The organism is Marinobacter sp. (assembly GCF_034669625.1).
Lineage (GTDB): Bacteria > Pseudomonadota > Gammaproteobacteria > Pseudomonadales > Oleiphilaceae > Marinobacter.
This window is the reverse complement of record NZ_JAXMOY010000003.1, coordinates 57672-115342: the sequence shown is the minus strand read 5'-3', so window position 1 is coordinate 115342 and position 57671 is coordinate 57672. Positions and strand designations below refer to the sequence as shown.

General features: G+C 53.5%; 57 protein-coding genes (2 of these 57 cut by a window edge). 31 read left to right on the top strand and 26 right to left on the bottom strand.

Annotated features, from left to right (window positions below):
* From VOI14_RS03870 to guaB, 3 genes are all read right to left on the bottom strand, one after another.
* On the bottom strand, nucleotides 1–1735 hold the 5' portion of the coding sequence (locus VOI14_RS03870; RefSeq protein ID WP_323750714.1) for an EAL domain-containing protein. The gene continues 323 nt to the left of window position 1, outside the view; 1735 of the gene's 2058 nt are visible here — the first part of the coding sequence; the start codon lies at nucleotides 1733–1735; its stop codon lies off the left edge, out of view.
* A gap of 266 nt (nucleotides 1736–2001) precedes the next feature.
* The gene (gene guaA, locus VOI14_RS03865; protein ID WP_323750713.1) at nucleotides 2002–3579 is read right to left on the bottom strand and encodes a glutamine-hydrolyzing GMP synthase; all 1578 of its coding nucleotides are present in this window, start codon (nucleotides 3577–3579) and stop codon (nucleotides 2002–2004) included.
* A gap of 65 nt (nucleotides 3580–3644) precedes the next feature.
* The gene (gene guaB, locus VOI14_RS03860; RefSeq protein ID WP_323750853.1) at nucleotides 3645–5108 is read right to left on the bottom strand and encodes an IMP dehydrogenase; all 1464 of its coding nucleotides are present in this window, start codon (nucleotides 5106–5108) and stop codon (nucleotides 3645–3647) included.
* A gap of 214 nt (nucleotides 5109–5322) precedes the next feature.
* Here guaB and xseA point away from each other — a divergent pair, with 214 nt between their 5' ends.
* From xseA to VOI14_RS03845, 3 genes are all read left to right on the top strand, one after another.
* Nucleotides 5323–6684: an exodeoxyribonuclease VII large subunit gene (gene xseA / locus VOI14_RS03855; RefSeq protein ID WP_323750712.1), complete on the top strand. Its 1362-nt coding sequence runs from the start codon at nucleotides 5323–5325 to the stop codon at nucleotides 6682–6684.
* Between the two features lie 96 nt (nucleotides 6685–6780).
* Nucleotides 6781–8664 carry a propionyl-CoA synthetase gene (locus VOI14_RS03850; protein ID WP_323750711.1) on the top strand — a complete coding sequence of 628 codons (1884 nt, stop codon included), beginning with the start codon at nucleotides 6781–6783 and terminating at the stop codon, nucleotides 8662–8664.
* 308 nt (nucleotides 8665–8972) lie between these two features.
* Complete coding sequence (locus VOI14_RS03845; RefSeq protein ID WP_114333539.1) at nucleotides 8973–9182, top strand: cold-shock protein; 210 nt, start codon at nucleotides 8973–8975, stop codon at nucleotides 9180–9182.
* A 95-nt stretch (nucleotides 9183–9277) separates the two neighbouring features.
* On the opposite strand, the gene leuA is transcribed toward VOI14_RS03845, so the two are convergent.
* Complete coding sequence (gene leuA / locus VOI14_RS03840; protein WP_323750710.1) at nucleotides 9278–10972, bottom strand: 2-isopropylmalate synthase; 1695 nt, start codon at nucleotides 10970–10972, stop codon at nucleotides 9278–9280.
* 137 nt (nucleotides 10973–11109) lie between these two features.
* On the opposite strand from leuA, the gene VOI14_RS03835 reads away from it, so the two are divergent.
* On the top strand, nucleotides 11110–11607 hold the full coding sequence (locus tag VOI14_RS03835) for an Lrp/AsnC family transcriptional regulator (protein ID WP_323750709.1): 498 nt from the start codon (nucleotides 11110–11112) through the stop codon (nucleotides 11605–11607).
* Here the strand turns inward: VOI14_RS03835 and VOI14_RS03830 are convergent.
* On the bottom strand, nucleotides 11595–12218 hold the full coding sequence (locus tag VOI14_RS03830; protein WP_323750708.1) for a TetR/AcrR family transcriptional regulator: 624 nt from the start codon (nucleotides 12216–12218) through the stop codon (nucleotides 11595–11597). The two genes, VOI14_RS03835 and VOI14_RS03830, sit on opposite strands and share 13 nt — an antisense overlap.
* A 124-nt stretch (nucleotides 12219–12342) precedes the next feature.
* On the opposite strand from VOI14_RS03830, the gene VOI14_RS03825 reads away from it, so the two are divergent.
* Nucleotides 12343–14076: a proline--tRNA ligase gene (locus VOI14_RS03825; RefSeq protein ID WP_323750707.1), complete on the top strand. Its 1734-nt coding sequence runs from the start codon at nucleotides 12343–12345 to the stop codon at nucleotides 14074–14076.
* A gap of 54 nt (nucleotides 14077–14130) precedes the next feature.
* On the opposite strand, the gene murB is transcribed toward VOI14_RS03825, so the two are convergent.
* The 9 genes from murB to VOI14_RS03780 form a co-directional block, all read right to left on the bottom strand.
* On the bottom strand, nucleotides 14131–15162 hold the full coding sequence (gene murB, locus VOI14_RS03820; protein WP_323750706.1) for a UDP-N-acetylmuramate dehydrogenase: 1032 nt from the start codon (nucleotides 15160–15162) through the stop codon (nucleotides 14131–14133).
* Nucleotides 15159–15638, bottom strand: coding sequence for a low molecular weight protein-tyrosine-phosphatase (locus VOI14_RS03815; protein ID WP_323750705.1), 480 nt, complete (start codon nucleotides 15636–15638; stop codon nucleotides 15159–15161). Before VOI14_RS03815 ends, murB begins: the two co-directional genes overlap by 4 nt.
* Nucleotides 15631–16416, bottom strand: a complete 786-nt coding sequence (gene kdsB / locus VOI14_RS03810) for a 3-deoxy-manno-octulosonate cytidylyltransferase (protein ID WP_323750704.1) — start codon at nucleotides 16414–16416, stop codon at nucleotides 15631–15633. The genes VOI14_RS03815 and kdsB overlap by 8 nt, the downstream gene beginning before the upstream one ends.
* Nucleotides 16417–16441: 25 nt before the next feature.
* The gene (locus VOI14_RS03805; RefSeq protein WP_323750703.1) at nucleotides 16442–16630 is read right to left on the bottom strand and encodes a Trm112 family protein; all 189 of its coding nucleotides are present in this window, start codon (nucleotides 16628–16630) and stop codon (nucleotides 16442–16444) included.
* Complete coding sequence (gene lpxK / locus VOI14_RS03800) at nucleotides 16623–17681, bottom strand: tetraacyldisaccharide 4'-kinase (RefSeq protein WP_323750702.1); 1059 nt, start codon at nucleotides 17679–17681, stop codon at nucleotides 16623–16625. Before lpxK ends, VOI14_RS03805 begins: the two co-directional genes overlap by 8 nt.
* Nucleotides 17678–19450: a lipid A export permease/ATP-binding protein MsbA gene (gene msbA, locus VOI14_RS03795; RefSeq protein ID WP_323750701.1), complete on the bottom strand. Its 1773-nt coding sequence runs from the start codon at nucleotides 19448–19450 to the stop codon at nucleotides 17678–17680. The genes lpxK and msbA overlap by 4 nt, the downstream gene beginning before the upstream one ends.
* The gene (locus tag VOI14_RS03790) at nucleotides 19447–19872 is read right to left on the bottom strand and encodes a biopolymer transporter ExbD (RefSeq protein ID WP_323750700.1); all 426 of its coding nucleotides are present in this window, start codon (nucleotides 19870–19872) and stop codon (nucleotides 19447–19449) included. The genes msbA and VOI14_RS03790 overlap by 4 nt, the downstream gene beginning before the upstream one ends.
* A gap of 5 nt (nucleotides 19873–19877) precedes the next feature.
* Nucleotides 19878–20504 (bottom strand): MotA/TolQ/ExbB proton channel family protein, encoded by a 627-nt coding sequence (locus tag VOI14_RS03785; RefSeq protein ID WP_323750699.1) that lies wholly within the window; start codon nucleotides 20502–20504, stop codon nucleotides 19878–19880.
* Between the two features lie 72 nt (nucleotides 20505–20576).
* Complete coding sequence (locus VOI14_RS03780; RefSeq protein WP_416361383.1) at nucleotides 20577–23069, bottom strand: DNA internalization-related competence protein ComEC/Rec2; 2493 nt, start codon at nucleotides 23067–23069, stop codon at nucleotides 20577–20579.
* Nucleotides 23070–23113: 44 nt separating this feature from the next.
* Between VOI14_RS03780 and VOI14_RS03775 the strand changes: the two genes are divergently transcribed.
* The gene (locus tag VOI14_RS03775) at nucleotides 23114–23644 is read left to right on the top strand and encodes a DUF2062 domain-containing protein (protein WP_416361382.1); all 531 of its coding nucleotides are present in this window, start codon (nucleotides 23114–23116) and stop codon (nucleotides 23642–23644) included.
* Here VOI14_RS03775 and lolD read toward each other — a convergent pair.
* Nucleotides 23632–24342 (bottom strand): lipoprotein-releasing ABC transporter ATP-binding protein LolD, encoded by a 711-nt coding sequence (lolD, locus tag VOI14_RS03770; protein WP_323750696.1) that lies wholly within the window; start codon nucleotides 24340–24342, stop codon nucleotides 23632–23634. The genes VOI14_RS03775 and lolD overlap by 13 nt on opposite strands.
* Nucleotides 24335–25579 (bottom strand): lipoprotein-releasing ABC transporter permease subunit, encoded by a 1245-nt coding sequence (locus VOI14_RS03765; RefSeq protein WP_323750695.1) that lies wholly within the window; start codon nucleotides 25577–25579, stop codon nucleotides 24335–24337. The genes lolD and VOI14_RS03765 overlap by 8 nt, the downstream gene beginning before the upstream one ends.
* 96 nt (nucleotides 25580–25675) lie before the next feature.
* Here VOI14_RS03765 and VOI14_RS03760 point away from each other — a divergent pair, with 96 nt between their 5' ends.
* From VOI14_RS03760 to infA, 9 genes are all read left to right on the top strand, one after another.
* On the top strand, nucleotides 25676–26263 hold the full coding sequence (locus VOI14_RS03760; RefSeq protein WP_323750694.1) for a PilZ domain-containing protein: 588 nt from the start codon (nucleotides 25676–25678) through the stop codon (nucleotides 26261–26263).
* A gap of 102 nt (nucleotides 26264–26365) precedes the next feature.
* Nucleotides 26366–26671: a hypothetical protein gene (locus VOI14_RS03755; protein WP_323750693.1), complete on the top strand. Its 306-nt coding sequence runs from the start codon at nucleotides 26366–26368 to the stop codon at nucleotides 26669–26671.
* Nucleotides 26672–26771: 100 nt separating this feature from the next.
* On the top strand, nucleotides 26772–27824 hold the full coding sequence (locus VOI14_RS03750; RefSeq protein WP_323750692.1) for an agmatine deiminase family protein: 1053 nt from the start codon (nucleotides 26772–26774) through the stop codon (nucleotides 27822–27824).
* 5 nt (nucleotides 27825–27829) lie between these two features.
* Entirely contained in the window at nucleotides 27830–28744 is a 915-nt protein-coding gene (locus tag VOI14_RS03745; protein ID WP_416361386.1) for a carbon-nitrogen hydrolase, read from the top strand.
* Nucleotides 28745–28751: 7 nt separating this feature from the next.
* Nucleotides 28752–29660, top strand: a complete 909-nt coding sequence (locus VOI14_RS03740; protein WP_323750690.1) for a MoxR family ATPase — start codon at nucleotides 28752–28754, stop codon at nucleotides 29658–29660.
* Between the two features lie 151 nt (nucleotides 29661–29811).
* Nucleotides 29812–30765, top strand: a complete 954-nt coding sequence (gene trxB, locus VOI14_RS03735) for a thioredoxin-disulfide reductase (protein ID WP_323750689.1) — start codon at nucleotides 29812–29814, stop codon at nucleotides 30763–30765.
* A gap of 15 nt (nucleotides 30766–30780) precedes the next feature.
* Nucleotides 30781–31485 (top strand): leucyl/phenylalanyl-tRNA--protein transferase, encoded by a 705-nt coding sequence (aat, locus tag VOI14_RS03730; RefSeq protein ID WP_323750688.1) that lies wholly within the window; start codon nucleotides 30781–30783, stop codon nucleotides 31483–31485.
* A 9-nt stretch (nucleotides 31486–31494) separates the two neighbouring features.
* On the top strand, nucleotides 31495–32208 hold the full coding sequence (locus VOI14_RS03725; protein WP_323750687.1) for an arginyltransferase: 714 nt from the start codon (nucleotides 31495–31497) through the stop codon (nucleotides 32206–32208).
* 81 nt (nucleotides 32209–32289) lie between these two features.
* Nucleotides 32290–32508 (top strand): translation initiation factor IF-1, encoded by a 219-nt coding sequence (gene infA / locus VOI14_RS03720; RefSeq protein WP_044386042.1) that lies wholly within the window; start codon nucleotides 32290–32292, stop codon nucleotides 32506–32508.
* A 51-nt stretch (nucleotides 32509–32559) separates the two neighbouring features.
* Here the strand turns inward: infA and clpA are convergent, their stop codons facing one another.
* Nucleotides 32560–34830, bottom strand: coding sequence for an ATP-dependent Clp protease ATP-binding subunit ClpA (gene clpA / locus VOI14_RS03715; RefSeq protein ID WP_323750686.1), 2271 nt, complete (start codon nucleotides 34828–34830; stop codon nucleotides 32560–32562).
* 18 nt (nucleotides 34831–34848) lie between these two features.
* Complete coding sequence (gene clpS / locus VOI14_RS03710; RefSeq protein ID WP_114333516.1) at nucleotides 34849–35208, bottom strand: ATP-dependent Clp protease adapter ClpS; 360 nt, start codon at nucleotides 35206–35208, stop codon at nucleotides 34849–34851.
* 338 nt (nucleotides 35209–35546) lie between these two features.
* Here clpS and VOI14_RS03705 point away from each other — a divergent pair, with 338 nt between their 5' ends.
* The 8 genes from VOI14_RS03705 to VOI14_RS03670 all read left to right on the top strand — a co-directional run bounded on the left by VOI14_RS03705 (nucleotide 35547) and on the right by VOI14_RS03670 (nucleotide 42497).
* Nucleotides 35547–35840: a cold shock domain-containing protein gene (locus VOI14_RS03705; protein WP_323750685.1), complete on the top strand. Its 294-nt coding sequence runs from the start codon at nucleotides 35547–35549 to the stop codon at nucleotides 35838–35840.
* A 137-nt stretch (nucleotides 35841–35977) separates the two neighbouring features.
* Nucleotides 35978–36625, top strand: coding sequence for a pseudouridine synthase (locus tag VOI14_RS03700; protein ID WP_323750684.1), 648 nt, complete (start codon nucleotides 35978–35980; stop codon nucleotides 36623–36625).
* Complete coding sequence (locus VOI14_RS03695) at nucleotides 36622–37071, top strand: NUDIX hydrolase (RefSeq protein WP_323750683.1); 450 nt, start codon at nucleotides 36622–36624, stop codon at nucleotides 37069–37071. The genes VOI14_RS03700 and VOI14_RS03695 overlap by 4 nt, the downstream gene beginning before the upstream one ends.
* Before the next feature lie 51 nt (nucleotides 37072–37122).
* Nucleotides 37123–38301 carry a tRNA 2-thiouridine(34) synthase MnmA gene (mnmA, locus tag VOI14_RS03690; protein ID WP_323750682.1) on the top strand — a complete coding sequence of 393 codons (1179 nt, stop codon included), beginning with the start codon at nucleotides 37123–37125 and terminating at the stop codon, nucleotides 38299–38301.
* Entirely contained in the window at nucleotides 38298–38918 is a 621-nt protein-coding gene (gene hflD, locus VOI14_RS03685) for a high frequency lysogenization protein HflD (RefSeq protein ID WP_323750681.1), read from the top strand. The genes mnmA and hflD overlap by 4 nt, the downstream gene beginning before the upstream one ends.
* A 75-nt stretch (nucleotides 38919–38993) precedes the next feature.
* Nucleotides 38994–40361 (top strand): adenylosuccinate lyase, encoded by a 1368-nt coding sequence (gene purB, locus VOI14_RS03680; RefSeq protein WP_323750680.1) that lies wholly within the window; start codon nucleotides 38994–38996, stop codon nucleotides 40359–40361.
* A gap of 15 nt (nucleotides 40362–40376) precedes the next feature.
* The gene (locus tag VOI14_RS03675; protein WP_323750679.1) at nucleotides 40377–41528 is read left to right on the top strand and encodes a cupin domain-containing protein; all 1152 of its coding nucleotides are present in this window, start codon (nucleotides 40377–40379) and stop codon (nucleotides 41526–41528) included.
* A 3-nt stretch (nucleotides 41529–41531) separates the two neighbouring features.
* Nucleotides 41532–42497 carry a GNAT family N-acetyltransferase gene (locus tag VOI14_RS03670; RefSeq protein WP_323750678.1) on the top strand — a complete coding sequence of 322 codons (966 nt, stop codon included), beginning with the start codon at nucleotides 41532–41534 and terminating at the stop codon, nucleotides 42495–42497.
* On the opposite strand, the gene VOI14_RS03665 is transcribed toward VOI14_RS03670, so the two are convergent.
* On the bottom strand, nucleotides 42486–43487 hold the full coding sequence (locus tag VOI14_RS03665; RefSeq protein ID WP_323750677.1) for a LysR family transcriptional regulator: 1002 nt from the start codon (nucleotides 43485–43487) through the stop codon (nucleotides 42486–42488). The two genes, VOI14_RS03670 and VOI14_RS03665, sit on opposite strands and share 12 nt — an antisense overlap.
* A 234-nt stretch (nucleotides 43488–43721) precedes the next feature.
* Between VOI14_RS03665 and VOI14_RS03660 the strand changes: the two genes are divergently transcribed.
* Both VOI14_RS03660 and VOI14_RS03655 read left to right on the top strand, forming a co-directional pair.
* Nucleotides 43722–44492, top strand: coding sequence for a hypothetical protein (locus VOI14_RS03660; protein WP_323750852.1), 771 nt, complete (start codon nucleotides 43722–43724; stop codon nucleotides 44490–44492).
* 39 nt (nucleotides 44493–44531) lie between these two features.
* A complete protein-coding gene (locus VOI14_RS03655) occupies nucleotides 44532–46523 on the top strand; it encodes an ATP-binding protein (protein WP_323750676.1) in 1992 nt (663 codons plus the stop codon).
* Here VOI14_RS03655 and VOI14_RS03650 read toward each other — a convergent pair.
* Both VOI14_RS03650 and VOI14_RS03645 read right to left on the bottom strand, forming a co-directional pair.
* Nucleotides 46474–46965, bottom strand: coding sequence for a MarR family transcriptional regulator (locus VOI14_RS03650; protein ID WP_323750675.1), 492 nt, complete (start codon nucleotides 46963–46965; stop codon nucleotides 46474–46476). The two genes, VOI14_RS03655 and VOI14_RS03650, sit on opposite strands and share 50 nt — an antisense overlap.
* A complete protein-coding gene (locus VOI14_RS03645) occupies nucleotides 46943–47428 on the bottom strand; it encodes a glutathione peroxidase (protein WP_323750674.1) in 486 nt (161 codons plus the stop codon). The genes VOI14_RS03650 and VOI14_RS03645 overlap by 23 nt, the downstream gene beginning before the upstream one ends.
* A 254-nt stretch (nucleotides 47429–47682) precedes the next feature.
* Between VOI14_RS03645 and VOI14_RS03640 the strand changes: the two genes are divergently transcribed.
* From VOI14_RS03640 to htpX, 3 genes are all read left to right on the top strand, one after another.
* Entirely contained in the window at nucleotides 47683–48897 is a 1215-nt protein-coding gene (locus tag VOI14_RS03640) for a pyridoxal phosphate-dependent aminotransferase (RefSeq protein WP_323750673.1), read from the top strand.
* An 11-nt stretch (nucleotides 48898–48908) separates the two neighbouring features.
* Nucleotides 48909–49382: a hypothetical protein gene (locus VOI14_RS03635; protein ID WP_323750672.1), complete on the top strand. Its 474-nt coding sequence runs from the start codon at nucleotides 48909–48911 to the stop codon at nucleotides 49380–49382.
* Nucleotides 49383–49475: 93 nt separating this feature from the next.
* Complete coding sequence (htpX, locus tag VOI14_RS03630) at nucleotides 49476–50357, top strand: protease HtpX (RefSeq protein ID WP_323750671.1); 882 nt, start codon at nucleotides 49476–49478, stop codon at nucleotides 50355–50357.
* A gap of 68 nt (nucleotides 50358–50425) precedes the next feature.
* On the opposite strand, the gene pdxB is transcribed toward htpX, so the two are convergent.
* The 3 genes from pdxB to VOI14_RS03615 are packed head-to-tail and all read right to left on the bottom strand — an operon-like array spanning nucleotide 50426 to nucleotide 53488.
* Nucleotides 50426–51580: a 4-phosphoerythronate dehydrogenase PdxB gene (gene pdxB, locus VOI14_RS03625; protein ID WP_323750670.1), complete on the bottom strand. Its 1155-nt coding sequence runs from the start codon at nucleotides 51578–51580 to the stop codon at nucleotides 50426–50428.
* Nucleotides 51581–51602: 22 nt separating this feature from the next.
* A complete protein-coding gene (locus tag VOI14_RS03620; protein WP_323750669.1) occupies nucleotides 51603–52901 on the bottom strand; it encodes a DEAD/DEAH box helicase in 1299 nt (432 codons plus the stop codon).
* Complete coding sequence (locus VOI14_RS03615; RefSeq protein ID WP_323750851.1) at nucleotides 52898–53488, bottom strand: elongation factor P hydroxylase; 591 nt, start codon at nucleotides 53486–53488, stop codon at nucleotides 52898–52900. Before VOI14_RS03615 ends, VOI14_RS03620 begins: the two co-directional genes overlap by 4 nt.
* Nucleotides 53489–53607: 119 nt before the next feature.
* On the opposite strand from VOI14_RS03615, the gene dsbD reads away from it, so the two are divergent.
* Nucleotides 53608–55491, top strand: a complete 1884-nt coding sequence (dsbD, locus tag VOI14_RS03610; RefSeq protein WP_323750668.1) for a protein-disulfide reductase DsbD — start codon at nucleotides 53608–53610, stop codon at nucleotides 55489–55491.
* A 15-nt stretch (nucleotides 55492–55506) separates the two neighbouring features.
* Here dsbD and tusA read toward each other — a convergent pair whose 3' ends face one another.
* A complete protein-coding gene (gene tusA, locus VOI14_RS03605; protein WP_323750667.1) occupies nucleotides 55507–55749 on the bottom strand; it encodes a sulfurtransferase TusA in 243 nt (80 codons plus the stop codon).
* An 82-nt stretch (nucleotides 55750–55831) separates the two neighbouring features.
* Here tusA and VOI14_RS03600 point away from each other — a divergent pair, with 82 nt between their 5' ends.
* A complete protein-coding gene (locus VOI14_RS03600; RefSeq protein WP_323750666.1) occupies nucleotides 55832–56125 on the top strand; it encodes an antibiotic biosynthesis monooxygenase family protein in 294 nt (97 codons plus the stop codon).
* 5 nt (nucleotides 56126–56130) lie between these two features.
* On the opposite strand, the gene rlmM is transcribed toward VOI14_RS03600, so the two are convergent.
* Nucleotides 56131–57207: a 23S rRNA (cytidine(2498)-2'-O)-methyltransferase RlmM gene (gene rlmM, locus VOI14_RS03595; protein ID WP_323750665.1), complete on the bottom strand. Its 1077-nt coding sequence runs from the start codon at nucleotides 57205–57207 to the stop codon at nucleotides 56131–56133.
* A gap of 187 nt (nucleotides 57208–57394) precedes the next feature.
* On the opposite strand from rlmM, the gene VOI14_RS03590 reads away from it, so the two are divergent.
* Nucleotides 57395–57671, top strand: the 5' portion of a protein-coding gene (locus tag VOI14_RS03590) for a diguanylate cyclase (RefSeq protein WP_323750664.1). 1526 nt of this gene lie beyond the right edge of the window; 277 of the gene's 1803 nt are visible here — the first part of the coding sequence; its start codon is at nucleotides 57395–57397; its stop codon lies beyond the right edge, outside the window.

Genomic DNA, 57671 nt, shown 5'->3' with positions numbered 1-57671 from the left:
GGGCATGCAGATCCGTTAAAACCTCATCGACACTGGATTGCCCTACCATCAACACACCTTCGGTAATTTCAAACTCCAGCCGGTCAGATGTGACATTGGTAGTTCTAAGCGCCGCCTTCACAAAGTCGACCAGGTCTTGGTCCCTGAATTGTCGCGGAGAAAGGTTAACCGCCATCGTATATTCTTGTCGGTGAGCCTGTCCCCACTCCAACAAAAAACCCAGTGCATGAGCAAGCACATATTTTCCAATGGGAACGATCAACCCCGTGTGCTCTGCAATGGGTATAAACTCGTCAGGCGCAATCGGCCCCATCACCGGGCTATGCCACCGTAGCAGAGCCTCTGCGCCAACAATCTTGCCATCTTTCACATTAATTTTCGGCTGATAATAGACCTCAAGCTCGTTACGCTCTAGCGCGCCATATAACTGTTCTTCGATTGCCAAACGACGCAAAATCATTTCGTTCATTTGCTTTGTGAAAAACGAATAGGTGTTTCGGCCCTGCTCTTTTGATTGATACATCGCAGCGTCGGCATTGCGCAACAAATCGGTGGCGTTATCGCCATTGTCAGGAAAAATAGCAACGCCAATGCTGGAGGTTAGTATCAATTCTCTCCCATCGATGCTAAATGGCTCTCTAAAAACTCCAAGCAATTTTTCTACAATCTCGACTGCATCAAAACATTCGGCCAACGATCCCAATAACACGATAAATTCATCGCCACCCAAACGCCCCACCGTGTCTGATTCCCGCACGGCCGAATTCAGCCTATTCGCCGCCTCAACGAGAATCTTGTCCCCTACCTCATGACCTAACGAATCATTCACCTTTTTAAAATCATCAATATCCAAAAATACTACCGCAGCTTTTTCGCCGCTTCGATCCATCTCCTTTATCATTTGCGACAAACGATCAAGGGACAGGAAACGATTTGGTATCGAGGTTAAGGAGTCAAAATAAGCTTGTTTTCGAATCAGTTCGGCGGCTTCATGGGCTTCTGTAATATCCCGAACGATAACCATCAGCTGTTTCTGGACAGGCAAGTGGCTGATCCTTGCCTCAAAATAGGCCTTGCCAATGGGAAGGTCTAAATAATATTCGAAGCTAAGAAATCCGTTATCCACCATCGCTTTTGCAATGAAAAGCTTGAACTTTGCCGACACTTCTTCGGGCAACAAGTCGGCCATATTTTTTCCAACAATATCCTCATACTGAACATAAAGCTTTCGGCTATCACCAGCGTGGTAGTCAATAATACTGCCGTCTTCTGCCAATAAGAAAAATAAATCGGGGATCGATTCAAATACGCTCTGAAGCAATTCTTCTTTTGAAACAGCTCGGTGTTGCGCTTTTTTTACATCACCCAAATCCACGTCAATGCAATACATTTCATGTTCATTGCGTGCATTCCGAAACATTACGTGGCTTGAATAAACACTGACATCCTCGCCGCTTTTGCTGCGTAGAATAAGCTCTGAGGCCGGTATTTCTAAGCCCTTATTCACCCAGCTTTCATGGGCAGACACAACGCCCGATCGCATAGATTCAGGAATTATCAAATCTTCTAATCTTTTACCTAGCGCCTCTTCGGCGGTGTAGCCGTAGATTCTTTCACTGCCTATGTTCCAGTAAACAACTCTGCGCTCTTGGTCATACCCTTGAACGGAAATAGCATCGACGGCATCAAACAGTTGACGTACAGAATCCCTTGCATTCTCTTGACGATCGTCCATTTTTCTACTCTTTCGATCTATTGGCATGACGGAAAATCCGGCCTAACGTCCATTCTGTCCCAGCCATTTTAACAACACCCCGAGGTCCAAAAATAAGCCCTCAGCCCCACATACCATGCATCTAAACCTTGAGCTAAGTTTAGGAAAGACTTAAAAAATCACCAGCCTTTTTGCGCGAATTGGTATCAGAAATAAAAGAGCCCACAACGAGGTGGGCTTCAGTGTGACTTAATGCTATCGATCGAGAGGCATTGCCAGCGACAAGATCATTCCCATTCAATCGTCGCGGGTGGCTTGGACGACACATCGTAGGTCACCCGGGAAATGCCACTGATCTCATTGATAATCCGATTAGAAACCGTTTCCAACAGATCGTATGGGAGGTGTGCCCAGCGAGCAGTCATGAAGTCGATGGTCTCCACCGCGCGCAATGCCACAACCCACTCGTAGCGACGTGCATCACCTACAACACCGACAGACCTCACGGGCAGGAAGACGGCAAAGGCCTGACTGGTTTTATGGTACAAGTCAGCGCGATGAAGCTCTTCGAGGAAGATAGCATCCGCACGGCGCAGAATATCGGCGTATTCCTTTTTCACTTCACCCAGAATACGCACACCCAGACCCGGTCCAGGGAACGGATGACGGTAGACCATGTCGTATGGCAAGCCGAGTTCAAGGCCAATTCGACGAACTTCATCCTTGAACAGCTCACGCAGTGGCTCAACCAGTTTCATTTTCATGGTTTCTGGCAGGCCGCCCACGTTGTGGTGCGACTTGATCACATGCGCTTTACCGGTCTTCGAGGCTGCGGACTCGATGACGTCAGGGTAGATCGTGCCCTGAGCCAGCCAGTTCACATCTTTGATTTTGGCAGCTTCATCATCGAACACGTCAATAAAAGTGTTACCGATCACTTTCCGCTTTTGCTCAGGGTCGCTGACCCCTTTCAGCTTCGACAGGAACAGATCTTCTGCATCAGCACGGATGACCTTTACGCCCATGCTACTACCGAACATATCCATTACCTGATCGCCTTCGTTCAGGCGCAGCAAGCCGTTATCGACAAACACGCAGGTCAGCTGATCACCGATGGCTTTGTGCAACAGGGCTGCTGTGACCGAGGAATCAACACCACCGGATAGACCAAGCAGCACCTTATCGGTACCCACCTGCTCACGAATCTGGCGAACAGCATCGTCTACGATTTTGGCCGGGGTCCATAATGCTTCACAATCACAGATGCTGAGAACAAAGTGCTCCAGAATCCGCTTGCCTTGCAGAGTGTGAGTAACCTCCGGGTGGAACTGAACACCGTACAGATTGCGCGACAAATCCTGCATAGCAGCGATCGGAGCGCTTTCGGTAGAAGCCAGAAGCTCGAAACCTTCAGGCATGGTCACGACCTTATCACCATGGCTCATCCAAACATCCAGCAAGGAATCCCCAGCCGGCGTCAGGTGATCGGTGATATCGTTCAGCAAAGGCCCTTTCGCGCGCACTTTGACCTGGGCATAACCAAACTCGCGCTTCTCCGAGCTGGCGACACGCCCACCCAACTGTTCAGCCATGGTCTGCATGCCATAGCAAATGCCGAGCACCGGAATGCCTCGATCGAACAGGCTCTCTGGCGCTCGCGGCCCACCTAATTCGGTAACCGATTCAGGCCCGCCGGCCAAAACGATGCCTTTTGGATTGAAGTGATTAAGTTCTTCTTCGGTGATATCAAAGGCTTTAACTTCGCAATACACGCCAATTTCCCGCACACGGCGAGCAATCAGTTGGGTGTATTGGGAACCGAAATCGAGAATCAGGATACGGTGGTCGTGAATGTTCTGAGCCATGGAGTCCTCGGGCTGAAGAGAAACAACACAGCCCGGAAACCGGGCTGTGTCAGATCAAGCAATAATTAACCGACGCGGTAGTTTGGTGCTTCTTTGGTGATGGTCACGTCATGAACGTGGCTCTCCCGCATACCCGCATTAGTAATACGAACAAATTCCGGCTTGGTACGCATTTCATCGATGTTCGCGCTGCCGGTATAACCCATAGAGGCACGCAAGCCACCAATCAACTGATGAATAATGTTACGCATCGGGCCCTTGCAGGCAACGCGGCCTTCGATACCTTCTGGTACCAACTTCTCAATGCCTTTACTGGCATCCTGGAAGTAACGATCGCTGGAGCCCTGCCCCATGGCGCCAAGGGAGCCCATGCCACGGTACGCTTTATAGCTTCGACCCTGGAACAGTTCGATCTCACCCGGCGCTTCATCAGTACCGGCCAACAAGCTTCCAATCATGACGCAGTTAGCACCCGCCGCGACCGCTTTGGCAATATCACCAGAGAAACGTATGCCACCATCGGCAATCAGAGGAACGCCGCGATCTTTCAGAGCGGCAGCAACGTTCGATACCGCTGAAATTTGGGGTACACCAATGCCCGCCACAATCCGCGTTGTACAGATTGAACCTGGACCAATACCCACTTTAACAGCATCGGCGCCGGCGTCTGCCAGCGCAATGGCCGCGGCTGAAGTTGCAATATTGCCGCCAATAACCTGAACTTGTGGGTAGCTTTCTTTGACCCAGCGCACGCGCTCAATAACGCCCTTGGAATGGCCGTGCGCGGTATCTACAACAATCACATCAACACCGGCTTCAACCAGCGCCTGAACTCGCGCTTCGGTATCACCACCGGTACCGACGGCTGCACCTACCCGCAAACGGCCTTGATCATCTTTACAGGCCATTGGGTAATCTTTGGCTTTCTGAATATCTTTAACGGTAATCAAGCCGCGCAATTCGTAACTATCGTTAACAACCAGAATTTTCTCGATGCGGTGTTTGTGCAGAAGCTCTTTCACCTCAACGAGGTCAGCGCCTTCTTTCACCGTCACCAGATTTTCTTTTCTGGTCATAATATCTCGAACCGGAGTGTCCATCCGGCTTTCAAAGCGGATATCACGGCCAGTAACAATGCCCACCAGATCATTGCCGTCAACAACCGGCAATCCGGAAATGTTGTTCGCCATGGTGATATCAACCAACTCGCGAACGGTGGTGTCCGGCGAAACAGTAATGGGATCTTTAACCACACCGCTTTCGTGCTTCTTGACCCTGCGCACTTCAGCAGCCTGCTGCTCCACCGTCATGTTCTTGTGCATGATACCGATACCGCCTTCCTGGGCCATCGCGACAGCCAGCTCGGCGTCAGTAACCGTATCCATAGCGGCAGATATCAACGGAATATTCAGGGTAATTCCCTTGGTCAACTGAGTTTTTAACTCAACCTGATGAGGAAGCACTTCGGAAAATCCGGGCACAAGCAGAACGTCGTCAAACGTGAGGGCTTCTTCGGCAATACGCAGCATTTGGGTCCGCCTTTTGATCATGCTAAGTTGGGAGCTCCTAAGCTACACCGTCAGCGGTGTAACAGAGCAAAATCCTTAATCGAACTATTATAAAGTGGTGACAGAACACAGTAAACCACGGGGTTCTTACCATCAGGTTGCATCTTTCTGAATTTCCGTTACTTTTACCCGTCACCTTCTCGGCTATTGCGTATAAAATCCACGGAGCCCGACTTTGATCCCCGCCTACCCGGACACCCGACCACACGCACTGAGCGTCAGCGAACTTAACCGCCAGGCTCGCCGCCTACTGGAAACCAGTTTTATACAGGTATGGGTGGAAGGAGAAATTTCCGGGCTATCCAGACCTTCTTCAGGGCACTGGTACTTTTCACTGAAAGATCAAAAATGCCAGATCCGTTGCGCCATGTTCCGTGGTGCTAACCAACACATTCGCACCCTGCCCCGCGAAGGCGATCAGATACGCATACGTGGCAAAGTCACCCTGTACGAAAATCGAGGCGACTTCCAGATTATTGTTGAGCACCTGGAACCCGCCGGCCTAGGCGCTCTGCAGCAAGCCTTCGAAGCTCTCAAAGCCAAGCTTCAAGCCGAAGGGTTATTCGAGCTAACGCGCAAAAAAACACTTCCAGCCACGCCTAGGCATATTGGCGTAGTAACCTCACCCACCGGCGCTGCGATTCACGACATCTTGACCGTGCTCGCCCGGCGCTGCCCCGCCATTCCCGTCATCCTTTACCCTACCGCTGTTCAGGGCAAGGCAGCCACAGCTGAAATCGTGAACGCCATCGAGCGTGCGCAACGACATAACGTGGCAGACGTTTTGATCATCGGTCGAGGCGGCGGCTCGCTGGAAGACTTGTGGTGTTTCAACGAGGAAGCGGTTGCCAGAGCTATTGCCAACTGCCCCATCCCTACCGTGAGCGCGGTCGGTCACGAAGTTGACGTTACCATCGCAGACTTCGTCGCGGATTTACGCGCACCCACACCGTCAGCGGCCGCGGAGAAGATTTCTCCGGACCAACTAGACTGGCTTCGTCGCTTGAACGACCAGCAGGTGCGCCTCGGGCACTCGGCCCAACGCCTACTGAAACGGCTGGAAAATCAGCTTGGGCATCTTAGCGCCCGGCTGCGAGACCCGCGCCGCCAGTTGCTGGACAAAGCACAACGCATGGACGAACTCGACATGCGCCTGATGAAGGCGATGCAGCAAAAGCTCGAACAACAGACGCAAGCAACTGGCCACCTTGCACTAAGACTGGAAACCCAGTCGCCCCGAAAACTGATCATCAGCACTTTCGAACAAGTGGCGAGGCTGAATGAGCGCATGCAAGCCGCCATGCAACAGGGCCTCAGAAAGCAGCAAGACAAACTTCAATTTCAGGCGCAGACCCTGAACGTTGTAAGCCCCCTCGCCACGCTCGGGCGAGGCTACGCTATCGTTAAAGATGATGCAGGCAGCATAGTGCGAGACGCCAGCCAACTATCAAAAGGGCAAACCGTCCAAGCTCAGCTTGGCCAAGGACGTATCTCCGCAAGCGTCATTGATGTAGAGCCACCGCAAAACAAGGCTTGAACCGCGCTTCACTAAGCCTATTGTCTACTAGCTCAGCTCCCCAAAACTCCTACAGTTGACGGAACCAAATACAAAATAAAAAACCACTCAACTGAGGTGGAGCATATGAGCTATAACTCCGCATTTCGCCGTTCCATTGACCAGCGTGATGACTTCTGGCGTGAACAAGCAAAGAATATTGACTGGAGCTCTGCACCCAATACCATCTGGCAACCACTCGATAACGGTCACGGTGAGTGGTTCCCTGACGGCACCCTGAATACCAGCGACATTGCTCTGGACGCCAACATTCGTGCGGGGCGTGGCGATCAAGCGGCTCTGATTTACGACTCACCGATCACCAATACCCAACAAACGTTTACCTACAGCGAGCTAAGAGACGACGTTGCTCTATTTGCCGGCGCACTGCAGAGCCAAGGCATACAAAAAGGCGATCGGGTCATTATTTATATGCCGATGATCCCCCAAGCCGCCATTGCCATGCTTGCCTGCGCTCGCCTTGGCGCCATCCACTCGGTGGTTTTCGGTGGTTTCGCCGCCCACGAGCTGGCTGTGCGTATCGATGACGCCACACCCAAAGCGCTGATCACCGCCTCCTGCGGCATCGAAATCAACACCGTTATCGAATACAAGCCGCTGGTCGACAAAGCCATCGAGCAATCGAACCACAAACCCGACTGTTGCGTGGTTTACCAACGCCCTCAGGCAAAAGCACCCATGCAGGCCGACCGCGACCGGGACTGGAACGAACTCTGCGCCAACGCCACACCCGCAGAGCCCGTGCCGGTAAAAGCAACCGATCCGCTCTACATCCTTTACACCTCCGGCACCACCGGCAAGCCCAAAGGAGTGGTCAGGGACAATGGCGGCCATGCCGTTGCGCTCACGTACAGCATGGGCTTGGTCTATGACGCCAAACCCGGCGATGTTTACTGGGCAGCCTCTGACGTAGGCTGGGTCGTCGGCCACAGCTACATTGTTTACGGCCCGCTGTTTGCTGGTTGCACCACGGTGCTTTATGAAGGCAAACCCATCAAGACCCCCGATGCCGGCGCCTTCTGGCGCGTGATTGAAGACCACAAAGTCGACATTCTGTTCACCGCCCCCACAGCGTTCCGCGCCGTCCGCAAAGAGGACCCCGAAGCCACACACATCAGCCGTTACGACACCTCTTCGTTGAAGCGGATTTATCTGGCGGGTGAACGCTTGGACCCGCCCACCTATGAATGGCTGAAAGAACACACACGACTCCCGATCCTCGACCACTGGTGGCAAACCGAAACCGGTTGGGCTATTTGCTGCAACCCGGCGGGAATCGAGATGATGGCGACCAAACCCGGCTCTTCCACAGTCCCGTCGCCCGGGTTTGATGTGCAGGTTGTGAACCTGGACGGTTCACCCGCTCCAAATGGCGAGCAAGGCCAGATTGCCGTCAAACTTCCGCTACCTCCCGGCTGCCTGATGACGGTTTGGGGAGACGACGAGCGCTTTCTGAACAGTTACCTTCGCCCGATACCCGGCTTTTACAGTTCAGGCGATGGCGGGTACGTCGATGAAGATGGCTACGTATTCATCATGGGCAGAACCGATGACGTCATTAACGTGGCCGGTCACCGCCTTTCAACCGGCGAAATGGAAGAAGTGGTTGCCTCCCACCCGGCTATCGCGGAATGCTGCGTGGTGGGTGCCCACGACGACCTGAAAGGTCAGCTACCTATTGGACTGGTACTGATCAAGGATGGCGCCACCATCGACCCGGACGAACTTGAAGAAGAGCTGATCGAGATGGTGCGGGAAAAAATCGGCGCAATTGCCTGTTTCCGGCGGGCAATCGTGGTTGAGCGCCTACCTAAAACCCGGTCAGGCAAGATTCTTCGCCGCGTGATTCGCCAAATTGCCGATAAAGAAGAGTACAGCGTACCCAGCACCATCGACGACCCGGCTATTCTGGAGGAAATCAGCGAAGTGTTCGGGCGCTGATCGGCGAACGCGTCTTTTCAGTACTGATGTCGGGCCGCCTCGTTTTGGGGCAGGCCCGCGTTCGCCTTTAAGTTACAAGCAACTGTTTTAACTGTAAAAAAAAACAAAAAAACGGAGACACAAAAAAATTGACGGACCGCGAAGTCGGTCTATACTGAAATTGCTGTGTAATTCTGCAGCGGTATTTGGCGAATGTGCTCCAACGTCCTGCCCCGGCTTTTCGTTGCCTCTTTCATCAGAACGCCCCGAATTATCCAGCAAGCACGGCCCCGTGAGGGCAAACCTTTTAGTAAGTACAGGAAAGATCAATGTCTGATACAAAAACTGGCCAGGTCAAATGGTTCAACGAAGCTAAAGGCTTTGGTTTTATTGAACAAGAAGGCGGCAGTGACGTTTTCGTTCACTACAGCGCAATCAACTCAGGTGGCTTCCGTACTCTGGCTGAAGGCCAGCAGGTGCAGTTCACCGTTACTCAGGGCCCGAAAGGCCCACAGGCAGAGAACGTAACGCCGCTATAATGGGCTTATGTTGATTGCCTGATGCCCCTCACGGGCAGATGGAACAAAACAGCCGGCATCATTGCCGGCTGTTTTGGTTAGGGTTCAGGGCAATGCTAAACCGATACTGGCTGCTCACTTTCAGCCACGTCCGGCATCTGCGCCCCGACCTCTTGTGCAACAGCCGAGAACAAAGCCTGCAAGGTGGCTGACGTTGTATCTTCCGCCAACGCGGCAGCACTACAATGCTTTCCGTTTGCATTCAGACGAATACACGCCAAAGCATTTGCCTTAGTGCCCTCACCCAGAGCGAACTCATCATAGGCTTCCACAGCAATCGATACACCAAAACGGCGGGTAAGCGCATCCGACACGGCTTCAACCGCTCCCAGACCGCGACCTTCCAATGTGATGGGTGAATCGTCAGCCCCCACCACAACCTCGGCTTTCACTCCCTCGTCATCACGATGCAAATTATAAGAGCGCAACTCCCAGTCCCTCGCCACCTGCAGATATCGCTCTTCAAAGAGATTGTGAATGGTGTGTGAATCGATCTCACCACCATTGGTTTCAGCTTCCGACTGAACCACTTTGCTGAACTCAATCTGCAGCCAACGCGGCAAGCTGATGTCGTAATCACGTTCGAGCACGTAAGCTACGCCACCTTTGCCGGACTGACTGTTAATCCGAACCACTTCTTCATAGCGCCGCCCCAGATCCGAGGGATCAATTGGCAAGTAGGCGACATTCCAGACATCACCATCTTTTCGACGTGCCAGACACTTGCGAATGGCGTCCTGATGACTACCGGAAAATGCAGTAAAGACCAATTCTCCAGCATACGGATGCCGAGGGTGAGTCGAGATCTCCGTACAGGCTTCCACCACTTCCGTGATCTCCGCCATTCCAGATAAATCCAGATTTGGATCAATACCTTGCGAATACAAGTTCATAGCCATTGTGACCAAGTCCATATTACCCGTTCGCTCACCGTTCCCCATCAACGTGCCTTCAACGCGATCAGCGCCGGCCATGACAGCCAATTCGGCCGCCGCCACGCCGCACCCGCGGTCGTTGTGGGTGTGAACGCTGATGCTCAAAGAATTCCGGTACTGGATGTGCTCACAAATCCATTCAATCTGATCTGCGAAGACGTTCGGGGTAGACATTTCAACGGTTGCAGGCAAATTGATAATCACAGGTTGCCCCTGATCCGGCCGCCAAACACCCGTCACAGCATCAATAACCTCCGCTGCAAAATCCAATTCCGTACCGGTGAAACTCTCAGGGGAGTACTGGAATGTCCACTCAGTCTCCGGATGACGACTCGCAATCTCTTTAACCAACGTTGCGCCATTCCGAGCAATCTCACAAATACCATCACGATCTAGCCCGAATACCTGCTCGCGCTGCACCGTAGAGGTCGAGTTGTAGACATGCACGATCGCTTTGCTCGCACCGCTAAGCGCCTCATAGGTACGCTCGATCAATTCGGCGCGCGCTTGTGTCAGCACTTGAATGGTCACATCGTCTGGAATCCGATTCTCTTCAATAAGCTTTCGACAAAAATCGAAATCCGGCTGGCTTGCAGCCGGGAAGCCAATTTCAATTTCCTTGAAGCCCAGCTTTACCAGCAAATCAAACAAACGCTGTTTTTGCGCCACCGACATCGGCTTGATCAGGGACTGGTTACCATCCCGGAGATCCACGGCACACCAGGTTGGCGCCTTCTCAATCACCTGGTCCGGCCAACGGCGATTTTTCTTGGCAACGGGCTTAAAGGCTGCGTATTTCCGATGATCAAAAGCCATGTCTGATATTTCCTTTCACTGATCGAAGAGATAACGCCAGTTTAACCGCTTTAACGCGCCATGCGATTGCGAATTTTAGCTTCCACTTCCGTATTTATGGCACAATATTGCCAACTTAAAATTATCGGCGAAATATTATGCTCAACAATGACAAGGCGTTAGTTAAAATAGATAAAACTGACCGAAAAATACTAGAACAATTGCAGAAAGATGGATCGCTAACCAATCAGCAGCTCGCCGAAAAGGTCGGCTTATCGCCCTCTCCCTGCCTGCGCAGGGTCCGGTCTTTGGAAGAGGCGGGAATCATTGTCAGAACCGCCACGATTCTTGACCATAAGAAGCTGGGGCTAGCCCTGACCGCCGTGATACTGATCGGCATGGACCGGCACACTCCGGAGCGATTCGCGGATTTCGAAGAACAGATCGCGAACTACCCCGAAGTTCAGGAGTGTTATCTGATTACCGGCCAAAGTGCGGATTACATGCTAAAGGTTGTGGTACCGGATATGGATCATTACCACCAGTTCTTGCTAAACCGCATCACCCGTATTCCCGGGGTCAGCGGTGTCCACTCAAGCTTCGTGTTACGAAGGGTCATCGACAGCACCGCCCTGCCCTTGGGCTACTTGTCTTGACGAATCAGTTCCATCAGGTACGCCCGCGCCATACATTTAAGCTCGGTGACCAGCAGTGCGCCCTGAGATTCAGACAACGTGGCTGCCAGCCTGAGAATTGAGCCAGCAGAACGTGGCAGCAACAGGCTTGCGGTCCAACGACGCTCTTCAGGTAGCTCCGGGTATTCCTGCTTGAGCCGCGCATCAAAATCTCGGGCGTTGCTGTAGAGTTCCCGCAAGTCCAGATCTCGCAATTCGGGCATGGCCTCGACGCCACTCCAGATCGCTGTATAGGCCGGCTCTGTCCGGTAAAACTCGTAAAACAGGTCGATTAACACTTCGACCACGTCAGACAAACTGACTACCTGCAATCTTTCCCGTAACGCGTTTTCCATTTTCTCGACATGCCCCTCAGCGAGGGCCTGAACAATGGCCGCCTTATTCGGAAAATAACGATAGAGCGATGCCAAAGACATTCCTGACTGTCGAGCAATGGCTGACATACTGGTGCCATCCACGCCATTCTCGTGAAAGATCTCAGCCGCATGCCGAAGAATGCTGTCTACGCGCTCCCGGCTTCGCGCCTGCACCGGCTTCCGGCGCGGTGTTACATTTATAGATTCGTCTGTCATCATCTGTACCTTATGGGGCAGGCTCCGTACAATAACGCTCACTTTAAGACAATGAAAGGCAGTTTCGGGCCAGAGCCACTGCCAATTAGTCCAATCCCCACTTTTCAATAAAGCGGAAGACACGATGCGAGCTAGCCGTTATCTGATTGCCACCCAAAAAGAGACCCCTGCTGACGCGGAAATTATCAGCCATCAGCTGATGTTACGCGCAGGCATGATCCGTAAATTGGCCGCCGGCCTATACTCCTGGCTGCCACTGGGCCTGCGAACCTTGCGCAAAGTAGAGCGGATTGTACGGGAAGAAATGGACAAAAGTGGAGCCCAGGAAGTCCTGATGCCTGCAGTCCAGCCGGCTGAGCTTTGGCAGGAGTCCGGCCGTTGGGAGCAATACGGCGGCGAATTGCTGCGTCTGCACGACCGCCACGGCCGCGATTTCTGTGTGGGCCCCACTCACGAAGAAGTGATCACCGATCTGGTTCGCAGTGAGCTGAAGAGCTACAAAGAGCTGCCTGCGAACTTCTACCAGATCCAAACCAAATTCCGTGACGAGCGCCGCCCACGGTTCGGCGTGATGCGCGCCCGCGAGTTCATCATGAAGGATGCTTACTCCTTCCACATTAACGCGGCGTCTTTGGATGATACTTACCAACTGATGCATCGCACCTACTGCAACATTTTTGATCGTCTGGGACTGGATTACCGCCCGGTGCAGGCGGACTCCGGTTCCATCGGTGGCAGCAGCTCCCACGAATTCCATGTACTGGCGTCCTCCGGTGAAGATGCCATCGTTTTCAGCACTGGCGGTAATTACGCGGCCAACATCGAGAAAGCGGAAGCTGTAGCCCCGGCTGGCGATCGCCCGGCGGCCACGGAAGACATGAAAGAAGTTCACACGCCAGACCAGAAGACCATCGATGCCGTCTCAGAGTTTTTGGGCCTGCCCGCCGAGCGCACGGTTAAAACACTGATCGTGAAGGCTGAAGCTGACGAGAATGGCGAATCCGGCCTGGTTGCTCTTATTTTGCGTGGCGACCACACCCTGAACGACATCAAAGCCGAAAACCTGCAGGGCGTTGCCGAGCCACTCACCATGGCCACCGACGAAGAAATCGAGAAAGCCATTGGCTGCAAGGCCGGCTCAATTGGCCCAGTCAATCTGCCGATTTCGACCATTGTCGATCGCAGCGCCGCCCATCTGGCCGACTTCGTGTGCGGTGCCAACAAAGACGACTATCACCTAACCGGCGTCAACTGGGAGCGCGATGTCGCTGTGGGCCGCGTTGAGGATCTCCGAAACGTGGTTGAAGGCGACGCAAGCCCGGATGGCAATGGCACTCTGGAGATTCGCCGCGGCATCGAAGTCGGCCATATCTTCAAACTTGGCAACAAATACAGTTCGGCCCTGAACGCCACTGTACTGGATGAAAATGGCAAATCGGTGGTTATGGAAATGGGCTGCTACGGCATCGGTGTGTCCCGCATCGTCGCGTCATCCATTGAACAAAACCATGACGACAAGGGCATCATCTGGCCCGACGCGATTGCGCCGTTCCAGGTTGCGATTGTGCTGCTGAATGCTCATAAAGCGCCTACCGTTGCTGAAGCGGGCGAAAAGCTATACAACGAGCTGCGTGAGGCCGGTTACGACGTTCTGCTGGATGACCGTAACGAACGCCCAGGCGTGAAATTTGCGGATATGGAACTGATGGGCATCCCGCATCGGTTCGTTATTTCCGAGCGCGGGCTGAACGCTGGCACTCTGGAATACAAAGGCCGTCGTGATGAAGACAAGCAGGATATTGCAGTTGAAGACGCACTGCCTGTATTGATGAAGGCCTCACCAAAAGCAAACCTGTAAGACATAAAGCATCCGGGCAGCCCTTGATGGCTGTCCGGAACTTGTTACTGACCGTTAGCTGGCTCCGACGATCCCTGGCTCTACTTCCAACTCTACGCCGAACTCTTTTCGTACCGACACTCGTACATCCTCTGCCAGTGCCAACACATCGGCCCCATCCCCCTGTGAATGATTGACCAATACCAAGGCCTGCCGATTGTGAATACCTACGCGGGCGTTGCGAAAACCTTTCCAGCCAGCATGATCAATTAACCAGGCTGCGGCCAGCTTCACACCGTCGGCTATGGGGTAAAACACCAGATCCGGAAACCGTTCCTGCAAGCGTTCAAATTGCGCCTTGTCAATCACCGGATTCTTGAAAAAACTTCCGGTATTAGGCAGCGTCTCGGGGTCTGGCAATTTTCTGCGGCGCACGGCCATGACCGCCTCCGCAACTTCCAGCGGGGTGAGTTTGGCTGCATCGACATCTCCCAGATAGTCCTGAAGATCACGATAATCCAGCTTAAGAGGGGCGGAGCGAGACAAACGCAGGCGTATTTCAAGGATAATATAGCGCCCTGGGTTGCGCTTGAAAAAGCTGTCTCTGTAGGCAAACTGGCACTGTTCAGCGCTCAACGTGACCACCTCACGAGAACCACAATCCAACGCCGTCACGCTTTCCAGAGTATCGCAAAGCTCCACCCCATAAGCCCCAATGTTCTGCACCGGAGCCGCCCCAGCGGTCCCGGGAATCAACGCCAGATTCTCAAGGCCACGGTACCCTGAACGGGCGGCGTAAAGCACCGCATCGTGCCAATTTTCCCCTGCCGCCAACACAAGTACAGCGCTATCACCTTGCACCTGTTCCCAGCATCTTCCACGCAATGCCATGTGCAGAACAAGGCCATCAAAGTCACCGGCAAACACCAGATTGCTGCCACCGCCGAGCAACAAGGTTTTCAATTGCTGCTCTTGCGCGGTGTCCAAAGCCTGAACAAGTTGATCGGTCGTTTCTATGTCCGCAAACTGTCGAGCCTTGGCAGCGATTGCCATAGTGTTCAGGTCGCGCAAATCAACCTGTTCGCGGATGCGTAGCCCGTAGCTCAAGCCAGTCGCCCTCGAATATCTTCAAGCAAACCCTCACTGGCCTCTTGAATCAAATCCAGAACTCGCTCGAAGCCCTGCTCGCCTCCGTAATAGGGGTCCGGCACTTCAACTTCGCTCGAACGGCCAAATTCAAGAAACAATCGCGGTTGCGTACCACCGTTTTGGCGCCATATACCCTGCACGTCCACCAAGTTGGAGCGGTCCATCACCAGCACATAATCAAAGGTATCGAGATCATTCGGTTTGATCTGCCGCGCCTTGAGGTCATAGAGATCAACCCCTCTGCGCGCGGCAACCTCGATGGAGCGGGAGTCCGGAGATTTTCCGGTATGCCAGTCGGCAGTGCCGCAAGAATCAATAAGCACTTTATCAGCCATGCCCTGCTCTTTTACGAGATGACGGAACACGCCTTCCGCACTGGGCGAACGGCAAATATTGCCTAAGCACACAAATAGCACCCGAACGGCTTCAGGCATGGCTTCCTCCAGCTTCCATCAACGCTCTGATTCGCACTAAATCTTCTTCCGTGTCTACGCCAGGCGCAGGCGGCCGTTCAGCAACATCTACATGGATGCTAGCGCCGTTATAAAGCGCCCTTAACTGCTCCAATGCCTCCACCTGCTCGGTTGGCGCTGGTATCCAGCTGACAAAGTCACTCAGTACGCTGGCTCTGTAACCGTAAATCCCGATGTGCCGGAAGTATCCCATACCGTCCGGGAGATCGATCTCTACGGATGCGGCATTCTGGGGCCATGTATCGCGAGCCCAGGGAATCGGCGCCCGGCTAAAGTAATGGGCAATACCGCGAGCATCAAACACCACTTTGACCACATTCGGGTTAAACACCTGATGAGCGTCGTGAATGCGCTCGCACAGGGTCGCTATCGCCACTTCCGGATACCGCTCCAAGTTGTCGGCCACCTGATTAATCAAGTCCGGCGGCAACAACGGCTCATCACCTTGAACGTTAACGACCCGGTGCTCGGGTTCGAGCTCGAGTTTTCGAGCGACCTCTTCGAGCCGGTCGGTACCACTGGCGTGATTCGGTGAGGTCATAACCACCTCAGCCCCAAATGCACGGCAAGCCTCATCAATACGTGCATCGTCAGTCGCAACCACTACGCGATCCGCTCGGCTTTCCTGAGCACGTTCATGTACATGCTGAATCATTGGCTTGCCGGCAATCATAGCCAACGGTTTGCCCGGCAATCGGCTGGACGCATAGCGGGCGGGAATCACGACAGTAAAAGACATACAGACAGTCCTGCTTACGGTTAACTCAGTGCTTGTCCAGACGCTCGTCTGTGCTCAGGGTGCGAGCTTCGACGGCGATCATAACGGGAATGCCTTCTCGAATCGGAAAAGCCATAGCATCCTGATAACAAACGAGTTCAGTGCGAGCGTCGTTCAGTTTCAGCTCGCCCTTGCACACTGGGCAAGCCAGCATCGCCAGAAGTTTCTTATCCATGATTTGATCTCTCGGTCATTTGCGACTGCAACTGCTCATTGCATGCGTTGAGTCGTTCCAGAAAACGTTGTTCAAAAGGTTCAGACAGGCAGGCCTCGACGGTCAACACCCAAGCATTATCCGGTGCGAAGCCACGACATTTCACCGCGTCTTTCGCCGTCATCACCAGACATTCTCCCGCACCTGAGGCCAGATCTTCAGGCCGGAATCGGTGATGGTCCGGAAACGCAGCCTCTTGTACTTGGGCACCTAACTGCCTCAGGGTTTCGAAGAAACGGCCCGGGTTGCCAATACCCGCAACGCCCCGCACCGGCTTGCCATCAAGCGCTTCCGGGGCACGGGTTTCTCCCGAGTTAATGTTCACGAGAGAGGCGGGCCGCAATGCCATGGCATGAATATCCGGGTGTTCAGTGCCCGCAAACTCGCCAATGCTTTCGCCCGCAGGCGGAAATTCATGGCCATTCAATATCACGAAATCAACCGAACTCAGCCGGTCAATGGGCTCTCTTAACGGACCTACAGGAAGAATAGCTCCGTTGCCAATGCCCCTTTGGGCATCGAACACGGCCAATTCGATATCGCGAGGTAAGCGGTAATGCTGAAGGCCGTCATCGCAGATCAGCACATCGCCCAACCTTTGCTCCAGCGCCCAACGAGAACCTCGGAGGCGGTCAGGATCAACCACCACGGGACAACCTGTCGCCAGTGAAAGCATGAGAGGCTCATCCCCGCACACCCCTGCAGGTGTCCCCTCCTTCACGAGTAGCGGATAGCTCTCACTCTTGCCGCCATACCCTCTACTCAGGATCACCGGCCGCCACCCCTGCTGGCGCATGCAATCCACCAACCGAGCCGTTAACGGCGATTTACCGGTGCCACCTACGGTTATGTTCCCCACCACAACCACTGGCACCGGCAAACTTTCAGCGTGTGCCTGCCATGCCTTTCGTCGTTTGGATTCCGATATTGTGCGATAAAGCCACGCTAGTGGCGCCAACACACCCAAGGGGCGGGCCTGGCCATACCATAGGCGGTCGATCACATTGCTCATGAATGCTCACTGAACTGAACCTGATGCAGCTGAGCATAAGCACCGCCCGCTGCCAGCAGTTCGTCATGGGTTCCAGATTCGACGATGCGACCGTTGTCCATCACCAGAATTCGGTCGGCCTTTTCGATCGTCGAAAGCCGGTGCGCAATCACCAAAGTGGTACGGCCCTGCATAACGGTCTCGAGCGCTTGTTGAATATGCCGCTCAGACTCGGTATCCAGAGCCGATGTCGCTTCGTCCAATATCAAAATAGGCGCGTTCTTGAGTAGCGCCCTGGCAATGGCCAAACGCTGCCTCTGGCCACCAGACAACATCACACCGTTGTCACCAATCATGGTATCCAGTCCTTCGGGCATACGGTCAATAAACTCAAGTGCATGCGCTTTTAATGCCGCCTCGCGAATCTCTTCCCGGCTACAATTGCGCAACGCTCCATAAGCGATGTTTGCCGCAATCGTATCGTTGAACAAAACCACGCTCTGAGTAACTAGTGCTATCTGGGCACGGAGCGCTTCCAGAGAGAAGTCCATCAGGGAATGGCCATCAACCCGGATATCACCCTCGGTGAAATCGTAAAAGCGCGGCAACAGGCTTACTAGAGTGGATTTACCGCTACCCGAGCGGCCGACCAGCGCCACGCTTTGGCCAGCCGGCAAATCCAGCGAAATCCCGTCCAGAACGTTATCCAGCTGATCTCGATAGCGAAACGACACCTGATCGAATTCGATACGCCCCTCAACACGCTCAGGCGCATGGGTGCCGTCATCTTTCTCCGGCCGCTCGTCCATGGTTTCGAACACATCGTAGGCCGCAGCAACACCCTTCTGGATTTTGGAATGAACGGAGGTGACCTGACGAATTGGCTTCGCCATGGTGGTAGCCGCAGTAATAAACGCAATCAGCTGCCCGGTGGTCATTTCACCCCGGATTTCTGGGGCCAGCATGGTCCAGACAAGCGCTGCAATGGCAATCGCCACTAATACCTGAATCACAGGAACACTGATGGCCTGTGTCGAAGCCATTTTCAAACTTTGTTGCAGATTGCGTGCACTGACATCACGAAAACGGTCCCGTTCAAAGTCAGCACCACCGAAGGTACGAACAACGCGATAACCGGAAATCGACTCCGTCGCTACATGGGTTATATCCCCCATAGAGCCCTGAATTCGCTTACTGATCTTACGAAACCGCTTACTGGCGTAACTGACAACGAAGCCAATAACAGGTCCAACCGTGAGAAATACCAGTGTGAGTTTCCAGTTGGTATAGATCATGAAGCCAAGCAGCCCGACGATGGTAAGACCTTCACGAAGGGTGATGGTAATCGCGTTGGTGGCGGCTTCTGCCACCTGCTCTACGTTGAAGGTCAGTTTGGACACCAATCTACCGGCGGCATTTTCATCAAAATAACGAGACGGCAGCGTCATCATCCGGTCAAACACATCGTTGCGCAGAGCATTAATCACGTTGCGCCCGACGTAACTGATGAAGTACTGACTGAAAAAAGTACCCAGCCCCCTGAGGGCAAACACACCGACGATCAAAGCGGTCAGCAGCACGCGATTCTGCGCGGTTGGATTTTCAATTGCAGTGATCACGTATTCCATCGCTGCAGCCATACCTGTTGACGCGGCGGCGTAGAGCACATTGCCCAACACAGCTAACGAAAAAGCCAACCAGAAGGGCTTCACGTAGGTCAGTAGGCGTTTGTAGGTTGACCAGCTGCCCGCGGGAAGGTTTTTTAGGGGCTCGGAGGTTGAGCGATTCACTGGGACTCAGCCTCCCGCTCGGTGGTGATGCTTAGCTTGGCAAAGCCCAAACGGCCCGCGACATCCATTGCACGAACCACAAATTCGTGAGGCGTGCGTGCATCTGCTGTAATGATAAACGGCAAACTACTCTCCCCTTCAGCTAACTCGCTGACCGCTCTTTCCAGAGTTTCCCGGCGATTATTGACCAAAGTCCGCTCGTTCAGGATGTACTGGCCTTCAGCATTGATCACGACGTCTATCTGACGAACCTCGGCAGGTTCTGAAGGCTCGCCACTGGCTTCGGGCAGCTCGACCTCAAGATGACTCTCCCGAGTGAACGTAGTGGAGACCATAAAGAAAATCAGCAGCAGGAACACCACGTCGATCAATGGCGTCAGGTCTACCCCGACTTCCTGGCTTCTCTGGCGCTTGAACTTCACGGCGTTCAGGCTCCTTCCACGTCGATTTCGCGATCACCATGAACCACTTCAACCAATTTGATGGCCTCTTGCTCCATATTGACCACCAGTTCATCAACCCGGCGAATAAAATAGCGATGACAAATCAGTGCAGGAATGGCCACACTCAGCCCGGAAGCTGTGGTAATCAGCGCTTCCGAAATACCACCGGCCAGGTTGCCGGCATTTCCAACCCCCGCCAACTGGATTTCAGCAAACACCTTGATCATGCCGATTACGGTACCCAATAGGCCGAGCAAAGGCGTGATCGTTGCAATGGTCCCGAGCGGATTGAGAAAACGTTCAAGTTCGTGGATGACCTGACTGGCCTCATGTTCGATGCTTTCTTTCATGATCTCGCGACCATGTTTTGCATTGATGAGCCCGCTCGCAAGCACACGGCCCATAGGGGATGAGCCCTGCAGTGCTTTAAGCTTTCGACCGTTCAGCTCTTTCTTTTTTATCCAGCGCCAAAGCTCGTTAAGCGATTGTGTCGGCGCCACGCGGGAAGCGCGCAAAGACCAGAAACGCTCCAGAATAATCGCAAGCGCTAAAACGGAACAGGCAACAATGGGCACCATCAGGATGCCACCAGCTTTCAACAGCTCAAACACGCTTGATCTCCCTGATTAATGACAAGCCGCGTTACTTTAGCATAGCTGTCGGTGCAGGCCACACCTGCAATGTCACGGTATTTTACATTGGTCACGGGCAAGACCCGGACCGGCAATCCAGAATGGCCCCTGATGCTTAGTTTCGACGATCCGGGGGCCATCCCGCTCAAAGCTTATCGTCAACTGTCCGGAACACGCCGTATTCAAAGCGACCGCACCAACCTGTCCGTATCGGCGCACGACATCCTGGTGTGGGTGTCGATAACGATGTCGATACCCTGCTGTGAAGATCACCCAATTAGGCTCCGCAGCGGAAACCCACGGCATCGAAGAGGACGTTTTACTGCCATGGTGTGGGGCGACCACCAGCCGGCGGCCCGAAAACGCCGATAGCCAGTCCAATGCAGGATCAGCCAGCATTTCCGATTCCACCTTCCGACTGATGTCGCCGGTGAGGAGCAGGTCCACCCCGGACTTTGGATGAAACACCCTAAGAACACAGGAGGCATCGTTGCCGGAATGCTCCGACCGGCTGCGCCAGAAACTCAATTCAAATTCCCCCAACGTCCGGATCGATCGTGGGCAGTCCTGAATCATTGCACCTGAATGATGCTCCAATTTCGGTCGCACTCCCTTCGGCTCTCCGGTTGAGAACATCCCAATGGACAGCTCTTCCAGCAACACTGATAGCCCTCCCGAGTGATCGCTATCCCCATGGCTCACGACAAGATGGTGGATATGCTTCACGCCAAGCGCCTTCAGATTCGGCAACACAACCGACTCCATCGCAGAATACACACCTTTTACTTCCGGTCCTGTGTCGTACATCAAGACTTGGCTACCGGAGCGCACCAGTGCCGACAGCCCCTGCCCCACATCCCAGATGCGAACCTCCGGCACCGCCACTGATGAATTAATGGGCTCTGCATCAGTCCACAAACTTGAACCGACCCACCCCACGACAACAACTGCACTGAATGCCCGAAACCGCCAGTCCGGAAAGCGCAACGCCAACAAGCTCACCAGGGCAAGAGCCACCAACAGACCTTGCGACGCTGCAGGCATCGAGTAGGCCGGCAGAGCCTCTACCCCTCTTAGTAATTGCCACAACACCCCCAGCACCGCATCAAACCCGTCGACCACATAACCGGCCAGCCGGCCGCCACTGCCGATCATTAGCAATGTCCCGGCAAACAGCGCCGGCATAACCACAAACGACACCCACGGAATCGCGAACAGATTAGCCAACACACCCGCCAAGGGCTGCGCTTGGTCAAAGGCATTGAGAACCGGCCAAAGACCAGCAAACACCACACCCTGAGCCAGTATCAAACCCGCCACCCAACCAAGCCTTCCGACACGGCCTGAGAACACCAAAATCAGCAAAGCAACCGCAAAAAAAGACAGCCAGAAGCCCTGATCAAGCGGCGCGAAAGGATCAAGTAACAGCACTCCCCCCAATGCGACAACAAACGGCCGCCAAGGGCTGACCTCTCGAGCTTTAAGAAGAAACCACCCGCCAACAACGACCATCACCAACGCACGACGTGTAGGCACAGTCATACCCGCCAGCAAGGCATAAAACAGGCAAGCGACCAGCACTACCCCATAAACCGTATTGCGGATGAAGTTTTCTGAGATGCGCCCTACAGGCAATAACAGCAGAAGCCGACGACTGATCAGCCCCACAACCAGCGCCACCAAACCCAGATGCAATCCGGAGATCGCGACCAGATGAATGGTTCCGGTGGCCTTTAGCGTTTGCCACTGCTCCGCAGAAAGATGCCCTCGATTCCCGATCAGCAGGGAGGCAACTAAAGAATAGTGCTTTGCCGTTCCGAAATACTGTTCAACAGCTGAAGCCATTTCTCGATGCCACGTACGATAGAGGCACCCAAACCCGCAGACCGAATCTGGCGTTTCAACCACAGCCCGCACACTCCCGGTGGCGCGCACACCCTGCCGGAACAACCAATCCTCGTAGCGAAAGCCTTCATTGTTAAGGTTTCCATGTGGACGTTTGAGCACCACCTTAAGCGATGTCGTCCGCAAAGGCGGCACTTTGTCGCCGGAACCGTACCAAGCAAGCCGGATCTTATCGGGGAGCGCACCATCGTCCAGAACATCGGTCACACCTGACCAGCTATCCACGCAAAAGTTAAAACGAAGGCTGTTAAAGCTTCCGGGTTGCGGTACATCACATACATAGCCGGATACGATCAACGGAACGCCCTCGTCAACTGACGGGAGTTTTTGTTGTAAACGCGAGTCTGCATGGCCTGCCGCCCACCCTAGCCCGACGGCAGCCCAAATCAACCAAAGAAAAGCAGCAGAAAAGCGGAGGGATTTATGCGTCAAAAGCGGCGGTAGTATAATTAGCGATAAAAACAGCCACGGATAAGGTGGCAAAACCGAGAACCGATACAGTAAGATAACGCCGCAACTGAATGCGAATACGCCCGCGGGGCTAAGTAGAGATCTTTCAGTCTTAGTGCTGAACTGGGTGTTTCTGGACAATCCTTGTCCTCCGTTCAAAATCGACGCTCCCCATGCGCCGGTTACCATCCATACCGAGAGAACAGGCCGAACGTCCAATGCCGAAGCGGTTTATGAAACGGTATTTGCCGACTCCAGAAAAAGTGCAGTCTATAAAGAGCCTGCACTTTCTAGGCGATATCCTTCATGAGCCCAACTTGTGGCACATCAACCGCCACTGTGTGGCACGAGCCTTTCTGATCGGCATCTGGTTTTGTTTCATTCCGATGCCCTTCCAAATGGTAGCCGCTGCCTTTTTTGCCATTTGGTTTAACGCGAACCTGCCGCTATCCGTCGCATTGGTGTGGATTAGCAATCCGCTGACCATGCCACCTATCTTCTACTTCAACTATAAAATAGGCGCCTGGATACTGGATCGACCGGTACTGCCGTTCGAATTTCACGCAAACTGGCATTGGGTCAGCGACCGCCTGTTTGAAATCGGAATTCCGCTATACCTGGGTTCACTGCTGCTCGCCACGATAAGCGGTTGCATTGCCTATTTGGCGATACAGTACCTGTGGCGCAGAAAAGTGCGCGCCGATTGGCAACTGCGCCGCCGCCTGAGAACCATCCGGAAACGCAGCAAATCTCAGGATTCCTGAACCAGCGTTCCCTGCTCCAGCCGCAACACCCGCCCCAAACTTTTGGCCATCCCCATGTCGTGGGTCACCATGATAAACGCCGTACCGGAGTTGTCTCGTAAATCCTGAATCAGAGACCTTATCCCCTCGCCAGTGTGTTGATCCAGATTGCCCGTAGGCTCGTCCATCAACACGCAGTTGGGCTCATTAACCAGAGCTCTGGCGATGGCAACTCGCTGACGCTCACCACCGGACAACTCTCCCGGTTTGTGACGAAGGCGCTGCTCCAACCCCACACGCTCCAATAACGCCTCAGCCTTGGGTTTCGCCTGTCGTGGCGATTGCCCACCTAACGCCAGAGGCATCATGACATTCTCAAGCGCCGTGAATTCAGGCAGAAGATGGTGAAACTGGTACACAAACCCTAAATGCCGGTTACGGAATCGCGCGCGCCCCGCCTCCGACATTTTATGAATATTCTGGCCACAGATCGCTATCTGGCCGGATGAAGGCTTGTCCAAACCACCAAGAAGATTCAGCAGCGTGGTTTTACCCGCACCGCTACTACCGACAATCGCAACTGTTTCACCGGCCGACACTTCCAATGAAATATCGGAAAATATCGTCAGCGTCTCAGGGCCTTCGCTGTAGGTTCGCGTGACTTGTCGGCAATCGATCACCAAAGGCGTGGAGGTGTTTGTCATCGGTACATCACTCATAGCGCAAAGCCTCCGCGGGTTCGACTCGCGACGCCCGCCAAGCCGGGTAAATCGTTGCCAGCAAGCTCATCGCCAAGCCGGCACCACTAATCACCACCACATCCTGCCATTGCAACTGAGAAGGCAGGTAGCTGATAAAGTACACATCTGCACTTAGGAACTGGTGCCCCATGATAGCCTCCAGCCAGGCGATAAAGGCACTGATATTCAACGCCCCCAGCACGCCCAGCGCCGTTCCGATCAACGTACCAAACACACCAATCACAGCACCCTGAATAATAAAGATGCGCATAATCCGGCCGGGGGTAGCCCCCATAGTGCGAAGAATGGCGATATCTGCGGTTTTATCCGTGACCACCATCACTAACGTAGAAACAATATTGAAGGCAGCCACTGCGACGATGAACATCAGCAACAGCCCAATCATGGTTTTTTCCATGCGAATGGCATTGAACAAGTTGCCATGAGTGCGGGTCCAATCAGACACGTAGTAGCGACCACCCAAACTCGAGGCTACGTCGTTAACGACCCGGGGGGCCGAGAACAAGTCATCCATCAACAACCGCAGCCCTTCCGCTTTACCTCCAGTCCGCATCAGGCGAGACGCATCGTCCATGTGGATCAACGCGTAATTACCATCCAATTCAGCACCGACGCTGAAGATGCCTTTTACAGTAAAGCGCTTGAGCCTTGGCAAAACACCCGCCGGAGTCACCGAAGCCTCAGGCAACACCACTGTTAGCTTATCGCCTATGCCCAACCGGAGACTGTTGGCCATCAAGCGGCCGATAATGATACCGAATTCGCCGGATTTGAGATCCCCCAGGCCACCTTCTACAAAGTGGTTTTCAATGATCGAAACGGATGCTTCCTGCGCCGGCAATATGCCGTTCAGCATCACACCGCGAACGTTACCGCCACCGGTGACCATGCCCTGCCCTTGAATAAACGGCGCAGCGGCCAGAACCTGAGGATTTTGTTCCACACGTTGGTCCAGTTCCTCCCAATCATTCAAAGGACCAGATGCGCCCTGAATGGTGGCATGAGGAACCATGCCCAAAATGCGTTGCTTGAGCTCCTGATCAAAACCGTTCATCACAGACAGCACAATGATAAGTACCGCCACCCCCAGCATGAGGCCAATCATGGAGGTAAGAGAAATAAACGAAATAAAGTGATTACGACGCTTGGCTGCGGTGTACCGCAAACCAATGTAAAACGATAAGGGTCTGAACATGGGGAGGTGCCTGTCGCTACCTTCGGGTCTGTCGTGGTTTAAGAAACTGCTAAACTGCTTTGTACTAACAACATTTCTTAGCTATCCGGAGAAAGGATGCCAAGCAAAGATACTACGGGCTCAACGAACCGGTCGCCACAAGATCGTCGAGAGTTTTTCCGAATCCAGGACCGTATTGGCTTGGAAATCCGGCGACTCGAGGAGAATGATCCGGAGGATCCCAATCTCTTCAACGACACACCTCTGGACTCACTGAAAGCCGAATATCGCCGGCTCGACCAGGATATAAAAACTCATCTGGTCAACCTTGCCGAACGCGACCGCTTACTAACAGGCCTGATAACGACCCTAAGCAGCAAGATGGACACGTTGGCGCGCATTATCGCCTTTGAGCAAAATCCGTTGCAACCTGACGACTGGCAAGATGTGATAATGAGCGAGGGTGGCCTGGCGTTTTTCAGCCCTTCTGTGACCTGGCAAGCGGGGGACCGAATGGCGGTGCGTATGACACTGCCACCGGAGCTTTATCAACCACAGGCCATTGCTCAGGTAATCGATCTGGAACGCAAGACCTCTGGGGGCGCATGGGTTCAAGCAGCGTTCACGGAACTTGAGGAAGGCGATCGACAACAAATTGCACGCCATGTGATGCGGTGGCAAATAAGGCAGAAACAAAAAGAGTAAACTCACAATAAAGTGTTGGCTTTTGGTAAGTTCTTCACCATATTACGCTTTATCCATGTGCCCAAGAAGGCCGCGGCAACCCAAGCATTAATGGAGACCCTAATGAAAAACAAACACAACCTGCGCACAGCACTCGGCCTGACAGCATTACTAACCACCGGGATGGCGCCGGCCCTTCAGGCTGAAGATTTGGCGATTCCCGTCGGCAGCCAAGCGGATCACGGTGCAATCAGCCTTCCGAGCAACGGCATGAGTCAGACGTCCGTCCGCCAGCGCTGGGGGAATCCTCAAGACATCCGCGGGCCCGTTGGCCAGCCCCCTATCAGCCAATGGCACTACTCCGACTTCGTCGTCTATTTCGAGCGTGATCTCGTAATGCACGCCGTGGTCAAGCGTCAGAAAAACTGAACGCACAGCTATCGATGACAAGTTTCTTCTCTATCGGCCTGACGTTGCGATAACGGTCAGATAGAATGGCGTTTTTTGCGAACCAAGGTGGCTTATTACAGTGAGTTCCAAACGAGTTTTGCCTGCCGAGTGGGCGCCCCAGAGCGCCGTCCTGCTAACTTGGCCTCATCCCGGGACCGATTGGGCCCGGGTTATGTCCGATGTAGAGCCTGTTTTTCTGGCCATCGCCAAGGCCACACTTCGTTTTGAGCACCTGATTATCAGCTGCGAATACGTTGCCCGATTACAGGAACTCGGCGACGAACTGAACAAATGGGCCGAAGACCATCAACTGCCCGGCAGAGTCATCACCGTGCCGGCACCAGCCAATGACACCTGGGCGCGGGACCATGGCCCTATTACGGTTCAGACTGACGACGGACCGACCCTGATCGACTTTAAATTCAATGCCTGGGGCGGAAAATTTAACTGGGAAAAAGATAACGCGCTAAATCTACATTTGGCAGGCGCACGCGTGTTTGGCAAACACCCTATGCAAACATCGGATTTCGTGCTTGAAGGCGGCTCCATCGAGTCTGACGGCCAAGGGACGCTGCTTACCACTAGCGAATGTCTACTCACGCCATCACGCAACCCGACAATGGACCGCACCAGCATCGAACAACTGCTAACAGAGATGCTGGGCACTGACCGAATCCTCTGGTTGAACCACGGCTATCTCGCCGGCGACGACACAGACAGCCACATTGACACTCTGGCACGCTTTTGCGCGCCCGATCATATCTGCTACGTGGATTGCCCAGACGTTGCTGATGAACATTACAGCGCGCTTGCCGCTATGGAAGAAGAGCTGCAGGGTTTCTGCCAAAAGGACGGAACGGCTTACAAGCTGACACCGTTGCCTTGGCCCGACGCCATTTTCGACGAAGACGGCGATCGACTCCCTGCAACCTATGCAAACTTCCTGATCATCAATGGCGCGGTATTACTGCCGACTTACGGCGTACCGCAAGATCAAGAAGCGATACGCGTTATGGGTGACATTTTCCCGGACCGCGAAATCATCCCCATCAACTGTCGCCCTTTGATTTATCAGCATGGCAGCTTGCACTGCGTAACCATGCAGATTCCGGCAGGAGTCGTAGAAGTATGACCCAGATAAATAGCCGCAGCGAGCTCACCGTTGCCGCCATTCAGCAAAGCTGCAGTGACGATAAAAACACCAGCCTGGCCACTTCCGAACGGTTAATTCGAGAAGCCGCAGCAGGCGGCGCAAAGCTGGTGGTTTTGCAAGAACTGCATGCCAGTTTGTACTTCTGCCAAACCGAAGACACCGATATTTTTGAGCTGGCTGAACCCATCCCCGGCCCTACCAGCAACCGGTTGGCAGGACTGGCGGAAGAGCTCGGCATTGTGCTCGTGGGCTCGATCTTCGAGCGCCGCATGAATGGCGTATACCACAACACCGCCGTTGTTTTCGAAACGGACGGTAGCCTTGCCGGCATCTACCGGAAAATGCACATCCCCGACGACCCCGGCTTTTACGAAAAGTTCTATTTCACCCCGGGCGACGCCAACTTCAATGACGGGAACAGCGGGTTCACCCCGATCCAGACCTCCGTCGGCAAATTGGGAGTTTTGGTGTGCTGGGATCAATGGTATCCGGAAGCCGCGCGCTTGATGGCTCTTGCTGGCGCCGAAATCCTGATCTACCCAACGGCCATTGGCTGGGATATCACCGACGATCAAGAGGAACAATCTCGCCAATTAGATGCCTGGATCACCGTACAACGTGGCCATGCGGTGGCGAACAACCTACCCGTGATCGCCCCTAACCGGGTGGGCACAGAGCCGGACCCTTCAGGACAAACCGACGGTATTCGTTTTTGGGGCAACAGTTTCATCTGTGGTCCCCAAGGCGAATTTCTTGCGCGCGCTGACGACCAGCAAGAAAGCATTCTGCTCACCACACTGGACCGTAACCGCTCCGAATCCGTTCGCAGAATTTGGCCGTACCTGAGAGACAGGCGAATCGATGCTTACAGCGACATTTTAAAGCGGGTCAGGGATTAATTAGGGTATGAAGCAAAAGCTGGACACGGTTGTTGCCGCACTCAACACCATATTGCTGGGGAAAGAGCCTCAAGTGCGCCTTGCTTTATGTGGGCTGCTTGCTCGAGGTCACTTGCTGATCGAAGACATCCCTGGCATGGGAAAAACAACCTTATCACATGCCTTGGCCAGCATAATGGGTCTCAGCTATCAACGTATCCAGTTCACCAACGATCTGCTACCTGCCGATGTATTGGGTTACTCCATGTACGACAAGCAGGCCAACAACCTGGTATTTCACCCAGGGCCAATTTTCGCGCAGGTCGTGCTGGCCGATGAAATAAACCGAGCATCACCGCGCACCCAAAGCGCGCTGCTGGAAGCCATGGAAGAGCGGCAGGTTTCCATCGAAGGTGAAACTCGCCCCTTACCTTCTCCGTTTTTTGTCATCGCCACTCAAAACCCGATCGAACAGGGCGGCACCTTCCCTCTACCGGAGTCGCAACTCGACCGCTTTCTGATGCGCTTGAAACTGGGCTACCCAGACCCAAAGGCCGAGCGAGAACTGTTGGAAGGCGAGGACAGAAGAGCGTTGACGGCGCGCCTTGAGGCGATTCTGCCTCAGTCAGAGCTTGAGCAGGCGCAAGCGGCCGTAGATAACATTTCCGCCAGCCCTGCCCTGCTCGATTATCTACAGCGGCTGCTGGAACAAAGCCGCCGAATGCCGGGGGTGATGTACGGACTATCGCCCCGAGCCGGACTCGGATTATTACGCGCAGCCAAAGCTTGGGCGTTAATGGCAGGGCGCGATCATGTACTGCCGGACGATCTTCAAGCTGTCTTCCCTTCAGTGGCCGAACACCGCCTCGAGCAAGGGGAAACCGGCAAGAGCCATGAACGGGTGCGCCAACTTCTGAGCACGGTATCGGTTCTTTAAGATCCACCACCGCCTGCATAGCCAGTTTCAATGAACGGTATATCTGGAAACAAATGGCAGCCAATCAAATTCATGTTAGCCTTTTAGCACGATTCGAACATTGGGCTCTCCCCATGAGCCCTATTCAGACCAAACCATTAGCGAGATTTCGATGAGCACAACCCAACACTCCCGCCTGATCATTCTTGGCTCCGGCCCGGCCGGCTATACCGCTGCAGTTTACGCAGCCCGCGCTAACCTGAACCCAACACTGATTACCGGCATCGAAGTGGGCGGGCAGCTTACCACCACCACCGACGTCGACAACTGGCCGGGCGACAACGACGGTGTACAGGGCCCGGAACTGATGCAACGCATGCAGAAGCATGCCGAGCGTTTCGAAACATCCATTGTTTACGACACCATTAACGAAGCCGATCTCCAAAATCGCCCTTTCCGCCTGAAAGGCGACAGCGGCGAATACACCTGCGATGCCCTGATCATCGCCACCGGCGCCTCGGCTATGTACCTGGGCCTTGAGTCCGAAGAAAAATTCAAAGGCCAAGGTGTCTCGGCCTGTGCAACCTGCGACGGTTTCTTCTACCGGAAGCAGAAAGTTGCGGTCATTGGCGGCGGTAATACGGCGGTTGAAGAAGCACTGTATCTGTCCAATATCGCGGATGAGGTGACTCTGGTACACCGCCGCGACAAACTGCGCTCGGAAAAAATCCTTCAGGACAAACTGTTCGAAAAAGCCGAAAATGGCAATGTGAACATTGTCTGGAACCACACTCTTGATGAAGTGCTTGGCGATGGTACCGGCGTTACCGGCATGCGTATCAAAAGCACAGAAGACAGCAGCACACAGGATCTGGATCTGGCAGGTGTGTTCATTGCCATCGGTCACAAGCCAAATACCGATCTGTTCTCCGGTCAGCTGGATATGGAAAACGGCTACCTGAAAATCAAATCCGGATTGGAAGGGATGGCCACCCAAACCAGCATTCCCGGCGTTTTTGCTGCGGGCGATGTGGCAGACCATGTTTACCGTCAGGCGGTCACGTCTGCAGGCTTCGGTTGCATGGCAGCTCTGGACGCAGAGAAATTTTTGGACCAGCAGGACTAAGGCGAACTCGTCAATATGACGTCTTTACCATGGATCGAACCAGACGAACTCTGGTTCCCTCCCGCTGAAGAAGCGCTAGTCGACCCGGATGGCCTACTGGCAGTTGGCGGAGACCTGTCCACGGACAGGCTCCTGCTCGCCTACCGGAACGGTATCTTCCCTTGGTACAGCGATGACCAGCCCATTCTGTGGTGGTCGCCTGATCCGAGATGCGTTTTGATCCCCGAAAACATTCACGTCTCTCGCAGTCTTCGGCGTACCCTCAATCAGCGACGCTTCCGGGTAACCGCAGACCAGTGCTTTAGCCGAATCATCCGGCTTTGCGCATCCATTCGGGCCGAAGGCACCTGGATCACCGATGAGATGATCGAGGCCTACAGCCAACTTCATCGCATGGGCGTTGCTCACTCCATCGAAGTGTGGAATCAGGACGGCGAGCTTGCCGGTGGAATGTACGGTGTTGCTATAGGGCGGTGTTTTTTCGGGGAATCCATGTTCTCACTCGAAACTAATGCCTCAAAAGTGCTCATGGTCCACCTTGCCCACCAACTGCAGGCATGGGGCTATGAAATCATGGATTGCCAGGTCGAGAGCAGCCACCTGCTGTCCATGGGCGCTCAAACGGTTTCCCGCGCTGAATTCTTATCTATACTCAAGTCATGCATAGACAAAAAAGCGACACAATCAGAGTGGACTTTCACTTGGCAGTGGCCTAGCTAGGAGAAATGCATGAGTAATCTCCAAACGCTCGTTTTCTTTGCAACTCCCGCCCACGATTGCAGCTACCTCCCAGACCGTGAAGCTACCACCATGTTTGTTGATCCTCGGGCAGAAATCGACAAGAAGCTCTACAGTCAATTGACCGCGCTTGGCTTTCGTCGCAGTGGTTCACACTATTACCGCCCCCACTGTGAACTATGCTCTGCCTGCGTTCCTGTTCGCCTGAAGGTCAACAATTTCCAGCCGGACCGCAGCCAACGTAGAGTACTCAAGAAAAACACTGACCTTGAATGCAGGCTCGTCCCGGCCGCCTACAACGAACGCTATTACCGCCTGTATGCGCATTACATCGAAGAGCGCCACCAGGATGGCGACATGTATCCACCCACACGAGAACAGTTCACATCGTTTTTGGTCGAAGGCTCTACGGACTCCTGGTTTCTGGAAATCACCCTGAACAATGAACTGATCGGACTGGCCGCCATCGATATACTCGACGATGGCCTGTCTGCCATTTACACGGTTTTTGCACCGGAATACGAACACCGGAGCCTCGGCACATTTGCAGTGCTCTGGCAAATCAAGGAGGCCCAAGCAAGGAAACTACCCCACCTTTACCTGGGCTATTGGATTAAAGACTGCAACAAAATGAGCTACAAAACCCGTTACAAGCCCATCGAGGCATTAAAGGATGGTCAGTGGCATGAAATGATAAACACCTGATTTTTTGCCAAACGGCAAGAATTCAGGCAGAATTGCGCAATTTAAAATCACCGAAAGTATTCCGAACGAGGTTTTTACTGAATGGCGAAATCAGATGTCATTGAAATGGAAGGCGTTATTCTAGACACGCTTCCCAACACTATGTTCCGCGTTGAGCTGTCGAACGGCCACGTTGTGACCGCACACATCTCAGGAAAGATGCGTAAGAACTACATCCGCATTCTGACTGGCGACAAGGTCAAGGTAGAGCTGACTCCCTATGACCTGAGCAAAGGCCGCATCGTTTACCGCGCCCGTTAATGCTCCAGTGACATCTAAAAAGCCCCGCTAGTGCGGGGCTTTTTTGTTGCTTCAGATTGCTTCTGCCGGTTCGTCTTCGTATTCAAAAACAAGCTCGTCGTTCTCAAGCTGGATAAACACATCCCCGCCCTTCTCCGACAACTTCCCAAACAGAATCTGCTCGGCCAGCGGACGCTTGATCTTGTCCTGAATCAAACGTGCCATTGGCCTTGCGCCCATGGTGACATCGTAGCCTTTCTCCGCTAACCAGGATTTAGCAGCTTCATCCACATGCAAGACCACATGCTTCTCATCCAGCTGTGCCTGCAACTCGGTCAGGAACTTGTCCACAACATGGGTGATGGTCGCTTTTTGCAGATCGCCGAACTGAATAATGCCATCCAGACGGTTACGGAACTCAGGCGTAAAGGTTTTGCTGATCACCTCCATGCCGTCGGTACTGTGATCCTGCTCACTGAAACCAATCGAACGACGGGCCATATTCTCGGCACCGGCGTTGGTGGTCATGACCAAAATTACATGCCGGAAGTCAGCCTTCCGTCCGTTGTTATCCGTAAGCGTACCGTGGTCCATAACCTGTAGCAGCAGGTTGAACACTTCCGGGTGCGCCTTCTCGATCTCATCCAGCAACAAAACACAGTGCGGGTGCTTGTTCACGGCTTCTGTCAGCAGACCGCCCTGGTCATAACCAACATAACCCGGAGGCGCGCCAATCAAGCGAGACACCGTGTGACGCTCCATGTATTCAGACATATCAAAGCGGACCAGCTCGATACCCAGAACCTTGGCCAACTGTTTGGTCACCTCAGTTTTACCAACACCCGTTGGGCCAGCAAACAGGAAAGCACCTTCAGGCTTCTCTGGTGCCTTCAAGCCTGCACGAGCCAGCTTGATAGCGGTCGACAAGGATTCGATAGCAGGATCCTGCCCGAACACCACCATTTTCAGGTTGCGCTCAAGATTGCGCAGAAGATCTTTGTCGCTGGTGGAGACATTCTTCGGCGGAATGCGCGCAATGCTGGCCACCACATCCTCGATGTCGACAACTTCGACCGATTTCTTGCGCTTGTCCTCCGGCTGCAAACGCTGACGCGCACCGGCTTCATCGATCACATCAATGGCTTTATCCGGCATATGCCGGTCAGTGATGTAACGGTCCGCCAACTCGGCTGCAACCCGAAGCGCCTGATCGGTATACGTCAGGTCATGGTGCCTCTCAAAGCTTGGCTTGAGGCCTTTGAGAATCTGGTAAGTATCCTCAACACTGGGCTCATTGACATCGATCTTCTGAAAACGACGCGCCAACGCACTGTCTTTCTCGAAGATGCCACGGAACTCCTGATAAGTGGTTGAACCAATGCAGCGCAACTCACCGGAACTGAGCATTGGCTTGAGCAGATTGGAGGCATCCATAACTCCACCGGATGCCGACCCCGCACCAATTATGGTGTGAATTTCATCAATGAAAAGAATCGCATGCTCTTGCTTTTTCAAATCACTGAGAAGACCTTTCAGGCGTTTTTCGAAATCACCCCGATATTTTGTCCCCGCCAGCAACGCCCCCATATCCAGGGAGTAAACCACGGCGTCGGAAATAATATCTGGCACTTCTCCGTCAACAATTCGACGGGCCAAACCTTCAGCAATCGCCGTTTTACCCACGCCAGCCTCACCGACCAGCAGCGGATTGTTTTTCCGGCGACGAGCCAAAATCTGCACCACCCGCTCGACCTCAACTTCTCGGCCGATCAAGGGGTCAATGCGCCCTGCACGGGCTTGTTCGTTCAGGTTTGCGGCGTAATTTTCCAAAGGGCGTGCATGACCACTTTCTTCGCCTACTTCTTCTTCGGAGGCATGATCCGCACCGTCCTGATCCTCAGCACCCTGCACACGCGAGATGCCATGAGAGACAAAGTTCACCACGTCGATGCGGGCAATGTTCTGTTTCTTGAGAACATAAACCGCCTGACTTTCCTGCTCACTGAAAATCGCAACCAGTACGTTCGCACCAGTCACCTCTTTTTTACCCGAAGACTGCACATGGAACACAGCCCGCTGCAGCACTCGCTGGAAGCCAAGTGTAGGCTGGGTTTCCCGGTCGCCGTCGGTGGACGGAATCAGAGGTGTTGTGGAATCCACAAACTCAATCAATTCATCCTCAAGCTGTTTGAGGTCTGCACCACAAGCTTTCAGCACTCCCACTGCCGATTCATTATCCAGAAGAGCCAGCATCAAATGCTCCACGGTCATGAATTCATGGCGCTTGTCACGGGCATTTTTGAAGGCTGTATTCAGCGTAAGTTCAAGATCTTTGCTCAGCATGGGCTACCCCTAGGTCTGTCAGTCCGCGCGTTCTATCTCGCAAAGCAACGGGTGTTCGCATTCTGAAGAATACTGATTCACCTGCGCTGCCTTCGTTTCTGCGATGTCGCGGGTATATACCCCACATACGGCCTTTCCTTGCGTATGGACGAGCAGCATCACCTGCGTCGCCTTCTCTTCGTTCATACCGAAGAACGTCATCAACACTTCCACCACAAAATCCATGGGGGTGTAATCATCGTTCAGGAGCAGCACCCTAAAACGGGCGGGACGCTTTAGGGCCGGTTTTTCGGGCGCAACACTCACCCCATCTTGACGCCCGGGTTGGTCGTCCTCCCCCTGATTAAATATTAGTAGAGAATTCTCAATTGTCCGCATGGTTCTATTTACCGATTATTCGGATGGCTAACTTAATGTGGTTACCCGGCTAGACATTTTCAAGGCAGGCGCCCGTTCAAGCCCGGGTTATATATTCCTGTGAACATAATACCGATTCCATACCCTGATGAAACACTTATTCAATCACCTGTGATCCTTGACTCAGAAACGTGATTGGTCGACAGTTAACATGGTATGTAATTTAATGTAACCGTTTGCAGCGAAAATGTATCAAAGGAAAGCCGGGTCACAACCCGACCGATAATGAGTCAGTGCTGCTGACAACAGAAAAACGCTCCAATAATAAGACTGACAACAAAGGAACGGGGGAGTTCATCATGCCGAGGGGCAAGGTTAAGTGGTTTAACAACGCCAAGGGATACGGCTTCATCATTGAAGATGGCTGCAGCGACGATCTGTTCGCGCACTTCTCTTCCATTCAGATCGAAGGCTACAAGACCCTGAAAGCTGGCCAGGCGGTTACGTTCGACAAGAAGCCGAGCGATAAAGGCGTACATGCAGTGAACATCGTGCCGGATGCCGCCCCTGAAGAGAGGGCGCCGCCTGCGCAGCACGATGTTCAAGCTGACGCCAATCGCGACGGGTACCCACCCAGAGCTGCCAACGCCTGATTGCCGATTCTGGCTAACACCCAACGGCTTCCCTGACGGGCTTAGCCGGTGGGAGCTATGGCCACATACTTTTTTCATTGCGCCCATTCCAGTACGCTTGTCAGCTTGGCCCACCCGCAACTGACAGGAATCTGTGAATGGCGGACATCATCCTGTTTAACAAACCTTTTCAGGTTCTCAGCCAATTTACTGACGAGCGGGCCAACAATCCTCGGCCAACTCTGGCAGAGTGGATCAAGAAACCCGATTTTTACCCCGCCGGTCGACTCGACTACGACTCCGAAGGGCTTCTACTGCTGACCAATCACGGGCCGTTACAGCACCGCATTGCGTCCCCGCAGAATAAAATGCCCAAAACTTACTGGGTGCAGGTGGAAGGCGACATTCCTAATCAAGCTATCAGCCAACTCTCGAAGGGCGTCGATTTAAAAGACGGCCCTACCCGTCCTGCAAAGGCGCAGAGAATTGAACCGCCAAGCCTTTGGCCCAGAATCCCGCCCGTGCGATACCGGGAAACCGTCCCCACCAGCTGGATCGAACTGACCATTAGCGAAGGTCGCAACCGACAGGTTCGTAGAATGACAGCAGCGGTTGGCTACCCTACATTGAGGCTGATACGTTACCAAATTGGCGACTGGACACTCGACAAGCTGCAGCCAGGAGAGTTTCGAATTGAGCAAGTGCATCTTCCTGATGCTCCAACAGCCAACACGAAACCGACTCGCCGGCCCCACCCTCGTCCAAGTAAGGCGCGTCGCCCCCACAGGAGATCTGCACCAAAATGACCTGGAAACCTCACGCTACGGTAGCCGTTATCGCCGAAGATAATCAGGGCCGCTTCTTGCTGGTCGAAGAAGTCAGCCACGGTCAGGTTGTCTTCAACCAACCCGCCGGGCACATTGAAGAAGGCGAACTGATCCTCGATGCCGCTTGCAGGGAAACACTGGAAGAAACGGGGTGGAAAGTTGAACCCACTTTTTTTCTGGGCATATACACCTATAAAGCCCCCTCCAATGGCGTGACTTACCACCGTTTCTGCTACGCAGCCAAACCAGTTCAAAAAGTCACAAACGAACTGGACAACGGCATTATCGCTCCACACTGGCTAACTCTGGAGGAAATTCGAAATCTCGGAAGTAAATTACGCAGTCCTCTGGTGCTGCAGTGCATCGAGGATTACCGAAACGGTCGCCAATTCCCCCTTGAAGTCGTCATCGACGGACAGACGTAACCGTCACAAGGTGCTAAAATCGCCGCTTTCTAACCGGTCACCAGTAGGCTCATGACTCCAAATCCTGATTCCAAAGCCCCAGAAAACACGCGCGTCATCGTCGGCATGTCCGGCGGTGTAGACTCTTCGGTTGCCGCTTGGCTGCTAAAAGACCAGGGCTACCAAGTGGAAGGCCTGTTCATGAAGAACTGGGACGAAGACGACGGCACGGAATACTGCACCGCCATGACCGATCTTGCTGACGCGCAAGCGGTAGCCGATGCCATGGGCATCAAACTACACACTGCCAGTTTCGCCGCCGAGTACTGGGATCGAGTGTTCGAGCACTTTTTGTCCGAATACAGTGCTGGCCGTACCCCTAACCCCGACATTTTGTGCAACAAAGAAGTCAAGTTCCGGGCCTTTCTCGACTATGCCGTCACCCTTGGCGCGGATTACATTGCAACGGGGCACTATACCCGCCAGCGCCCACTGAACGATGGCAGCGACAAAGCCGAACTGCTCAAAGGGCTGGACGCGAATAAAGATCAAAGCTACTTCCTGCACGCGGTCTCAGGTGATCGCATTGCCCGCACGTTGTTCCCGGTGGGTGAACTGGAAAAACCGGAAGTTCGCCGCATTGCGGAAGCACAAGGTTTTATCACCCACGATAAAAAAGACTCCACCGGCATCTGCTTCATCGGCGAGCGCAAGTTCACCGACTTCCTGAAGCAATACCTGCCCGCACAACCCGGCAACATTGAAACTCCGGATGGCGAAGTGATCGGCAAACACCAAGGCTTGATGTACCACACCATTGGCCAGCGACAGGGCTTGGGGATCGGCGGCCTGGCAAAATACGGGGATGAGCCCTGGTATGTGGCAGAGAAAGACTTGAGCCGGAACGTATTGATTGCGGTACAGGGCAAGCATCACCCGCTGCTGTTTTCTCGCGGCCTGGTGTCGGGCCCGATTGACTGGATTGCCGGCGAACCACCTGCCGGGCAGTTCCGCTGCAAAGCCAAAACACGCTATCGCCAGCCGGATCAGGACTGCGAGGTCACGGTCATCGACGGCGGCGTAAAAGTAGCGTTCACCGATGCTCAACGCGCAGTAACACCGGGCCAATCTGTGGTGTTCTACATCGACGACGTTTGCCTGGGTGGCGGCGTCATCGAAGAAACCTGGCGCGACCATGAAGCTTTGCCTGCCCGCTTGAATCAAGATACAACTGCCGAGGCACGTTCATGAGCCGTACCCTGCACGATCAGACTCTGGCTCTGGCGGGACTGTTCCAGGCCGCTTCTTTGGTACAGCAAGTGGCTCATAAAGGAACGTGCGACGCGGAAAGCCTGGAAACCTCGATCCGCTCTCTCTTCGCGACCGACCCCGCTTCAACACTCGACGTGTATGGCGGCGAGTTATCCGATATTCAAGAAGGCCTGAACGCACTTTCAACATCCCTTGCCCAACAAAGCCGCTCTCAGGATGTCGAGACACTTCGCTATGTGCTGAATCTGGTTCAACTGGAATCCAAGCTAAACAGTAGCCCAGACATACTTAACGTGATCAGCAATCGCATCGAGCAAGCCCGCCACACGGCTAGCCACTTTGGTTACAACCATAGCAATCTGATCAGCAACCTGGCCTCGATCTATACCGACACCATCAGCACCTTCCGATTGCGCATCCAGGTCAGTGGGAACCCGCAAGTCCTGCAGCAGGATGAAAACGCCGCGAAAGTCCGTGCCTTGCTCCTTGCAGGCATTCGTTCCGCGGTGCTCTGGAGACAATGCGGCGGCCGCCGCTGGCAACTGATTTTTGCCCGTAAAAAAGTGATCAACCACGCCCGCGAGTTGTTGCGCTGATTCGCAACGCGGGCTGGTGTATCATAGATCCCCTAATTTTATTATCCGATTCTTTGATGAACTGAGAGGTTTTCGATGGAACTCAACGCCCTGACCGCCATATCCCCGGTCGATGGACGCTACGGCAGCAAAGTCAGCGTATTTCGCAGCATCTTCAGTGAATACGGCCTGATCCGTAACCGGGTAACCGTCGAGATCCGTTGGCTGCAAAAGCTGGCTGAGCACCCGGCCATTACCGAAGTGCCCGCCTTTTCGGCCGAAGCCAATGCCTTTCTGGATAAAATGGTCAGCGAATTCAGCCTCGCAGACGCCGAACGCATCAAAGAAATCGAACGCACCACCAACCACGACGTAAAAGCGGTTGAGTACCTCATTAAAGAAAAAATTGCCGAGGTTCCCGAGCTGCACGCAGTGACCGAGTTCGTCCATTTCGCTTGCACCTCGGAGGACATCAACAACCTGTCTCACGCCTTGATGCTGCGCGAAGGCTTGGACCACGGTTTGCTGCCGGGTATGGAGAAAGTGGTAGACAAACTGGCCGAGCTCTCCAAAGAGCACGCAGAGCAGCCTATGCTGTCACGTACTCACGGCCAGACAGCGTCCCCCACCACTGTCGGCAAAGAGTTGGCCAACGTGGTTTATCGATTGCGCCGCCAGCTTAAGCAAATCAAAGCTGTGGAACTGATGGGCAAGATCAACGGTGCCGTTGGTAACTACAACGCGCATCTTTCAGCCTACCCGCAGGTAGACTGGGCTACGAACGCCAAAGAATTCATTGAACGCCTTGGCCTCGATTGGAACCCGTACACTACCCAGATCGAACCGCACGATTACATCGCGGAACTGTACGATGCCATCGCGCGCTTCAACACCATTCTGATCGATATGGATCGTGACATCTGGGGTTACATCTCTCTGGGTTACTTCAAGCAGAAAACCGTGGCCGGCGAGATCGGTTCCTCCACCATGCCCCATAAGGTCAACCCGATCGACTTCGAAAACTCCGAAGGCAACCTCGGCATCGCAAACGCCATCTTTAGTCACTTGTCTGCCAAGTTGCCGATTTCCCGCTGGCAGCGTGACCTGACCGACTCTACGGTGCTCCGTAATCTCGGCGTTGGCTTTGCTCACAGCCTGATTGCTTACGAAGCCACACTGAAAGGTCTGGGCAAACTCGAAATCAACCCGCTTCGTTTGGGCGAAGACCTCAACAGCGCTTGGGAAGTTTTGGCTGAACCCATTCAGACCGTGATGCGTCGTTACAACATCGAAAAACCCTACGAAAAGCTCAAGGATCTGACCCGCGGCAAAACCATGTCGGCGGAAGTGATCCAGAATTTCGTAGAAACACTGGAAATTCCGGAAGAAGCCAAAGCAGAGCTGCGCGCCCTGACACCGGAAACCTATATTGGTAACGCCGTCGAACAAGCCGGCAACATTTAAATCTGGAGCAGTACCATGGACATGCTTGGCGGACTGACAGCCTCTGAATTTCTGCGTGACTACTGGCAGAAAAAGCCCCTTGTCATCCGTCAGGCCTTCCCCGGTTTCCAGTGCCCGGTCAGTCCTGACGAACTGGCCGGACTGGCCTGTGAAGAAACGGTAGAATCCCGCATCGTCATCGAAAACGATGCCGGCAAACCCTGGCAGTTGCACAACGGCCCATTCTCCCCGGAGCAATTCAGCACCTTGCCCGAGCAGGACTGGACGCTGTTGGTTCAGGGCCTGGATCACTGGGTTCCTGAGATATCCGATCTGCTAGAAGCGTTCCGCTTCGTCCCCAATTGGCGGCTGGACGACATCATGGCCAGCTATGCCCCCAAGGGCGGCAGCGTGGGACCTCACTACGATCAATACGATGTGTTCCTGCTTCAGGCCGAAGGCCACAGACGCTGGACCTTTGGCGGTCACTGCGACCACACGTCTCCGAGAGTTGAAGGCACTCCGCTGCGAATCCTCAGTAGCTGGGACGGCGAAGAAACCGTAACACTGGCGCCAGGTGACATGCTATACCTGCCACCCGGAGTCGGCCACCATGGCGTTGCCAAAGATGACTGCATTACCTTGTCAATCGGCTTCCGTGCACCAACGATCGATGACTTACTGACGGGCTTCACCGACTTCCTGTGCAATCAGGAAAAAGCCGCCGAGCATCTGGGCGATCCTGACCTGAAAGTTCAGGATAATCCCGGCACCATTGCACCGGAAGTGATTGACCGCTTAGACCAAGTGATTCGCGAACAGATCAGTGACCGGCGCAAATTAGCCCTCTGGTTTGGGCAATACACGACCGCGCCGAAAAGCCTCGACATCGTCGTGCCCGCAGAGGAACCTGCAACGGCTGAAGACTTGGCTGCCGCCATTGGAGCTGGCGAGCAACTGCGCTGGAACGAAGGTTCTCGTTTTGCCTACCACGAACTAGAGGGCGAAACGGCCCTGTTCGTTGATGGTGAACAGTACCTGCTGAAAGGGGATGCGCAACCGATGGCACCTTTGCTGTGTGCCAACGCCCGGATCGATCCGGCGAAGCTTGCCATCCATGCCAACGATGACGCCCTGCTAGGATTGCTGACCAGACTTTACAACCAAGGCTCCGTCTACTTCGAGTAAACAATGACCCCGAGATTTCGAAAGTACAGTTGGCAGCTAGCCCCGCGCTCCATTCGCGAGATCCGCCAGAAGGTGTTTATCGATGAACAAAACGTCCCGCCAGAACTGGAGTGGGATGCCACCGATGAAATCGCCGATCACTATTTAGCAGTCGACCAGAACAACCGGCCTATGGCTACCGCCCGCCTGTTTTCAGCCCTCGAGGAAACCGGTTACATCGGCCGCATGGCGGTTCTGCCTGAATTTCGGGGAAAAGGTGTGGGCGAAGCGCTGATACGTCATCTGTTGAAAGAGTCTGCTGGCCGCTATCAGGAATTGCGGCTTTCCGCCCAGCAACACGCAACCGGGTTTTATCTGCGTTGCGGCTTTCATGCGTGCTCGTCGCTCTATGACGACGCAGGCATTCCCCATCTGGATATGCGCTGCCTGGCCCCCACCCTGCTCCACCAGGCTGCGGACAAGAGAGCAAACCCTCTAGTCCTCGGCTCAGACACCGACAGCTGGTTGTTCAATCAGGAAAGCGAGCTGGGAGGCCTAATGGACTCCCTGACAGGTCAGGCAAGACAGCGCCTGTGGATTTATGACCGTACACTGGATCATGATCGCTATGACCGTCATCAGCTGCGCGAACTGATATCCTCCGTCGCCCGCAAGCACCATATGAGCGACGTAAGGATTCTGATTCATGATGACAAGCCCTTGGCAAAAAAACGCCATAGCCTGATCGAACTGATGCGCCGCATACCCAGCCGAATACAGCTCAGACTGGTCAACGACGACTACCCGCTCGAAGTTCACCCTTTCGTTATAGCGGATCGTGACGGCCTGCTGTGCCGACACAATTTCAATCAGGCTGAAGGGTTCGCCAACTTTACGGCCGGCCGTCGACTGAAGTACAAAGAAGAGACGTTTCAGCGTATGTGGGACACAGCCCAACCCTCGCGGGAAGTGCGGGAGCTAACGATCTGAACCCATCGCCTGCGGGGATTCGAACTGAGCCCCGAAGGGGGCAAACTCTTCATCCACCTCTTCGGCCACTTCCGCAATCAGTTTCCGCAACCACTGGTGATCAGAGTTGTGCTGAAGCAAAGGACTCCAGGCCATTTTTAGCTCAAAGGGCGGAATTTCAAAAGGTGGGACTTTCACGATCAAGTTCGAGTTATCCTTCTGCAACCAGGCCGCCCGTGAAGGCAAAGTGGCAATCAAATCGTGCTGCTCGGCCAACAACATGGCCACCTGATAGTGCCGTGTGAACACCGAGATCTGTCGTTTACGCCCCATCAACCCAAGAGCTTCGTCTACCCAGCCCAAGCGTTGCACATCCTTTGGGTTCACCCCTACCCCCACACCAAAGCCTGTTTTACTCACCCAGATATGGCTGGCATCCAAATAGGTATCCAAGGTGAAGGGCTCAACCAAAACCGGGTTATGCGCATTCATCAGGCAGGCAAAATACTCCGTCCAGAGGGTTTTCTGGTGGAACGACTGCGGAATCTTGTCAAACCGGTTAATCGCCATGTCCAGCCGACCTTGCTCTACATCTAAAAAGCTCACATCACTCGGGGTGAGCACATCCAAAGTGACGTGCGGCGCTTCCTGTCGAATTCGTCGCAACACCCGAGGCATGAGACAAGATTCAGCGTAGTCACTTGCCATGATCCGGAACACCCGCTGACTATTCTCCGCAGCGAATGGTGTTTTCTCCTGAACAGCTTGTTCGATGTTTGAAAGAATCGACCGCACCAATGGCTGCAACTCTTGTGCGCGTTCGGTGGCCGTCATCCCTTCACTGGTACGCACCAGAATCGGATCACCAAACAGATTTCGAAGCCGCCGCAAACCATTGCTCATAGCCGGTTGGGTGATCCCCAAATGATTGGCTGCCTTGGTCACATTCCGCTCCCTCAGCAACACATCGAGGTAAACCAGCAAATTGAGATCAACACGGGAAATATCCATCAACGACACCTTGAGGTCAGGAAATCAGAACGCTGAAACAACAATTATTCACTCAAATAATATACCGCGTTATCAGAATTCATTAAATCTATACATCGTACACCAGCACCATCGTCGAGCGGACGAATCAAAAGATTTCTGCTAGTCTTTCAGTCTGTTATAACGCAAAATTCAATGGCGCCTCCCAAGCGCTACCCGCTGCCGCCATACTTCATTTGGAGCCACACCCAAAACATGGAAGCGACCACTATCGTAGTCATACTTGCGACCATTGTTGCCATCTCTCTGGTGATCATCGTGGTTAGCCAAATGCGAGAGAAGGCTCGTATTGAGCGCATGCGCAAAATTCGGGGTCAACAGGACAGCTACAACCGAGCTTCCCGACTGCTAACCGAAATTCCCGGCCAATATCTGAATACCGAGCTGAAGCTCATACTGCTTAAACAAATGGAAGATGCTTGCAAAAATCTAATCGCCCTGAAGTCCGACAAGCCGATTGTAGAATGGCTCAACACCATCAAACAAATTCGACAACAAGCAGTTGATAAAACAGATAATTACCCACCGACAAAAATCGATTCACCTGAAAAATCCGAACAGGTTAAAGACAGCTTGAATAACCTCTTCAAGCTGATCGAAAGCATGCATAAAAGTGGGCGGCTGGATTCGGCCACCGCCAAACAAAACCTAAAGTATGTCCTGTTTTTGATCCACAAGAGCCACGCCGACCTGCACGTATTTCAAGCTCGGGATCACATCCGCCAGAATGAAATTCGTAAAGCCATTCACGCGTACCACTCGGCCAGTATGGAAATGGTCAAATCGAAGGACCATCCACTGGCACTCAAAGCGGTAAAGAGTTTCAGAACACGCATAAAAGAACTCGAGGCAAGCTTGCGCGACGATGGCGCCAACGCTGAGCACGGCACCAAACTCGATCAAGAATGGGACCACATGTTGCAGGATGAAGATTCCTGGAAAAAACGGAAAGACTTCGACGATTAACCCGAAGCCTAGCGCGCTAGATAAGGAACCCCTCCCACCGTGTTTAACAGGCTCAAGCAACGGCTTTCGTATCGCCTAACCCGAGATACCGTTTTGGTGGCCATGACATTAGGGCTGCTGCTGAACCTAATCCAAATAACATTGGACTATTTTACCGCGCAAGAGGCGATGGACCAGGAAGTCCGCGCGCTACTCGAAATCAGCCGCAGTCCTGCCTCACAGATCGCCTACAACATCGATGTGCGCCTTGCCGAAGAATTGCTGGACGGTTTATTGCTGCACCCCGCCACTATCGACGCCCGAATCATTGATAGCGACCATAAAACCATGGCCGCCTCAAGCACATCTAGCGCCACCTCCCCCTACCGGTGGATCAGCGATACGTTATTTGGGCAAAACCGCACTTTTTCCGAGCCCCTGCATGTGACCCCGCTCAGAAATCTCTCGCTTGGTCGCTTGGTTCTGACCATCGATACCTATCATTACGGCCTACAGTTTCTAAAACGTGCAGGCAACACGCTCGTGATTGGTTTGCTAAAAAGTCTGGTTTTAACGTTGGCGCTTCTGGCCATTTTCTATGTTGTATTGACCCGTCCTATGATGGGTCTAATCAGAGCCTTAGGGCAGGCCAACGACAGTTCTCCGGAGAAAGTACGCCTCCCTATCCCTGAGAATCATGAAAATGACGAGATAGGGGCGATGGTCGGGATCATCAACGAACACCTTCAAAACATGGAAGTCAGCGTTGCAAAGCTCCGCTCCGCGGAACGCGCCATGAAGAACCATTCGATTCAACTAGAGCATGAAGTCGAAGAACGAACGCGAGAAATTTCGGAAAAGAACACGGCCCTTCAACGGGGTAACCGAGCACTGGTTAGAGCGAAAGAAGATGCCGTGAGAAGGGCTCGTGCACGGGCAAACTTTCTGGCCAGCATGAGCCATGAAATACGCACACCACTGAACGGAATGCTCGGGATGCTTGGGCTCGCAGTCGAAGACGAAAGCGATCCCAGACAAAAAAGCCGCATAGAAATTGCGTCAAAAGCAGGTGAAAACCTGCTAAGCCTTCTGAATGATATTCTTGATATATCGAAAGTCGAAGCGGGCAAGCTAAGTCTGGAAATCATCCCCTTTTCCGCGCGAGATTTAATTAACGAATGCACGACCCTCCATGCCCAGCAGGCCCGGAGAAAACACATTGCGCTGGTCGGCGAAATAGATGGTGATCTGCCGAAACACTTTCTGGGCGATCCAACCCGAACCCGGCAAGTGCTCAACAACTTGCTGAGCAACGCCATCAAGTTCACGGATCGAGGTAAAGTGAGCGTTAAGGCCAGCTATTTATCAGGGACGCTTCGAATCGAAGTCAGCGACACTGGTATCGGGATGTCACAGGAAGGCCTGCACAAGATTTTTTCACCGTTCTCACAAGCGGACTCGGATACAACACGCCTCTATGGCGGCACCGGTCTGGGCTTGACGCTATGCAGACAGTTAGTCGACCGAATGAACGGCAGAATCGAGGTGAAGTCCACACCCGGAAAAGGCACCCACTTTACGGTCACCCTGCCTTTGCCGATTCATGATGAACCGATTCAGGAAATTTTGCCTGCCGAACGAGCGTCTTCTGAGCCGATGCCGTCGATAAAGATTCTTCTGGTGGAAGACAACCATGTAAACCAGCTCGTAGCGAGCGCAATTCTGCGGCGACTGGGGCATAAGGTTGATAATGCGGAAAACGGCCAAGAAGCCCTCGCCGCGCTCCGCCGCGAGAATTACGACCTGGTTCTCATGGATTGCCAAATGCCGGTGATGAACGGCTACGAAGCCACCCGCGCGATCCGGCGCAACCCTCGCTGGAAAAGCCTGCCGATAATTGCAGTGACTGCCAACGTAATGCAGGGAGACAAAGAAGAATGCTTTGCCTCCGGCATGGATGACTACATTATCAAGCCCTACAATCGCGGAGAACTTAAAGCCGCTATTGTTCGCTGGGCTCCACCCGCTCCAGAATCTCAAGAAGATTCCTGAGCTCTCCACGCAATGAGGCTATCCGTGCCGGTTCAACATCAACCCCGCACATTAAGCGTTCCGGCACAGACACAGCCTTAGCGCGCAAAAGGCGCCCCGAGTGTGTCAGACAAACTCTCACCACACGCTCATCGTCAGTCCCTCGAGTGCGGTTTACCAAGGCACGCTCTTCCAGCCTTTTCAACAGCGGCGTCAAAGTGCCTGAATCAAGCCGCAAACGCTGTCCGAGCTCCGATACTTTAGGCGACTGGACACTCTGATCCTGCTGCCAAAGCACCAGCATCACCAAATACTGAGGATAGGTGAGATTCAATTCTTTTAGCAACGGGCGGTAACGCGCGGTAACCGCCCTATTCGCGGCATAGAGCGCAAAACACAGCTGATTATCCAGCGCCATCAGTTGATCGGCTGACGGGGTATCAGAGCAACTTTTCGATGTCATTCCGGATGTCCGCAGGTTTCACCGTGGGAGCATAGCGACGCACCACCTGACCGTTTTTATCGACCAGAAACTTCGTAAAATTCCATTTCACTTTCTCACTGCCCATCAAACCTTTCGCTTCTTTTTTCAGGAAACGATAGAGCGGGTGCGCGCCACCACCATTGACTTCAATTTTCGCGAACATCGGAAAATCCACACCATAATTCAGCGAACAAAATTCGGTAATAGACTCATCGCTACCCGGGTCTTGATTCATAAACTGGTTGCAAGGGAAGCCCAACACCTCTAACCCCTTGGAGCCCAGATCACTGTGTAGCGCCTGAAGCCCTTCAAATTGCGGCGTAAAACCGCATTTGGATGCAGTATTAACGATCAAAAGCACTTTGCCTTTATAGTCCGCCATCGCAACGTCGTTGCCTTTCACATCCTTGGCACTGAAATCATAAATGGATTCATTCGCCATATCTTTCGCTCCTAAACAGTTACGCGACCAAAAATACATTGTGCACAATATAATTGTAAAAAACCACATTCTCAGTGACGACTGAAACCACGCTTGCCGGCGTCGACTTCAGCCTTCAGTCGCAAACTCTCGGCAATTCGCCACAATTGAACACATTTGCCCCTGTTACCCTAGCCCCTCACTCCGCTAGAATAGTTGGCTTGTGTTATTTCGGATAACTCTTCCAGACCGTTTGTTAAGGACCTCTGCACGCCATGCATAACTTCTCCAAATCCGCCAAACTCGACAATGTCTGTTACGAAATTCGTGGCGTGGTTCTGCGGGAGGCGCGCAGGCTGGAAGAAGAGGGGCACCGAGTACTCAAACTGAACATCGGAAATCCTGCGGCGTTTGAACTGGATGTACCAGAAGAAATTCAGCAAGACGTCATTTACAACATGCCGCAAGCGCAGGGTTATGTGGAGTCGAAAGGCCTGTTCTCTGCCCGTAAAGCGGTGATGCATTATTGCCAGCAGCGAGGCATTGCCAAGGTCGACATTGACGACATTTATCTGGGCAATGGGGTCAGCGAGTTGATCGTTATGTCCATGCAGGCTTTGCTTAATACCGGTGACGAGGTACTTATCCCTGCCCCGGACTATCCGTTATGGACTGCCGCTGTCACCCTATCAAGCGGCAAACCCGTGCATTACCGCTGCGATGAACAACAGAACTGGTTCCCGGACATCGACGACATTAAAAAGAAGATCACACCGCGAACCAAAGCGATTGTTCTGATCAACCCTAACAACCCGACCGGCGCCGTCTACTCAGTCGAGCTCTTACACCAAGTAATAGAGTTGGCCAGAAAGCACAATCTGATCGTGCTCTCCGACGAGATCTACGACAAGATTCTTTTCGATGGAACCGTGCACACGTCCACCGCCTCATTAGCCGACGACGTTCTGTTCTTCACCTACAACGGCTTGTCTAAAAACTACCGTGCCGCTGGCTATCGGGCCGGCTGGATGATCATCAGTGGTGCCAAACATCGGGCCAAAGACCTGATCGAAGGCATAGAAATGCTTTCCAATATGCGCCTGTGTGCAAACGTGCCGGCGCAGCTTGCCATTCAAACCGCTTTGGGTGGCTACCAGTCCATCAACGATCTGGTAGCCCCTGGAGGGCGTTTGTACGAGCAGCGGGACACCGCTTGGCGCATGCTGAATGACATCCCTGGCGTCAGCTGTGTGAAGCCTCAGGGTGCGCTGTATCTGTTCCCGAAGCTGGACCCCAAACATTTCCCGATACACAACGATGAGAAACTGGTCCTGGACTTGCTCCTTCAGGAAAAGATTCTGTTGGTGCAAGGCTCCGCGTTCAACATAGACGACCACCAGCATTTGAGGGTGGTATTCCTGCCCCGCAAAGAAGCGTTGGCCGATGCCATGGGCCGACTGGGCAACTTCTTGGAACACTACCGCCAGTAATCGGAGCGATCATGGCCGACATTCATGTGGAAGAGTTTTATAAGGACGTTGCCATTGCCCTGGTCCAGCTTTACGCCGCATTTCCGCGGCGCATTAATCTATTTGTAGAAGACATAGCCGGGCCCGACGAACCGGATGATTTCGGGCTACACAGCAAAAGGCACATGGCCTGTTTCGGCGCCCTGCTCTGGCTGGCTGAAGAGGGTTTTCTGCGTTACGTTGACACCATCCGACAGGAAGCTCTCGATCAGGTGGTCTTGTCACGCAGCGCGTTCACTCGCCTGAACGCGCCCGCTCCGCAATCGTTGACTGACAGGTTTGACTCAGACAATGCCCAGCCCGCTCTGCCAGCGTCAATAGAGCGGGACAGATCTACATACATTCACCTTCTGCGCACTGCACTGAAGAGCGGCAGCTCCAGTCAAATAAGTCAGATCGTCCAATCCACATTCTTCCTCGAGCGCGAGCTGCAGACGGTTCATTAAATCGCGTTCAAACTCTTGAAGACCTGAACCCAGCCCACATATATCGGTCAGACAGAAAACGACGTTTGGCATACTCTTGAACAGGAAAACTCTATGCGCATTTTGTTGTTTCTGGCCACCAACCTGGCGGTCATTCTGGTAGCCAGCTTTACCCTGCGTCTGCTTGGCGTAGACAGCTATCTTGCCCACCAGGGCATCAATTACAGCTCTCTACTAATCTTCGCAGCAGTGTTTGGTTTTGCTGGTTCGTTTATCTCCCTTCTGATCTCCAAGCCCATGGCAAAGTGGAGCACCAAAGCTAGGGTTATTGACTCCCCCCGCACACCCGCCGAACGCTGGCTAATGGAAACGGTAAAGGAACTCGCTCAGAAGGCGGGCATAGGCATGCCAGAAGTGGCTATTTTCCCAGCTACTCAATCCAATGCATTTGCCACCGGCTGGAACAAAAACGACGCGCTAGTTGCGGTCAGCGAAGGCTTGCTTCACAGATTCAACCAAGATGAGATCCGCGCCGTCCTGGGCCACGAGATTGGCCATGTGGCAAACGGGGATATGGTGACCTTGTCTTTGATCCAGGGTGTGGTCAACACCTTCGTAATTTTTGCATCCAGGGTGATTGGATCGTTTGTTGATCGGGTTGTCTTCAAAAATGAAAACGGTCACGGCATCGGCTTTTTTATCGTCAGCTTCGTGGCCGAGATTGTTCTGGGCATTCTCGCCAGCACCATCGTGTTCTGGTTCTCACGCCGCCGGGAATTTCGGGCCGATATCGCGGGAGCGCAATTGGCGGGTCGCGGCGCCATGATTAATGCTTTGGCGCGTTTGAAGCAGGAAAGCGAAGTGCCGGATCAAATGCCAGACACCTTGCAGGCATTCGGGATCAACCGGGGCTCCCGTTCGGGCCTTGCAGCCCTTTTTATGACACACCCTCCACTGGAGGACAGGATTGCCGCATTACAAAAGGCAGCCCTTTGACAGGTGACACTGAACGAAAAAAGAAGGGGCGCAGATGCGCCCCTTCTTTTTTGCACGTGAGATTGTATTCAAATCTTGAGCTTAAAACCCATCGCCCTGAAACAATCCTGCAGAGATTTACTGCTGCCTTTTAGCTGAATTCTCAGGCTGGAACACTCTCGGCGTACCGGATAATCACGGCGCAAGCGATCAAAGGCTTCCGCCCGCTTCTCGCCCGCTTCTTTCATCGCCCGCCTCAGCCGAAGGTCATCTTTTCTCGGGTCATAGCAGGCTCCGAGGGCAAGGCGCAGCGCTTCATCCTCAATGGCATTACGGGTAAAGGACATATTGCTCAGTGCCGGCTCAGGCAAGAACTGACCGGCTTTTTTTCGTACTGGCAGTCCAAGAAAGCGGCACAGAGCCTGGTAAACCATTTCGGTCCCCTGCATTTTTCCTTCAAGGCTGTATCCAGCAATGTGCGGCGTAGCCAGCCACACTTTTTCCACCAGCTCGGGATCGATAGCCGGCTCGCGCTCCCAGACATCCAGCACAACGGTAGGCGCATTAGGCTGTTCAAGCCTGCTCATGAGGGCCGAACCATCAATAACCTCACCTCGCCCCGCATTAATCAACAACTGCTCAGAGCGCAACGCCGCAAGTTGTTGATCAGTCACCATATGATGCGTTGGATAATCCCCGGTACGGGTCAGAGGCGTGTGAAAGGTAACCACATCGCAGGCAAGCGCTTCGGACAGACTAACAAACGCTTCGGCGTTTTCTGGCTCGGCGTGCTGCCGCGGGGGATCGCACAGTTTCACTTCGAAATCTAGGCGCTCCAACATTCGGGCAAGCTCACTTCCGACATTGCCTGCCCCAACAATACCAACACTCAGCGTCGACCAATCGCCCAGCTCTCGCTGATCAGCAAACAGTGAGATCACAGCCAGAACATATTCTGCCACGCTTCTCGCATTGCAGCCCGGAGCAGCCGAAAAGCCAATCCCCTGCTCCTTTAGCCACTCCACATCCACGTGATCGGTACCAATCGTTGCTGTACCCACAAAGCGGACACGAGTTCCTTCCAGCAGCTCCCGGTTCACCCAGGTCACCGAACGAACCAGAAGAATATCCGCGTCCTCAACCTCGTTCCGGATCAGCCCCCGGCCAGTTACCCGGCGAATTTCGCCAATATCTCCGAAAAACGAATCCAGTAACGGAATATTCTCATCAGCGACGATCAACATAACCAGCTCCTTAAAACGCCAATCAGTTGCGGCGCGGACGCTGCGGGCCACGTCCACCGGTATTACGACCACCGCTACTGCGGTTACCCTGAGGCCTGCGACCACCGCGCTTACGGGTGATGGGAGGATTATCCATCGCAACCATCAGATCCTCTTCAGGGACCGCTGTTTTCAACTTCTGACTGATGTAGGTCTCGATTGACGGGAGTGCATAGGAATCGTCTTCCCCGGCAAAACTGACTGAAACGCCGGTCTGCCCTGCACGACCGGTCCGTCCGATACGGTGCACATAATCTTCCGCGTTTTCAGGCAAGTTGTAATTGAACACGTGGGTCACGCCGTTGACGTGAATCCCACGCCCCGCGACATCTGTTGCCACCAACACCTGAATCTCGCCTTTCTTGAACTGATCCAGCGTTTTAAGACGCTTGTTCTGGGCAATTTCGCCAGACATCAGCGACACTTTAACACCCTGATTCTTTAGATCTTCTTCCAGATCCCGGCACTGGTCGCGGCGATTCGCAAAGACAATGGCCTTATCCACTTCCGGGCGCTTGAGGTAATTCACCAACACAGGAAGCTTGTCTTCGTCCGACACCAGATAAACCGTTTGCTCAACTCGCTCAGCGGTTTTCTGCTCAGGCTCAATCTCGACAAATTCGGCGTTTTGCGTCCACATGGACGCCAAATTCAAAACGTCCTGATTGAAGGTGGCACTGAACAACAACGTTTGCCGCTCCTCTTTGGGGGTGCACTTGCGGATGATCCGTTTTACATCCGGGATGAAGCCCATATCCAACATACGGTCGGCTTCATCCAGAATCAGGATATCCAGCTGGTCGAGGAACACATCCTGGGAACCCAGGAAATCGATCAAACGGCCCGGCGTCGCAACCAGGATATCAACGACTTCATTTTGCAGCTGTTCACGTTGCTTGTCGTAATTCATGCCGCCCACTACCGTGACCACATTGTGACCGGTGTACTGGCAAAGATGTTCGGCATCTTTGGCGATCTGCATCGCCAATTCACGAGTAGGCGCTAACGCCAGAACCCTTGGCTCAGAGGCGAATCGGTCGCCTTCTTTTACCGGCGTCTCCAATAGGGTCTGAATGGCGGTAATCAGAAACGCTGCGGTTTTGCCGGTGCCCGTTTGAGCCTGACCGATAAGATCTTCACACGCCAGTGTCCATGGCAGGGTTTCTGCTTGGATAGGTGTGCAATATTCAAAGCCGATTTTGCTGATGGCATCGAGCAATCGCTGATCCAGATTTAAATCACTGAAGCGCAATTTACTGGTGTCTTTTGTATCAATGGTCATAAAGTTTCAGTTGTCCTTGTTTGATCGTATTCGATGCCCGTTGGTGCGATGCGAACCCGGTCGAGGGTCCAGCTCTCCGCAAAACGCGCTGAAGTCTTGTAGAAATGTCTGAGTGTTTCGAAGAATGCTTGCGCCCGTTCCGGCAAGCCATGCTCAAGATAATGCGCAGCCTGTCTATCCACATTACGCCGAAAGGTTTGTTCGTTGGCTGCACCGTTGCCCGCCAGGTTGTCTACGCTGATGTGAAAACGCGATCCAGCCGCCAGCGAAAACAGCCATTCAATCGCTTGCGGCTTGATTTCGACACTCTCGAACGCTTGCTGTTGATCCGGTGTGCGTCCATCGGGGCAGTACCAGTAACCGTAGTCATGTAATGTACGACGGTGCTCACCGGCCAGGCACCAATGAGCAATTTCGTGCAACGCACTGGCAAAAAAACCATGAGCAAAGACAACCCGAGCAAACCCATCAGGTTCACTGACTGGCAGATATTCTGGTTCGTCACTGCCTTTGACCAGTACAGTCCGGTGTCTCTCCCGGAACAGGTCATTAAACAGCATGATAAGATCGTCTGGATTGTGATTCATTGGTTCGCTATTGTGCGACTTTAAAGCAGCCAATGCCAGCGGGAACTTCTGACAGTCCACTCGGTCAATTCCCGACGTAACTTCTACACGCATTGACGACACAGGATATTAAAAGAGCCATGACAGTGTCCCCACTATTTCGGCACCTTATTCAATTAAAGGTGCTGACGGCTGTTGCCGTTGTCACACTACTTACTCTGTTTGTTACCGCCACAGCACAGGCTGCCGGAAGCTCTTTTTTTAACACCTCAAACAACGACTTCCTGCCCGTAGAGCAAGCTCTTCCGTTCAACTATACCTCTGACGCGGGTGCTCTTGTGTTGTCGTGGCACATCGCCCCCGAACATTATCTGTATAAAAGTCGGATCAACGTTACCTCGCTAACCGATGACGTCCAAATTGGACAGCCACAATTCTCCTTACCTGGAACTCTGACGAACGACGAATTCTTCGGTGAGATGACGGTTTTCTTCGAACCCATCGAGGTTCGTTATCCGATTACCCTGCCAGAAGGCGCCACGGAAGCAAACCTGCAAGTAAGCTATCAGGGCTGCGCAGAAGCCGGTTTATGTTATCCGCCTCAAAACCACGAGATACTTTATTATCCTGGCTCCGGCAACGCTCAAACCATAGACAACATACCCTCTTCCACAAGCGCTGAGCCACCAAGCGCCAACTCAGACACCAGCAGCGCCAGTGGGCTCGCAGGCTTTCTGTCCAACCAATCGATCGGGATGATTGCCGGCCTATTCTTCTTGCTTGGTTTGGGGCTGACCTTCACCCCTTGCGTACTACCCATGGTGCCTATTATTTCGAGCATGGTGTCCGGCCAGAATACCCGCACCACCGCGCACGCACTCCTGCTATCCGGAAGCTACGTCCTCGGCATGGCAATCACCTACGCGGCCGCTGGTGTTATTACCGGGCTACTGGGCGCCAGTTTCAACCTGCAGGCGCAACTCCAATCCCCGTGGGTCCTTGGAGTTTTTGCCACCCTGTTTGTGCTGTTCGCACTCTCGATGTTCGACATGTTCGAAATCCAGTTGCCGCGGTTTATTCGCGAGCCTCTTAATGATGCCAGCCAACGCCTGACCGGCGGTCGCGTGATCGGGATTTTTGGCATAGGGGCTCTCTCGGCTCTGATTGTATCGCCGTGCGTATCAGCGCCTCTGGCTGGTAGTCTGCTGTACATCTCCACCACCCAGGACGCGGTAATTGGCGGGGTTGCCCTGCTATCCCTCGGATTGGGCATGGGTGTGCCATTGATTCTTGTCGCCGTAGGTGGGCGCAAGCTACTACCAAGCTCTGGCCGCTGGATGACTACCGTGAAACATTTTTACGGCGTCATGCTGCTGGCAGTGGCTATCTGGCTGGTCGAAAGATTGATACCCGCTTGGGCCGGACTAACCCTATGGGGCCTGCTAATTACCATTACCGCCGTTCAATTGGGCGCTTTCGATGCGGCAAGCGCAGGCTGGGAACGCACCCGTAAAGGTCTCGGACTGGTTATGTTTGCCTACGGCTTGGCGTTACTGGCCGGAGCAGTGAGCGGAGCCAATGATCCGCTCCGCCCGCTTGCCCCTTTTACGGCCGCATCAGGGACTGTACAGAACTTCACACAAAGCCACGCCCGCTTTGAACAAACCGAAGATCCTGAGCAAATTCGTGCCCTGCTCGCCAAGGCAGCAAAGTCCGGACAGCCCGTGATGCTGGATTTCTACGCTGACTGGTGCATTTCATGCAAGGTCATGGAGCGCAACGTATTCAGTCAGCCAGAGGTAACTCAGGCTCTGGCTAGCTACACATTGCTACAGATCGATATGACCGATAACACACCAGCCCAACAAGCTTTTCTGGATGAACTGGGCCTCTTTGGGCCGCCATCCATCTTGTTCTATGGCCGATCAGGCCAGGAGTTAGCACAGGCGCGTATTCTGGGTGAGATGAACAAACAGGAATTCCTTGGCCACCTGAACAAGCTCCCCTCAGCACCCCAGGGGTAACGGCGATTTATCTGATCAGGTATCACAACGCCTGATCAGATACACAAACTCTCCGTCCTGCTCATCATGCCCAAGCAGTTCGTGCCCCAAAAACTGGCAAAAACGAGGAATATCGCGAGTGGTCGAAGGATCGGTCGCCATTACTTTTAACACTTGCCCAACCTCAACATCCGTGATGCGCGTGTGCAACATCATGACCGGTTCGGGGCAGAACAGCCCTCGTGTATCCAATTCCGCGTGAAAATTCTGGTCCAACAAGGGTGGCTTCCTCTAGTTCTCGTGATTTTAAGAATTCGGTGCTAAATTGTTGTTTATAACAACGAAAGAACGGGAGACTTACATGATTCGAGTTTTAATCGAACGTCACATTGCTGAGACACTTGAAGCCGCTTACGAAGATCGCGCACGAAAGGTACTGCAGCAAGCGGTCGGCGCTCCCGGCTTCATCTCTGGCGAAACACTGGTCGATAGCAAAGACCCAAACCATCGCATTACTCTGGCTAACTGGCGGTCCGAGATCGACTGGGATCGGTGGTACCACTCCAAAGACCGTAAAGATCTGATGTCAGAGCTGGTGCCCATGATGGATCAGGATGAAGCCATCACCATTCTGTACCAGAGCCCCATGCCCTGAGAACTCTATTCCAAGCGTTCAATAAAGCAAGTGATCTCTTCTCGATCGTGGTACAGGTGACGGGCCTTTAACGTGTAGTTGAGGCCCGCCTCGTCTAACCCGCGGACGATAATATCCCGGCAAACAAGCCATTCCTCGTAACGCTTCTTCATCGGAAGCTTGAGGTTAAAAACGGTATAACGGCAAAGTCTGCTAGCAACCCACTCTACGGCCAGCTTCGCCGTGCGTTGGGGTTTATCAATGATGTCACACACCATCCAGTCTACTGCGCGTCTAGGCTGCCAGCTATAGCCATCGGCAACCACGTGCTCAACGTGCCCGGTAGCCATCAGATCCGGATTCATAGGTCCATTATCGACGGCCGACACCAGCATACCCTGTTGCACCAGTTGCCAAGTCCACCCGCCCGGCGCAGCCCCGAGATCTACGGCTTTTTTACCCCCGCCAAGATATTCCAGCCAGCGTTCCTTCGGCAAGAATACCTTCCAGGCTTCTTCCAACTTCAACGCTGAACGGCTGGGCGCAGAAGCTGGCAAACGCAGGCGAAGAATGCCATCGGGAAAAGGCGAGCGATTGCCCTCCAGGCTAAAGCCTACGACAGCCGTCCCGAAGTCGCCCAACAGCAGTTCCAATCGTGCCTTGGCGGGCGCTTTGGCATCCGCCTTTAACAGGCCGGCTGCGCGCAACCCTTTGGACAAAGGAGCCACCCACTTTCGTGCAAAATTACCAAGATCCCGGTCATCGTTGTTTTCAGGTAAGCGAACTTCCAGCCGAGCACAACGGTCGCCCTGCCAATTCTGGTCGCGAAGAAAACTCACAATCGCCCCTACACGATCCTTAACAGGTAGCTCGCACTCACCCACAACTGCAAACCAATCACGGGTGAACACCAAGCTGTGCAATACGAGCCGCGTCATCAGCTCCTCAGCGGTCTCGATGCCCGCAATCGTTAAACGCACCTGACCAGAATTTCGCTCGGGCTGAAAGTAGCCAAAAATGCCCTTTTCGGCGGCCTGATCCATCAGTTCCTGTCCCGCTTCCGTTTCAAAGCCGGGCCGGCAAATCAACATAACCTGCTGCATTAATTACCTATGTATCGTATGTATGCCGGAATTATGACGCACCGACATGGGTGAAACTCAACCTGTTTAACAGCGATGCTTGATGACTCTCGCTAAAGTTGAGCTTCATTTTAAACAGATATTGCCCACGATGCTCGGCACGCGGTTTTGGATCCTCACAAGCTTCCTTATATGGACCTGTTTATTCGTGGCCTCCAACACCCTCGCTCAACCCCAATGCCCGACATTGACGACGAACGATGCGCGTGCGCGCCAAACCATTACAAATTACCTCTGCTATGCCGTCACAGCCCCGGGAGACCCCGCCCATTCAGCCATGTCACCTGAGGAACTTCCCGAATCTCTTGATTGGCGGCCTGCGGCTGGGCATGACCTTGTGTTTAGCCATACCCAATCAACCTACTGGATCAAACTCAGCCTAAAAAATGCCAGCACCCAGCAAGCGCTCTGGTACCTGAAACTCA

Excerpts from the sequence above, each read along its gene's own strand:
- guaA (WP_323750713.1), bottom strand. The coding sequence starts at position 3,579 with ATGGCTCAGAACATTCACGACCACCGTATCCTGATTCTCGATTTCGGT.
- guaB (WP_323750853.1), bottom strand. The coding sequence starts at position 5,108 with ATGCTGCGTATTGCCGAAGAAGCCCTCACGTTTGACGACGTTCTGCTT.
- VOI14_RS03845 (WP_114333539.1), top strand. The coding sequence starts at position 8,973 with ATGTCTGATACAAAAACTGGCCAGGTCAAATGGTTCAACGAAGCTAAA.
- leuA (WP_323750710.1), bottom strand. The coding sequence starts at position 10,972 with ATGGCTTTTGATCATCGGAAATACGCAGCCTTTAAGCCCGTTGCCAAG.
- VOI14_RS03835 (WP_323750709.1), top strand. The coding sequence starts at position 11,110 with ATGCTCAACAATGACAAGGCGTTAGTTAAAATAGATAAAACTGACCGA.
- VOI14_RS03830 (WP_323750708.1), bottom strand. The coding sequence starts at position 12,218 with ATGACAGACGAATCTATAAATGTAACACCGCGCCGGAAGCCGGTGCAG.
- VOI14_RS03825 (WP_323750707.1), top strand. The coding sequence starts at position 12,343 with ATGCGAGCTAGCCGTTATCTGATTGCCACCCAAAAAGAGACCCCTGCT.
- VOI14_RS03815 (WP_323750705.1), bottom strand. The coding sequence starts at position 15,638 with ATGCCTGAAGCCGTTCGGGTGCTATTTGTGTGCTTAGGCAATATTTGC.
- kdsB (WP_323750704.1), bottom strand. The coding sequence starts at position 16,416 with ATGTCTTTTACTGTCGTGATTCCCGCCCGCTATGCGTCCAGCCGATTG.
- VOI14_RS03805 (WP_323750703.1), bottom strand. The coding sequence starts at position 16,630 with ATGGATAAGAAACTTCTGGCGATGCTGGCTTGCCCAGTGTGCAAGGGC.
- lpxK (WP_323750702.1), bottom strand. The coding sequence starts at position 17,681 with ATGAGCAATGTGATCGACCGCCTATGGTATGGCCAGGCCCGCCCCTTG.
- VOI14_RS03780 (WP_416361383.1), bottom strand. The coding sequence starts at position 23,069 with ATGGTAACCGGCGCATGGGGAGCGTCGATTTTGAACGGAGGACAAGGA.
- VOI14_RS03775 (WP_416361382.1), top strand. The coding sequence starts at position 23,114 with ATGAAACGGTATTTGCCGACTCCAGAAAAAGTGCAGTCTATAAAGAGC.
- lolD (WP_323750696.1), bottom strand. The coding sequence starts at position 24,342 with ATGAGTGATGTACCGATGACAAACACCTCCACGCCTTTGGTGATCGAT.
- VOI14_RS03765 (WP_323750695.1), bottom strand. The coding sequence starts at position 25,579 with ATGTTCAGACCCTTATCGTTTTACATTGGTTTGCGGTACACCGCAGCC.
- VOI14_RS03760 (WP_323750694.1), top strand. The coding sequence starts at position 25,676 with ATGCCAAGCAAAGATACTACGGGCTCAACGAACCGGTCGCCACAAGAT.
- VOI14_RS03755 (WP_323750693.1), top strand. The coding sequence starts at position 26,366 with ATGAAAAACAAACACAACCTGCGCACAGCACTCGGCCTGACAGCATTA.
- VOI14_RS03740 (WP_323750690.1), top strand. The coding sequence starts at position 28,752 with ATGAAGCAAAAGCTGGACACGGTTGTTGCCGCACTCAACACCATATTG.
- trxB (WP_323750689.1), top strand. The coding sequence starts at position 29,812 with ATGAGCACAACCCAACACTCCCGCCTGATCATTCTTGGCTCCGGCCCG.
- aat (WP_323750688.1), top strand. The coding sequence starts at position 30,781 with ATGACGTCTTTACCATGGATCGAACCAGACGAACTCTGGTTCCCTCCC.
- VOI14_RS03725 (WP_323750687.1), top strand. The coding sequence starts at position 31,495 with ATGAGTAATCTCCAAACGCTCGTTTTCTTTGCAACTCCCGCCCACGAT.
- infA (WP_044386042.1), top strand. The coding sequence starts at position 32,290 with ATGGCGAAATCAGATGTCATTGAAATGGAAGGCGTTATTCTAGACACG.
- clpA (WP_323750686.1), bottom strand. The coding sequence starts at position 34,830 with ATGCTGAGCAAAGATCTTGAACTTACGCTGAATACAGCCTTCAAAAAT.
- clpS (WP_114333516.1), bottom strand. The coding sequence starts at position 35,208 with ATGCGGACAATTGAGAATTCTCTACTAATATTTAATCAGGGGGAGGAC.
- VOI14_RS03705 (WP_323750685.1), top strand. The coding sequence starts at position 35,547 with ATGCCGAGGGGCAAGGTTAAGTGGTTTAACAACGCCAAGGGATACGGC.
- VOI14_RS03700 (WP_323750684.1), top strand. The coding sequence starts at position 35,978 with ATGGCGGACATCATCCTGTTTAACAAACCTTTTCAGGTTCTCAGCCAA.
- VOI14_RS03695 (WP_323750683.1), top strand. The coding sequence starts at position 36,622 with ATGACCTGGAAACCTCACGCTACGGTAGCCGTTATCGCCGAAGATAAT.
- mnmA (WP_323750682.1), top strand. The coding sequence starts at position 37,123 with ATGACTCCAAATCCTGATTCCAAAGCCCCAGAAAACACGCGCGTCATC.
- hflD (WP_323750681.1), top strand. The coding sequence starts at position 38,298 with ATGAGCCGTACCCTGCACGATCAGACTCTGGCTCTGGCGGGACTGTTC.
- purB (WP_323750680.1), top strand. The coding sequence starts at position 38,994 with ATGGAACTCAACGCCCTGACCGCCATATCCCCGGTCGATGGACGCTAC.
- VOI14_RS03675 (WP_323750679.1), top strand. The coding sequence starts at position 40,377 with ATGGACATGCTTGGCGGACTGACAGCCTCTGAATTTCTGCGTGACTAC.
- VOI14_RS03670 (WP_323750678.1), top strand. The coding sequence starts at position 41,532 with ATGACCCCGAGATTTCGAAAGTACAGTTGGCAGCTAGCCCCGCGCTCC.
- VOI14_RS03665 (WP_323750677.1), bottom strand. The coding sequence starts at position 43,487 with ATGGATATTTCCCGTGTTGATCTCAATTTGCTGGTTTACCTCGATGTG.
- VOI14_RS03660 (WP_323750852.1), top strand. The coding sequence starts at position 43,722 with ATGGAAGCGACCACTATCGTAGTCATACTTGCGACCATTGTTGCCATC.
- VOI14_RS03650 (WP_323750675.1), bottom strand. The coding sequence starts at position 46,965 with ATGACATCGAAAAGTTGCTCTGATACCCCGTCAGCCGATCAACTGATG.
- VOI14_RS03645 (WP_323750674.1), bottom strand. The coding sequence starts at position 47,428 with ATGGCGAATGAATCCATTTATGATTTCAGTGCCAAGGATGTGAAAGGC.
- VOI14_RS03640 (WP_323750673.1), top strand. The coding sequence starts at position 47,683 with ATGCATAACTTCTCCAAATCCGCCAAACTCGACAATGTCTGTTACGAA.
- VOI14_RS03635 (WP_323750672.1), top strand. The coding sequence starts at position 48,909 with ATGGCCGACATTCATGTGGAAGAGTTTTATAAGGACGTTGCCATTGCC.
- htpX (WP_323750671.1), top strand. The coding sequence starts at position 49,476 with ATGCGCATTTTGTTGTTTCTGGCCACCAACCTGGCGGTCATTCTGGTA.
- pdxB (WP_323750670.1), bottom strand. The coding sequence starts at position 51,580 with ATGTTGATCGTCGCTGATGAGAATATTCCGTTACTGGATTCGTTTTTC.
- VOI14_RS03620 (WP_323750669.1), bottom strand. The coding sequence starts at position 52,901 with ATGACCATTGATACAAAAGACACCAGTAAATTGCGCTTCAGTGATTTA.
- VOI14_RS03615 (WP_323750851.1), bottom strand. The coding sequence starts at position 53,488 with ATGAATCACAATCCAGACGATCTTATCATGCTGTTTAATGACCTGTTC.
- dsbD (WP_323750668.1), top strand. The coding sequence starts at position 53,608 with ATGACAGTGTCCCCACTATTTCGGCACCTTATTCAATTAAAGGTGCTG.
- VOI14_RS03600 (WP_323750666.1), top strand. The coding sequence starts at position 55,832 with ATGATTCGAGTTTTAATCGAACGTCACATTGCTGAGACACTTGAAGCC.
- rlmM (WP_323750665.1), bottom strand. The coding sequence starts at position 57,207 with ATGCAGCAGGTTATGTTGATTTGCCGGCCCGGCTTTGAAACGGAAGCG.